This is a genomic window from Curtobacterium sp. MMLR14_006 (genome assembly GCF_001864985.1).
In the GTDB taxonomy this organism is placed as follows: domain Bacteria; phylum Actinomycetota; class Actinomycetes; order Actinomycetales; family Microbacteriaceae; genus Curtobacterium.
Map to the genome: position 1 here is coordinate 120,787 of NZ_MJGU01000023.1, position 56,227 is coordinate 177,013.

General features: G+C 71.5%; 51 protein-coding genes and 1 tRNA gene. 23 read left to right on the forward strand and 29 right to left on the reverse strand.

Going from position 1 to position 56,227, the window contains the following annotated elements:
* Positions 1–167: 167 nt before the first annotated feature.
* The 3 genes from BIU94_RS12340 to BIU94_RS12350 form a co-directional block, all read right to left on the reverse strand.
* A complete protein-coding gene (locus tag BIU94_RS12340) occupies positions 168–941 on the reverse strand; it encodes a trimeric intracellular cation channel family protein (RefSeq protein WP_071261955.1) in 774 nt (257 codons plus the stop codon).
* A gap of 288 nt (positions 942–1,229) precedes the next feature.
* A complete protein-coding gene (locus BIU94_RS12345; protein WP_139196389.1) occupies positions 1,230–3,599 on the reverse strand; it encodes a bifunctional UDP-sugar hydrolase/5'-nucleotidase in 2,370 nt (789 codons plus the stop codon).
* A 97-nt stretch (positions 3,600–3,696) separates the two neighbouring features.
* Positions 3,697–4,851, reverse strand: coding sequence for a Gfo/Idh/MocA family protein (locus tag BIU94_RS12350; RefSeq protein ID WP_071260661.1), 1,155 nt, complete (start codon positions 4,849–4,851; stop codon positions 3,697–3,699).
* Positions 4,852–4,928: 77 nt separating this feature from the next.
* On the opposite strand from BIU94_RS12350, the gene BIU94_RS12355 reads away from it, so the two are divergent.
* The 5 genes from BIU94_RS12355 (at position 4,929) to BIU94_RS12375 (ending at position 8,678) form a co-directional block, all read left to right on the forward strand.
* On the forward strand, positions 4,929–6,350 hold the full coding sequence (locus BIU94_RS12355; RefSeq protein ID WP_071260663.1) for a glucose-6-phosphate dehydrogenase: 1,422 nt from the start codon (positions 4,929–4,931) through the stop codon (positions 6,348–6,350).
* Between the two features lie 54 nt (positions 6,351–6,404).
* A complete protein-coding gene (locus tag BIU94_RS12360) occupies positions 6,405–7,190 on the forward strand; it encodes a dienelactone hydrolase family protein (RefSeq protein ID WP_071261957.1) in 786 nt (261 codons plus the stop codon).
* A 98-nt stretch (positions 7,191–7,288) separates the two neighbouring features.
* Positions 7,289–7,361, forward strand: a tRNA-Arg gene (locus tag BIU94_RS12365).
* A gap of 73 nt (positions 7,362–7,434) precedes the next feature.
* Positions 7,435–7,902: a GNAT family N-acetyltransferase gene (locus tag BIU94_RS12370; RefSeq protein WP_071260674.1), complete on the forward strand. Its 468-nt coding sequence runs from the start codon at positions 7,435–7,437 to the stop codon at positions 7,900–7,902.
* Between the two features lie 200 nt (positions 7,903–8,102).
* Positions 8,103–8,678, forward strand: coding sequence for a hypothetical protein (locus BIU94_RS12375; protein ID WP_071260676.1), 576 nt, complete (start codon positions 8,103–8,105; stop codon positions 8,676–8,678).
* Here BIU94_RS12375 and BIU94_RS12380 read toward each other — a convergent pair.
* Both BIU94_RS12380 and BIU94_RS12385 read right to left on the reverse strand, forming a co-directional pair.
* Entirely contained in the window at positions 8,665–8,859 is a 195-nt protein-coding gene (locus tag BIU94_RS12380) for a hypothetical protein (protein WP_139196031.1), read from the reverse strand. The genes BIU94_RS12375 and BIU94_RS12380 overlap by 14 nt on opposite strands.
* A 29-nt stretch (positions 8,860–8,888) precedes the next feature.
* The gene (locus tag BIU94_RS12385; RefSeq protein ID WP_175472218.1) at positions 8,889–11,003 is read right to left on the reverse strand and encodes an acyltransferase family protein; all 2,115 of its coding nucleotides are present in this window, start codon (positions 11,001–11,003) and stop codon (positions 8,889–8,891) included.
* A 226-nt stretch (positions 11,004–11,229) separates the two neighbouring features.
* Between BIU94_RS12385 and BIU94_RS12390 the strand changes: the two genes are divergently transcribed.
* From BIU94_RS12390 to BIU94_RS12405, 4 genes are all read left to right on the forward strand, one after another.
* The gene (locus BIU94_RS12390; RefSeq protein ID WP_254784811.1) at positions 11,230–12,339 is read left to right on the forward strand and encodes an ROK family transcriptional regulator; all 1,110 of its coding nucleotides are present in this window, start codon (positions 11,230–11,232) and stop codon (positions 12,337–12,339) included.
* A gap of 234 nt (positions 12,340–12,573) precedes the next feature.
* On the forward strand, positions 12,574–13,689 hold the full coding sequence (locus BIU94_RS12395; protein ID WP_071260691.1) for a sugar ABC transporter substrate-binding protein: 1,116 nt from the start codon (positions 12,574–12,576) through the stop codon (positions 13,687–13,689).
* A 129-nt stretch (positions 13,690–13,818) separates the two neighbouring features.
* A complete protein-coding gene (locus BIU94_RS12400) occupies positions 13,819–14,583 on the forward strand; it encodes an ATP-binding cassette domain-containing protein (RefSeq protein ID WP_071260693.1) in 765 nt (254 codons plus the stop codon).
* On the forward strand, positions 14,580–15,848 hold the full coding sequence (locus BIU94_RS12405) for a sugar ABC transporter permease (protein ID WP_071260695.1): 1,269 nt from the start codon (positions 14,580–14,582) through the stop codon (positions 15,846–15,848). The genes BIU94_RS12400 and BIU94_RS12405 overlap by 4 nt, the downstream gene beginning before the upstream one ends.
* Positions 15,849–15,933: 85 nt before the next feature.
* Here BIU94_RS12405 and BIU94_RS12410 read toward each other — a convergent pair whose 3' ends face one another.
* The 5 genes from BIU94_RS12410 to BIU94_RS17455 form a co-directional block, all read right to left on the reverse strand.
* Entirely contained in the window at positions 15,934–17,028 is a 1,095-nt protein-coding gene (locus BIU94_RS12410; protein ID WP_071260697.1) for an alkene reductase, read from the reverse strand.
* A gap of 52 nt (positions 17,029–17,080) precedes the next feature.
* Entirely contained in the window at positions 17,081–17,293 is a 213-nt protein-coding gene (locus tag BIU94_RS12415; protein WP_083404803.1) for a hypothetical protein, read from the reverse strand.
* A gap of 57 nt (positions 17,294–17,350) precedes the next feature.
* Positions 17,351–17,791, reverse strand: coding sequence for a MarR family winged helix-turn-helix transcriptional regulator (locus BIU94_RS12420; RefSeq protein ID WP_071261959.1), 441 nt, complete (start codon positions 17,789–17,791; stop codon positions 17,351–17,353).
* Positions 17,792–18,505: 714 nt separating this feature from the next.
* Positions 18,506–21,172: an MMPL family transporter gene (locus BIU94_RS12425; RefSeq protein ID WP_071260702.1), complete on the reverse strand. Its 2,667-nt coding sequence runs from the start codon at positions 21,170–21,172 to the stop codon at positions 18,506–18,508.
* 81 nt (positions 21,173–21,253) lie between these two features.
* Complete coding sequence (locus BIU94_RS17455) at positions 21,254–21,892, reverse strand: TetR/AcrR family transcriptional regulator (protein ID WP_175472219.1); 639 nt, start codon at positions 21,890–21,892, stop codon at positions 21,254–21,256.
* A gap of 139 nt (positions 21,893–22,031) precedes the next feature.
* Here BIU94_RS17455 and BIU94_RS17850 point away from each other — a divergent pair, with 139 nt between their 5' ends.
* Complete coding sequence (locus BIU94_RS17850) at positions 22,032–22,529, forward strand: AAA family ATPase (RefSeq protein ID WP_175472220.1); 498 nt, start codon at positions 22,032–22,034, stop codon at positions 22,527–22,529.
* Positions 22,530–22,536: 7 nt separating this feature from the next.
* On the opposite strand, the gene BIU94_RS12440 is transcribed toward BIU94_RS17850, so the two are convergent.
* The 3 genes from BIU94_RS12440 to BIU94_RS12450 all read right to left on the reverse strand — a co-directional run bounded on the left by BIU94_RS12440 (position 22,537) and on the right by BIU94_RS12450 (position 25,119).
* Positions 22,537–23,094: a GNAT family N-acetyltransferase gene (locus BIU94_RS12440; protein WP_071260710.1), complete on the reverse strand. Its 558-nt coding sequence runs from the start codon at positions 23,092–23,094 to the stop codon at positions 22,537–22,539.
* A gap of 9 nt (positions 23,095–23,103) precedes the next feature.
* Positions 23,104–24,099 (reverse strand): alpha/beta hydrolase, encoded by a 996-nt coding sequence (locus tag BIU94_RS12445; protein WP_071260712.1) that lies wholly within the window; start codon positions 24,097–24,099, stop codon positions 23,104–23,106.
* 87 nt (positions 24,100–24,186) lie between these two features.
* The gene (locus BIU94_RS12450; protein WP_071260714.1) at positions 24,187–25,119 is read right to left on the reverse strand and encodes an NADP-dependent oxidoreductase; all 933 of its coding nucleotides are present in this window, start codon (positions 25,117–25,119) and stop codon (positions 24,187–24,189) included.
* A 92-nt stretch (positions 25,120–25,211) separates the two neighbouring features.
* Between BIU94_RS12450 and BIU94_RS12455 the strand changes: the two genes are divergently transcribed.
* Positions 25,212–25,706 (forward strand): MarR family winged helix-turn-helix transcriptional regulator, encoded by a 495-nt coding sequence (locus tag BIU94_RS12455; RefSeq protein WP_071260717.1) that lies wholly within the window; start codon positions 25,212–25,214, stop codon positions 25,704–25,706.
* Between the two features lie 86 nt (positions 25,707–25,792).
* Here BIU94_RS12455 and BIU94_RS12460 read toward each other — a convergent pair whose 3' ends face one another.
* Entirely contained in the window at positions 25,793–25,984 is a 192-nt protein-coding gene (locus BIU94_RS12460) for a hypothetical protein (RefSeq protein ID WP_071260719.1), read from the reverse strand.
* Between the two features lie 146 nt (positions 25,985–26,130).
* Here BIU94_RS12460 and BIU94_RS12465 point away from each other — a divergent pair, with 146 nt between their 5' ends.
* Entirely contained in the window at positions 26,131–28,185 is a 2,055-nt protein-coding gene (locus BIU94_RS12465) for a transglycosylase domain-containing protein (RefSeq protein ID WP_254784812.1), read from the forward strand.
* A 113-nt stretch (positions 28,186–28,298) separates the two neighbouring features.
* Positions 28,299–28,499 carry a PLDc N-terminal domain-containing protein gene (locus BIU94_RS12470; protein ID WP_071260723.1) on the forward strand — a complete coding sequence of 67 codons (201 nt, stop codon included), beginning with the start codon at positions 28,299–28,301 and terminating at the stop codon, positions 28,497–28,499.
* Positions 28,500–28,590: 91 nt separating this feature from the next.
* Here the strand turns inward: BIU94_RS12470 and BIU94_RS12475 are convergent, their stop codons facing one another.
* The 4 genes from BIU94_RS12475 to BIU94_RS12490 are packed head-to-tail and all read right to left on the reverse strand — an operon-like array spanning position 28,591 to position 32,871.
* The gene (locus BIU94_RS12475) at positions 28,591–29,595 is read right to left on the reverse strand and encodes an ABC transporter substrate-binding protein (protein WP_071260725.1); all 1,005 of its coding nucleotides are present in this window, start codon (positions 29,593–29,595) and stop codon (positions 28,591–28,593) included.
* An 11-nt stretch (positions 29,596–29,606) separates the two neighbouring features.
* Positions 29,607–30,548, reverse strand: coding sequence for an ABC transporter ATP-binding protein (locus tag BIU94_RS12480; RefSeq protein ID WP_254784813.1), 942 nt, complete (start codon positions 30,546–30,548; stop codon positions 29,607–29,609).
* Positions 30,545–31,786: an iron chelate uptake ABC transporter family permease subunit gene (locus BIU94_RS12485; RefSeq protein WP_083404805.1), complete on the reverse strand. Its 1,242-nt coding sequence runs from the start codon at positions 31,784–31,786 to the stop codon at positions 30,545–30,547. The genes BIU94_RS12480 and BIU94_RS12485 overlap by 4 nt, the downstream gene beginning before the upstream one ends.
* On the reverse strand, positions 31,783–32,871 hold the full coding sequence (locus tag BIU94_RS12490) for an iron ABC transporter permease (protein ID WP_083404806.1): 1,089 nt from the start codon (positions 32,869–32,871) through the stop codon (positions 31,783–31,785). Before BIU94_RS12490 ends, BIU94_RS12485 begins: the two co-directional genes overlap by 4 nt.
* Before the next feature lie 19 nt (positions 32,872–32,890).
* Between BIU94_RS12490 and BIU94_RS12495 the strand changes: the two genes are divergently transcribed.
* Complete coding sequence (locus BIU94_RS12495) at positions 32,891–33,730, forward strand: siderophore-interacting protein (RefSeq protein WP_071260727.1); 840 nt, start codon at positions 32,891–32,893, stop codon at positions 33,728–33,730.
* Positions 33,731–33,749: 19 nt separating this feature from the next.
* Positions 33,750–34,493 carry a hypothetical protein gene (locus BIU94_RS12500; protein ID WP_071290564.1) on the forward strand — a complete coding sequence of 248 codons (744 nt, stop codon included), beginning with the start codon at positions 33,750–33,752 and terminating at the stop codon, positions 34,491–34,493.
* Between the two features lie 683 nt (positions 34,494–35,176).
* Here BIU94_RS12500 and BIU94_RS12505 read toward each other — a convergent pair.
* Genes BIU94_RS12505 through BIU94_RS12515 form a run of 3 tightly spaced genes read right to left on the reverse strand, consistent with a single transcriptional unit; the run spans position 35,177 to position 38,462 of the window.
* Positions 35,177–36,088 carry a carbohydrate ABC transporter permease gene (locus BIU94_RS12505; protein ID WP_071260731.1) on the reverse strand — a complete coding sequence of 304 codons (912 nt, stop codon included), beginning with the start codon at positions 36,086–36,088 and terminating at the stop codon, positions 35,177–35,179.
* A 1-nt stretch (position 36,089) separates the two neighbouring features.
* Positions 36,090–37,061, reverse strand: a complete 972-nt coding sequence (locus BIU94_RS12510; protein ID WP_071260733.1) for a carbohydrate ABC transporter permease — start codon at positions 37,059–37,061, stop codon at positions 36,090–36,092.
* 45 nt (positions 37,062–37,106) lie between these two features.
* The gene (locus BIU94_RS12515) at positions 37,107–38,462 is read right to left on the reverse strand and encodes an extracellular solute-binding protein (protein WP_071260735.1); all 1,356 of its coding nucleotides are present in this window, start codon (positions 38,460–38,462) and stop codon (positions 37,107–37,109) included.
* Positions 38,463–38,708: 246 nt separating this feature from the next.
* On the opposite strand from BIU94_RS12515, the gene BIU94_RS12520 reads away from it, so the two are divergent.
* Positions 38,709–40,211: an alpha-N-arabinofuranosidase gene (locus BIU94_RS12520; protein ID WP_071260737.1), complete on the forward strand. Its 1,503-nt coding sequence runs from the start codon at positions 38,709–38,711 to the stop codon at positions 40,209–40,211.
* 175 nt (positions 40,212–40,386) lie between these two features.
* The gene (locus BIU94_RS12525; protein WP_071260739.1) at positions 40,387–40,617 is read left to right on the forward strand and encodes a PLDc N-terminal domain-containing protein; all 231 of its coding nucleotides are present in this window, start codon (positions 40,387–40,389) and stop codon (positions 40,615–40,617) included.
* A 104-nt stretch (positions 40,618–40,721) separates the two neighbouring features.
* Here BIU94_RS12525 and BIU94_RS12530 read toward each other — a convergent pair whose 3' ends face one another.
* The gene (locus tag BIU94_RS12530) at positions 40,722–41,750 is read right to left on the reverse strand and encodes a LacI family DNA-binding transcriptional regulator (protein WP_139196391.1); all 1,029 of its coding nucleotides are present in this window, start codon (positions 41,748–41,750) and stop codon (positions 40,722–40,724) included.
* Between the two features lie 182 nt (positions 41,751–41,932).
* Between BIU94_RS12530 and BIU94_RS12535 the strand changes: the two genes are divergently transcribed.
* From BIU94_RS12535 to BIU94_RS12550, 4 genes are all read left to right on the forward strand, one after another.
* Positions 41,933–42,880, forward strand: coding sequence for a carbohydrate ABC transporter permease (locus BIU94_RS12535; RefSeq protein ID WP_071260741.1), 948 nt, complete (start codon positions 41,933–41,935; stop codon positions 42,878–42,880).
* Positions 42,877–43,866: a carbohydrate ABC transporter permease gene (locus BIU94_RS12540; protein WP_217639509.1), complete on the forward strand. Its 990-nt coding sequence runs from the start codon at positions 42,877–42,879 to the stop codon at positions 43,864–43,866. The genes BIU94_RS12535 and BIU94_RS12540 overlap by 4 nt, the downstream gene beginning before the upstream one ends.
* A gap of 98 nt (positions 43,867–43,964) precedes the next feature.
* A complete protein-coding gene (locus BIU94_RS12545) occupies positions 43,965–45,299 on the forward strand; it encodes a sugar ABC transporter substrate-binding protein (RefSeq protein WP_071260743.1) in 1,335 nt (444 codons plus the stop codon).
* An 88-nt stretch (positions 45,300–45,387) separates the two neighbouring features.
* On the forward strand, positions 45,388–47,217 hold the full coding sequence (locus BIU94_RS12550) for a beta-galactosidase family protein (protein WP_071260745.1): 1,830 nt from the start codon (positions 45,388–45,390) through the stop codon (positions 47,215–47,217).
* A 79-nt stretch (positions 47,218–47,296) separates the two neighbouring features.
* On the opposite strand, the gene BIU94_RS12555 is transcribed toward BIU94_RS12550, so the two are convergent.
* On the reverse strand, positions 47,297–47,644 hold the full coding sequence (locus tag BIU94_RS12555) for a biopolymer transporter Tol (protein WP_071260747.1): 348 nt from the start codon (positions 47,642–47,644) through the stop codon (positions 47,297–47,299).
* Between the two features lie 44 nt (positions 47,645–47,688).
* Here BIU94_RS12555 and BIU94_RS12560 point away from each other — a divergent pair, with 44 nt between their 5' ends.
* The gene (locus tag BIU94_RS12560) at positions 47,689–48,762 is read left to right on the forward strand and encodes a spore photoproduct lyase family protein (protein WP_083404869.1); all 1,074 of its coding nucleotides are present in this window, start codon (positions 47,689–47,691) and stop codon (positions 48,760–48,762) included.
* 81 nt (positions 48,763–48,843) lie between these two features.
* Here the strand turns inward: BIU94_RS12560 and BIU94_RS17475 are convergent, their stop codons facing one another.
* The 3 genes from BIU94_RS17475 to BIU94_RS18125 all read right to left on the reverse strand — a co-directional run bounded on the left by BIU94_RS17475 (position 48,844) and on the right by BIU94_RS18125 (position 50,563).
* A complete protein-coding gene (locus BIU94_RS17475) occupies positions 48,844–49,020 on the reverse strand; it encodes a CsbD family protein (protein WP_139195963.1) in 177 nt (58 codons plus the stop codon).
* A gap of 153 nt (positions 49,021–49,173) precedes the next feature.
* The gene (locus tag BIU94_RS12565; protein ID WP_071260750.1) at positions 49,174–50,274 is read right to left on the reverse strand and encodes an SDR family oxidoreductase; all 1,101 of its coding nucleotides are present in this window, start codon (positions 50,272–50,274) and stop codon (positions 49,174–49,176) included.
* A gap of 37 nt (positions 50,275–50,311) precedes the next feature.
* On the reverse strand, positions 50,312–50,563 hold the full coding sequence (locus BIU94_RS18125; RefSeq protein WP_254784814.1) for a DUF3253 domain-containing protein: 252 nt from the start codon (positions 50,561–50,563) through the stop codon (positions 50,312–50,314).
* A 228-nt stretch (positions 50,564–50,791) separates the two neighbouring features.
* On the opposite strand from BIU94_RS18125, the gene BIU94_RS12575 reads away from it, so the two are divergent.
* Positions 50,792–52,129, forward strand: coding sequence for an alpha-amylase family glycosyl hydrolase (locus tag BIU94_RS12575; RefSeq protein ID WP_254784815.1), 1,338 nt, complete (start codon positions 50,792–50,794; stop codon positions 52,127–52,129).
* Positions 52,130–52,206: 77 nt separating this feature from the next.
* Here the strand turns inward: BIU94_RS12575 and mmsB are convergent, their stop codons facing one another.
* The 3 genes from mmsB to chvE all read right to left on the reverse strand — a co-directional run bounded on the left by mmsB (position 52,207) and on the right by chvE (position 56,158).
* Positions 52,207–53,388 carry a multiple monosaccharide ABC transporter permease gene (mmsB, locus tag BIU94_RS12580; protein ID WP_071260755.1) on the reverse strand — a complete coding sequence of 394 codons (1,182 nt, stop codon included), beginning with the start codon at positions 53,386–53,388 and terminating at the stop codon, positions 52,207–52,209.
* Positions 53,375–54,925 (reverse strand): multiple monosaccharide ABC transporter ATP-binding protein, encoded by a 1,551-nt coding sequence (gene mmsA / locus BIU94_RS12585; protein ID WP_071260757.1) that lies wholly within the window; start codon positions 54,923–54,925, stop codon positions 53,375–53,377. The genes mmsB and mmsA overlap by 14 nt, the downstream gene beginning before the upstream one ends.
* Positions 54,926–55,027: 102 nt before the next feature.
* Positions 55,028–56,158, reverse strand: coding sequence for a multiple monosaccharide ABC transporter substrate-binding protein (gene chvE / locus BIU94_RS12590; protein ID WP_071260759.1), 1,131 nt, complete (start codon positions 56,156–56,158; stop codon positions 55,028–55,030).
* Positions 56,159–56,227 lie beyond the last annotated feature (69 nt).

Sequence of the window (56,227 nt, forward strand, 5' to 3'; positions counted from 1 at the left end):
GGGTGGGACCTGCCGAGCCGCGCGCCTGATCTCGCGCGGCACCAGCGAAGCCCTCTCGCGTCTGCTGGAACCGGCGCATTCGGGTCACGTCGGTGCAGGCGGACGCTGAGCCGGGACGATACCCGGCGGGATCGATCGTACGCCCGATGCCCTGCGCGGCGCAGCCCTCAGTCGTCGGCGGCGTGGTCGTGCTCGCTGCGGACGCTGCCCGCGCCGCTGCGGCGACCCGGGCGGCGGAGCAGCCGCAGGGCGTCGGGGCGCAGGCTCCGCCCGCGGCGCAGCAGGGACCCGAGCGTCGACTTGGGCTGCCACTCGCGGCCGTTCGGCAGCCCCCACCCACGGCGCACCGCGCTCCACCGCAGCCCCAGGGAGAGCGCGATCGCGGCGACGATGCCGATGGTGGGCGAGCCCAGCGCCGACGCGATCACCATCACGGCCGAGGCGGCGACGGCCACCGTGGCGTACAGGGCGTTCCCGCCGAACACCGCGGGCACGCGGCGGAGCAGCAGGTCGCGCATCGCGCCGCCACCGACCGCGGTGATGGTCCCCATGATGATCGCGGCGGGCCAGTCGAGTCCGGCGTCGTACGTGCGCTGCACACCCACGACGGCCCAGAACCCGATGACGGCGGCGTCGAGCACGGTGAACAGCCGGTCCCAGGTGAGCTCGGAGAACGACACGAGGAAGGCGATGAGGGCCCCGGCGACGGCGACCGGCACGTACAGCGGGTCGACGAGCGCGACGGGCGGCCCGTTCTGCAGCAGGGTGTCGCGCAGCATGCCGCCGCCGAGTCCGGAGACGAACCCGACGACGAGGAACCCGAACAGGTCGAAGTCCATCGCCCGCGCGATCGACCCGCCGAGCAGCGCGGACGCGAAGACGCCGGCCAGGTCGAGCACGTTCGTGACCGACGCCAGGCCCTCGACGGACAGCAGGTTCATGAGGACCATCAAACCGCAGTTCGCCCGACCGGCGGGCCGGTGCCGAGAGTGGGTGTCCTCCGTCGTTTCCCTGGAGACGGAGGACACCCGCGCCGCGGGGTCTCGTCGAACGGAACCACCGCCGACATGAGAGGCGACCCGGCGCGACGCGTCGCGATGCGACAGCCCTGAGAGTACCCCGCCGATCGGTGGACACCCACCGGATGGCGACGACCGGACAGCGGCCGGTACGACGGGACGGGCCGCCCCACCGTGGTGGGACGGCCCGTTCGGCCAGGAGGCGCGGTGTCAGTCCGTCAGGACCGTCGCGTCACGCCGTGCGCGCTTCCGGCGGACGGCCACCAGCGCGGCGACGCCGGCGAGCAGGAGCAGTCCGGCAGCCACGGCCGGGACGGCGAGTTCCGCACCCGTGTACGCGAGGTCGCCGCCGGCCGGGTCGGCGTCCGACGGGTCGCCGTCGGTGCCGGTGCCGGCACCGTCGTCGGTGCCGTTCCCGCCGCCGGGCAGCGCCTGGCCGCCGTCGTCCGGGGTCTCGCCGTCACCGGGGACGCCGTCGCCGGCGGTCTCGCCGTCGCCCGGGGTGCCCGGGTCGGTCGGGTCCGTCGGGTCGGTCGGCTCGACCGGTGCGGCGACCGGGATCGTCGCCGCGAGCGTCACCCGCTGGCCCTGCGGCAGGGTCACCACGAGCGGCGCGTCGACCGTCTCGACGGCCCGCGCCGAGGTCGCGTCCGCCCGGGTCGCCGCCGGGGTCTCGACGGTCGGCACCTCGAACGTGAGGGTCGCGTGGCCCTGTTCGTCGGAGTTGTCGGTGATCGTCGCGTCGATCGCGGCCGAGGCGAGCACCGGACCGTCGCCCGCGGCGACCGTGACCGAACCGGCGGCGGTGGGGTCGTCGCTGCTGAACACGAGGGACGACAGCGCGATCTCGACGTCGTCACCGGGCTGGAACCCACCGGCCGGGGCCGGGGAGATCGTGGCACCGACGGCGTTCTGGTCCGTGGGCGGAGCGACGACGTCCTGCTGCTCGAAGTAGTCCACCTGCGCCTGCAGGTCGACCTGACCGGAGTCGGCGATGTTCGCGCCCTTCGCGAAGGCCCCGAAGTTGTCGCCACCGGTCGACAGGAACGAGTTCACCGTCACCTTGAGCGTGTCGTCGAGGGCGATCGGCTCGCCGTCGAGGGACATGCCCGTGATGCGCTCGCCCCGCCCGCGGGCGGGGTCGTACGTGTAGGCGAAGCCCTGCGAGATACCGAGCTTCAGGAACGGCCGCGGCAGGCCGTCCGGCTGCCACTGCTGCTCGAGGGCGTCCTTGATCTGCTGTCCGGTCATGTCCTCGGTCACGAGGGTGTTCGCGAACGGCTGGACGAGCGCGGCCTCCTTGTAGGTGACGGTGCCGTCCGGGTCGGAGGGGCCGGTCGAGGCGTAGAGCAGGTCGGTGCGGAGACCGCCCGGGTTCATGAAGGCGACCTGCGAGCCGTTCCGGGCGGTCGCGGTGCGCTGGACCTCGGCGATGTTGTTGCCGAGCGTCGACTCGCCGCCACGGTTCTCGGTGGTGCGGTCCGACTGCACGGCGCGGCGGATGTCGCCCGTGATCGTGCCGAGCGGCTTCGCGCCCTCGACGTCGGCGAAGGCCTTGGCGGCGGTGACGATGCCGGTCACCTCGTCGACCGAGGTCCGGTCCGCGGGGACACGGGTGTCACCGTTCACGGACCGCACGTCCGCGGTGATGCCGGTCAGCTGCTTGTCCGCACCGACGGTGAGCTGCAGGTGGCCGTAGTTCACGCCGTACGAACCGGTCTGGATGACGGGCCGGTCGACGCCGGTGGGGCCGGGGACCGAGTGCGAGTACGTGGCGTGCGTGTGGGCCGAGACGATCGCCGAGACCCGCTCGGAGACACCCGAGGTGATCCTGCCGAAGACACCGGCGGTGGCGTCGGCGCGGGCGCCGGTCGCGGCGCCCTCGTGCACGAGGAGCACGAGGACGTCGGCCTCGCCGTTCCCGTCCACACCGTCCGTCAGCTGCTCGGCGTACCGGTTCACCTGGCTGACGACGGGGGCCATCGCGAGCCCCTCGACCCCGCCCGGGCTGACGAGCCCGGGGATGAGGTCCTCGGTCGTCGCGCCGATGAAGCCGACCTTGACGCCGCCCTTCTCGACCACCTCGAAGGGCTGGAAGGCGGGCGTCGTGGTGCCCTCGCGCACGATGTTCGCCGAGATGTACGGCCATTCGGCGCGGTCCTCGATGCGGCCGGTCAGGTCGTCCTGGCCCTTGTCGAGCTCGTGGTTGCCGATCGCGCTGACGTCGAGGTCCATCGCGTTGAGCGCGTCGATGGTCGGCTCGTCCCGCTGGATGAGGGACGTGAACGTCGAGGCGCCGACGTTGTCGCCGACGCTCGCGAAGATCGTGTTCGGGTTGGTCTCGCGCCACGACTGCACGACGGCGGCGAGCTTCGCGGCGCCTGCTGCCTTGTCGGCGGCGGTGCCCTCGGACTCGATGCGACCGTGGAAGTCGTTGACGTCGATGATGTCGATCGTCGTGTCACCCTCGGCGGCGAGGGCGGCGGACGGGATGGACAGCGCGACGAGCACGCCGGCGGTCGCGAAGGCCGCGCCGCTGGCGGTGCGCCGTCGGCGGCGCGGGGAGGAGTGGAGGTTCATCGACACGAGAACCTAGGAGGACGCACAGGCGACGCGCCAGGGCCGGACGTGCTTCGTCACACGACGTTCACATTGGCAACACTCGTCGTTCTGCTGGTCAGGTGACCTCGCGCCACGAGCCGCTGGCGGCCGACCCGACCACGGCGGCGACGACGTCCGCGGCACGTGCCCCGTCCGCGAAGGTCGGCAGGCCGTCGGGGGACTCCCCGCGGACCGCGGCGTACGTGTCCGCGACGAAGGCGGCGAAGGCGTCGAGGTACCCCTGCGGGTGCCCGGCCGGCACGACGGCGACCCGCCGCTGGTCCGGGTACCCCTGCGTCGGGTCGCGCACCACGATCTGCGCACCGCGCTCGTTGCCGAACCACGCGGACTCCGGGTGCTCCTGGTCGAAGGCCGCCGAACCACGGGTGCCGTCGACCTCGAACCACAGCCGGTTCTTCCGCCCGGCGGCCACCTGCGACACGACCACGTTGCCGATGCGTCCGGCGGCGGTCCGGAACGTCGCGACCGCGGTGTCCTCGGTGGTGACCTCGGCCCGCTCCGACGCGTCCGCCACCGGGTCCGGGTCCGGCGACCCGGAGAACGAGGGCCCCGAGGCGGCCGGCCGGGTCGGGTACACGACGTCGGTCACGGCCGACACCGAGGTGAACCGCTCGCCGGTGACGAACTCCACCAGGTCGCACCAGTGCGAACCGATGTCCGCGAACGCACGCGAGGACCCGCTCGCGGTCGGGTCGACGCGCCAGCTCGACGCGTCCTCGTCGAGCATCCAGTCCTGCAGGTAGTGCCCGTGCACGGCGAGGAACCGACCGAGCTCCCCGTCGGCGATCCGCGCCCGGACCTCGCGGACCATCGGGTGGTAGCGGTACACGAACGGCACCGTCGCGACCACGCCGGCGTCGGCCGCCGCCGCGACCAGCTCGGCGGCCCGTGCCGGGTCGGTCGCCAGGGGCTTCTCGCACACCACGTGGATGCCGGCGGCGATCACGGCGAGTGCCTGCGGGTGGTGCTGGTCGTTCGGGGTGCAGACGTGCACGACGTCGGGAGCGTCGGCGACGACCTCGTCGAGCGAGGCGTACCCGCGCGGCAGGTCGAGCTGCGCCGCGACCTGCGCGGACCTGGCGGCGTTCCGGCCGAGCACGCCGAGCACCTCCGCGCCGGCGGCCCGGGCCGCGCGGGCGTGGACCCCCGCGATCATGCCGGTGCCGACCACGGCGACGCGCAGGCGTCGCTCCCCGTACCCACTGCTCATGGTGCTCCCTCGCGCCGGACTGTCCACCACCGTAGCGGCCCGGCCATCCACCGGGCGCGGTGGGTACGGTCGGAGGCATGTCGAGCCTCCAGACCAGCCTGCTCATCCTCGGAGCGAGCGGAGACCTGTCCAAGCGCCTGCTCCTGCCGGGCCTCGCCACCCTGCTGGACGTCAAGGAGGACTGGGAGGTCCAGCTCGTCGGCGCCGGGGTGGAGGACCTGTCGCACGACGACTGGAAGCAGCTCGTGCACGACGCCTTCGCCGACGCGCAGGGCTCGAAGAACGAGGAGGACGAGGGCGCGCACGCCGAGGCGCCGCTGTCGGAGCGGCTGCAGGCGGTCGTGGACGCGTCGACCTACCGCAAGGCGGACGTGACCGACCAGGACGACCTCCGGGCGCTCCTCGACGCGTGCGACCACGACCCGGCGATCTACTTCGCGCTGCCCCCTGCGGTCACCGAGAAGAGCTGTGCGCAGCTCGCCCACCTCGACCTGCCCCCGCACACCCGGCTGGCGCTCGAGAAGCCGTTCGGCACCGACGCGGCGAGTGCCGAGCACCTCAACGACCTGCTGCACTCGTTCGTGCCGGAGGAGCGGATCCACCGCGTCGACCACTTCCTCGGCCGGTCCACCGTGCTCAACCTCATCGGGCTCCGGTTCGCGAACCGCATCATCGAACCGCTGCTGTCGTCGCAGCACGTCGAGCGCGTCGACATCGTCTACGACGAGACCCTCGGTCTCGAGGGTCGCGCCCGCTACTACGACAAGGCCGGCGCCCTCACCGACATGATCCAGAGCCACCTGCTGCAGGTGATGGCCGTCGTCGCGATGGAGGCACCGGCCTCGATCGACGCCGACGACCTGCGCACGCAGAAGGAGCTCGTCCTCCGCGCCGTCCGGCCCTGGGGCGGCGACGTCGTCGCGTCCGGCAAGCGCGCCCGGTACACGGCGGGCACGGTCGGCGACCGCGAGCTGCCGTCGTACGTCGACGAGGACGGCGTCGACCCGTCGCTCGGCACCGAGACCCTCGCCCAGCTGACGCTCGAGATCGCGAACTGGCGGTGGGCGGGCGTGCCGTTCACGCTCCGCTCCGGCAAGGCGCTCGCGGAGCAGCGGCGCGAGATCCTCATCACCTTCAAGGAGTCCCCGCACGTGCCGGTCGGCCTCACCGGGGTCGCCCACCCGGACCGCCTGCGGATCTGGATCGCGCCGGACGAGATGCAGCTCGAGCTCAACGTGAACGGCCCCGGCGACCCGTACACGATCGACCACACCTCGCTCGACACGACCTTCAACCCGGGCCGGTTGAGCGCCTACGGCGAGGTGCTCGCCGGGGTGCTCGAGGGCGACGCGACGCTGTCCGTCCGCGGCGACAGCGCCGTGCAGGGCTGGAAGGTCGTCGAGCCGTACCTGCAGGCGTGGCGCTCGGGGGAGACCCCGCTCGACGACTACGCGGCGGGGTCGGCGGGGCCGGAGGCCTGGGACAACATCGACGGCTGAGGACACCGATCGGCAGTGGGCGGCGTCGGGCGGGGTCGGCGTAGCGTCGGTGTCGTGACCACCATCGACGACGTCCTGCAGACCGTTCCCGAACCCGCCGGCGCCGACATCCGTGTCGAGCCCGTCCACTACGACCACGAGGGCACCGACCTGCTCGGTGTCCTCGCCAAGGACGCTGCCGTCGCCGGGCCCCGCCCGGCCGTCCTCGTCGTGCACGACTGGCACGGCGTCAACGAGCACGTCGAGGCGCGGGTCACCATGCTCGCGCGCCTCGGCTACGTCGCCTTCGGTGCGGACATCTACGGCGCCGGCGTGCGACCGGGCGACGACACCGCCGGCCAGGTCGCCGGGTCGTTCTACCAGGACCTGCCGCTGCTCCGCGCCCGTGCGACCGCCGGCCTCGAACGGCTGCGTCAGGACCCCGACGTCGACCCGTCGCGCATCGTCGTGATGGGCTACTGCTTCGGCGGCTCCACGGCGCTCGAGCTCGCCCGGACCGGGGCCGACCTGGTCGGTGCGGTCTCCTTCCACGGCGGCCTCATCGCCCACGACCCCGCCGACGTGTCGGCCGTCCGCGCGAAGCTGCTCGTGCTGACCGGCGGGGCGGACCCGATCGTGCCGGACGAGGCCGTGCACGCCTGGCAGGACGAGATGCGCACCGCGCCCGAGGTCGACTGGCAGGTCGTGACGTACTCCGGCGCGATGCACGCGTTCGCGGTGCCGGGGACCGACGCACCCGACCACGGCGCGCAGTACCAGGAGCGGGCGGACCGTCGCTCGTGGCAGGCGCTGCGCGTGTTCCTGGCCGAGGTCTTCGACGAGGAGGCCGCGGCGCTCTGAGCCCGGGGCCCTGCGACACGCCGAGGGAGGCGGTCAGGCGGCCTCGATTGGCGCCCTGGCCGGAGCTGTTGTAGAGTCTTCCACGGCCGCAAGGCCACGCGCTCGTAGCTCAATGGATAGAGCATCTGACTACGGATCAGAAGGTTGGGGGTTCGAGTCCCTTCGAGCGCACATCCCATCACGAACGGCCCCGGCGGACTCCGCCGGGGCCGTTCGCGTTCCCGGCCCCTCGTAGGGTGGTCGGATGAGCGTCTCCGTCCGCCCCGTCCTCGCCGCCGACCGCGAGCGCTGGTCCGCGCTCTACGCCGGCTACCGCGCGTTCTACGCCCTGCTCGACGACCCCGAGGCGGTCGACACGACCTGGCACTGGGTGTCGACGGGGGAGCACGGCATCACCGGACTGGTCGCCGTGGACGACACCGCCGGTTCCTCGGACCTGCTCGGTCTCGCGAACGTCCGTCGGTTCGCCCGGCCGTCCTCGGCGACCACCGGCCTGTACCTCGACGACCTGTTCACCGACCCGGCGGCTCGTGGCCGCGGTGTCGCGACGGCGCTCCTGCACGAGGCCGGTGCCCTCGCCGCGCGCGAGGGAGCCAGCGTCGTCCGGTGGATCACCTCGGCGGACAACGCGACGGCGCGACGCGTGTACGACCGGGTCGCGGCCGCCACCCCGTGGGTGACGTACGACCTGGTGCCCGGGCGCGACCGCTAGCGCGGCTGCTGCGGCGGCGGCCCGGGGGCTGCGCACAACCGAAGTGCAACCGAACCGGACGACTGCGCGGCGCGTACGCACTTGGGTTGTGCGAACGGCATCGGCGCCGCGTGGCCGCCCCACCCCCCCCGAATCCGGGGATGCGCCGTGCTTCCCTCGGCGGGCCGCGAACTGCTAGCTTCAGCGCAAGAGGGGGAACCATGAACCGAACGACCCGACCCACCCGCACCGTCACCGCCACGTTCGCGGTCGGGCTCGCGCTGGCTGCCACGATCGTCCTGGCCGGCTGCACGTCCGGCGGATCGTCGCCCGACGCGTCGCCGGCGGCACACCGCAAGGCCACCAGCGTCGAGGTGACCGCCGACCCCGCGTCCGTCGCGGCCGAGCACTTCGCGGTGCTGTCGCGTCCGTTCGCCGCGAGCGACGCCCTGCCCGACGACGACCTGGGTCCTGAGGACATGGTCCTGAACAGTCAGCGCCTCGTCGCCACGGTGCACGGGACGAAGTACTGGATCGCCGCCACGGACGGCGGCGGAGCAGCACTGATCTCCTGGCACCGCGGTGCGGGCAGCGCCGAGAACTGGTCGGTGACGTCGGGCGACGAGGTCCAGGATGCGTCCGTCGTGACGAGCATGCTCGACGACTCCGGGCACCGGACGGCACTCGTCTCCGACGGGTTCGTGGCGGCGGGCGCCGAGGAGATGCACGAGATCGCCACCAACGTGTGGACCGAGGAGCTCGGTGCCGACCTGCCGACGGACCTCAGCGACGACTGATCGCGCTGACGATCATCCCGGTGCACACCAGGAGCACGCCGCACACGGCAGCCACGGCTCCGACCGCCCCGAGACCGTTCAGGTCGGAGGAGAACACCAGGGCGAACCCGGCCACGGCGAGCGGGATGCCGACCAGGTAGGCGACGACGACGGAATCGGGGCTGCGCTGCTGCTGGTCCACGTCGGAACCGTAGCGCACCGCAGCACCGGTCAGCGCTCGAAGGCGGCCAACCGACGCTGCAGCGCCTGCGCCAGGTACGGCTCGAGGGACGACGCCCACGTCGCGGTGATGTGGGTCGAGTCCCGGTAGACGAGCACGCCGCCGACGACGGCCGGGCACGAGGTGTCCGAGCAGTACCGGTCGGACAGGTCGACCATCGCCGCGCGACCCCCGACCGCCCGGAAGGCCTGCACGGCCTCGGCCGTCGAGTCGGTCTGGCCGAGCGCCTCGGCCCGCGGACGGTCGCACGACGTGTCGGTGTCGCCGGACATCCGGCTCACGCACGTGACGACGTCGGGCCGGGGGACCGGGTTGTCGCGGATGGCGATGACCGGGAGCTCCGTGCCGGCCGCCTGGCGCCACGCGTCGACCAGGCCGTTCCGGGTGGCGGCGTCGCGGGCACGTCCGGCGGGCAGGCTCACCGGCCGCTGGGTGGTGGAGTGCGTGACGACGAGGGCGTCGGCGTCGCGGTGCTCCTCGACGAAGGCGATGGCCTGGTGCTTCCACTTGTTGCAGCCGCGCATCGTCGCCGGCGTGGGGGCGTCCTGCTGGGCGGTCGTCAGGTAGCAGCCGCCGGTGCCAGCCAGGTCGATGCGCCAGCCGTTGTCGTCGGCGATCTTCTCGTACGCACCGAGGAGGGCGTTGCTGTGCGAGTCGCCGATGACGAGCAGGTGCTTCGACCAGCCGGTCTCCTTGCCGAGCACGCAGGTCCGGAACGTCCCGTGCCAGCACTCGCTGCGGTTCGCGTCGTCGTCCGCTGCCGACGCGGGGTCGGGGACCCGCACGTCGGCCAACGTCGGGTCGACGCAGGGGTCGGCCGAGCCGATCGCGGCCGCGGCGCCGAAGCAGGATTCGGCGTCGTCCTCGTTGTCGGTCGTGACCTGCTCGGTGACGGTGGCGGCGTGGACCTGCTGGATGCGCACGGCGGTCAGCGTCGAGGCCCCGAGCGTGACGACGGTGAAGGTGCAGATGACGCCGAGTGCGACGACCCGCAGGGGTTGCAGGTCGCGGAGCCAGGCGGCGGTGCGGACGGGTTCCTCGAACCAGAGCGTCGTCGCGGTCGCCAGGCCCACCGCGACGACGAGCACGGCCGTCTTCGTCAGGCCGTCGAGCGGGCGGCCGAGCAGGATGGGCAGGACCACCACGAGCGGCCAGTGCCACAGGTACAGCGCGTACGAGATCCGGCCGGTGGAGGCGACGGGGCCGAGCGCGCCGGCGGACTCGACGACCGTGCCGGCGCCGAACAGCACCACGAGGGCCGCCCCGGCCACCGGCAGCAGCGCCGCGATCCCGGGGAACGCGGTGTCCGGCGTGATGACGACGAGCGAGAGCACGACGGCTGCGGCGCCGGTGCCGGCTCCGATGAGGCGGACGCGTCGGGCGACGAGGGTGCGCACCTCGGGCAGGTGGACGGTCGCGACGAGGCCGCCGAGGGCGAACTCCCACGCCCGGGTCGCGGTGGAGAAGTACGCGACGCCGGGGTTCGTGTGGGTCTGGACGACACTGCACACGAGCGACAGGACGACGACCGCGCCGAGCAGGAGCCGGGCGGCGGCGAGCGGTCGGAGCCGTCCCCGCACCGCGGCCCCCAGCCCGAGCAGCAGGAGCGGCAACGCGATGTAGAACTGCTCCTCGACCGACAGCGACCAGAAGTGCTGGAAGGGCGAGGGTGCGGCGGCTGATGCCAGGTAGTCGACGGAGTCCGCTGCGAGCACCCAGTTCTGCACGTACAGGGTCGACGCGATGAGCTCGCGGCCGTACTGGCCCCAGAGCGCGCTCGGTACTGCGAGCAGCACGACGCCGCCGGTCACGAGGATGGTGAGGAACGCCGCCGGCAGCAGGCGTTTCGCCCGCCGCGACCAGAACCGTCCGAGCCGGATCGTGCCGGTCGCGACCTGCTCGCGCACCAGGATCCCGGTGATGAGGAACCCCGAGATGACGAAGAAGACGTCGACCCCGACGAACCCGCCCGGCAGGGCGTGCGGCCACAGGTGGTAGACGACGACGGCGGCGACCGCCACGGCGCGGAGGCCCTGGATGTCCCACCGTGTCGCGTCGCGCTGGCGGTGCGCGGGGCCCCGCTCGCCCGGCGTTGCAGTACTCACTGCGGACGATCCTACGAGACGGCGCGACGACGGCGAGGTGCGTGCACGGCGCGCCCCGCGCAGTGGAGCCGCGGCCTGCGGGACGGGTGGGGCGTGGCGGACGTCCGCCGTGCCTCCCGACCGGGCGGACAGGCGGTCGGGAGCCGCCCGTTACGCTGTCCCCGTGTCAGAGCCGCGCCGCAGTCCGGGGAACCAAGCTTCACTGCGTGAAGCCAACCGGGGTCGAGTGGTCAGCGCGGTCAAGCGCCACGGCGGGTTGACGCAGGTCGAGCTCGCCGGCGTGACCGGGCTCTCGCCCGCGACGGTCTCGAACATCGTGAAGGAGCTCGTCGCGACCGGCGCACTGCACGCCACGCCGAGCACGTCGAGCGGCCGTCGCGCCCTGCGCGTCACGCTGCCGCACGGTCTCGGGTTGGTCGCCGGGGTGCACGTCTCGCCGCGGCACCTGCGCCTGGCGCTGTCCGACCTGAACGGCGCCGTGCTGGCCGAGCGCCACACGCCGCTGGCCCGCGACCACCGGGCGGACGCCGAGCTCGACAAGACCGCGCTGCTCGTGCTCGACATGGTGGAGTCGATCGAGTCCTCGGTCGACGAGGTCCTCTCGGTGGGTCTCGCGGTCGCCGCCCCGATCGACGCGAGGACGGGGATGACCGCGCGCGGCGGGATCCTGCGGGGCTGGGACGGGATCGAGCTCGGGCGGTCGCTCGCCCGGCGGCTCGACAAGCCGGTGCAGGTGGACAACTCCGCGAACCTCGCGGCGCTCGCCGAGCACCGCAGCGGCGCGGCCCGCGGCCGCGACACCGTCGTGACGCTCGACGTCGGGAACGGCATCGGCGCCGGCCTCGTGCTCGACGGGCGCCTGTTCCGCGGGCACCACGGCATCGCGGGGGAGTTCGGGCACACCCCGGTCGTGCCGAACGGTCCCATCTGCCGGTGCGGCAACCGCGGCTGCCTCGAGGCCGTGGCGGGGGCGCCGGCCGTGCTCGAGGGGGTGCGGGACGAGGTGGGGACGCTGAAGCTCGCGGACCTCATCGTGCGGGCGATGGCCGGCGACCAGGTCTGCATGCGCGCGGTCGCCGACGCCGGTCGGGCGATCGGTGCGGCGGCGGTCGGACTGTGCAACGTCCTCGACCCGGAGCGGGTCGTCGTCACCGGGGAGTTCGCGCGCGCCGGGGAGCTGCTGCTCGGCCCGATGCGACACGCCCTCGAGTCCTCGCTCATCGTCGACGTCGCCGGCACCCCGGACGTCGTGCAGGGCCAGCTCGGCGAGAAGGCCGCCGTCACGGGGGCGCTGGCCGTGGCGATCGAGGCGGTCGACGTCACGCGGGTGCGCTGAACCGCACGGCCGCCGGGCCCCGAGCCGGGCACCGAGCCGGGCGGCTGACCGGCGGGACGGGCCGCGACGCCGGTACGGCCCGCCGCCGCCGTGCCAGCGCGAGGCCGTCGACCGCCGGATAACGTTTTCGTCACGGGCCGCATGCGTTGTGTTCAACTCTTGCAGCCAATAACACTCGCTGCCACACTCAGGGCACCGCCAACGACGGCGGTCCACCTGTTGGAGGGCGTTTCGATGAAGAAATCCACCACACGAGCGATGCTGGGCGTCAGCGCCCTGCTGCTCGCGATCACCACCCTGGCCGGCTGTTCCAACGGAGCCGACGCGGGGACCGGTTCCGGCGGCGGGGGCGGCGACGCCTCGAAGGCGAAGATCGGGCTGCTCCTGCCCGACTCCGTCACCGCCCGCTACGCCAGCGCGGACCGCCCGCTCTTCACCGCCGAGGTGAAGAAGCAGTGCAGCGGCTGCTCCGTCGTCTACGCCAACGCCGACGGCGACGCGTCGAAGCAGCTGCAGCAGGCCCAGTCGATGCTCACGCAGGGCGTCAAGGTCCTGGTGCTCGACCCGTTCGACGGCGAGGCGGCAGCGTCCATCGTGCAGCAGGCCAAGGCCAAGAAGGTCCCGGTCATCTCCTACGACCGGCTCATCGACAGCCCCGACCTGAGCTACTACATCTCGTTCGACAACGAGAAGGTCGGTGAGCTCCAGGGACAGGCGCTCGTCGACGCGCTCAAGGCGAAGAAGGTGCCGAGCGGCTCGGGCATCATCATGGTGAACGGCTCGCCGACCGACAACAACGCCTCGCAGTTCAAGAAGGGCGCGCACTCGGTCATCGACTCGAGCGGCTACAAGGTGCTCGCCGAGTACGACACCCCCGGGTGGGATCCGGCCAAGGCGCAGGACTGGGCCGCCGGCCAGATCAGCAAGCTCGGCGCGGACAAGATCACCGGCGTCTACGCGGCGAACGACGACACCGGCGGCGGTGTCATCGCGGCCCTCAAGTCGGCCGGGGTGAGCGAGCTCCCGCCCGTCACCGGACAGGACGCCTCGCTCGCCGGCATCCAGCGGATCCTCGCGGGTGAGCAGTACATGACCGTCTACAAGGCGTTCAAGCCCGAGGCCGCGAAGGCGGCCGACCTCGCGATCCAGTTCGCGAAGGGCGACACCCCGAAGGGCGACACCACGGTGCAGACCGCCGGTGGCGCGAGCGTGCAGTCCACGCTGCTCGACCCGGTGGCCGTGACCACCGACAACGTCGAGTCGACGGTGGTGAAGGACGGCCTCTACAAGGTGTCGCAGATCTGCACCTCGCAGTACGCCTCCGCCTGCACCAGCGCCGGCATCAAGTAGGTCCGACCCCGCCCGCCCGGTCCGCAGTCGGACCGGGCGGGCCCCATCCGATCGAGGACGACACCCGTGAGCACGACACCCGTGAGCAACGCGTCACCAGCAGCAGCACACCACCCCGTCGAACCGGTCATGTCCCTGCGGGGGATCTCCAAGCGGTTCGGCGCCGTCCAGGCCCTCAGCGACATCGACCTCGACGTGTTCCCCGGCGAGGTCGTCGCCATCGTCGGGGACAACGGCGCCGGCAAGTCGACGTTCGTGAAGATCCTCGCCGGGGTCTACACGCCCGACGGCGGCACGATCACGTTCGACGGTGACGAGGTCTCCGTCCCGAACCCGGCGGCGGCGCAGACGCTCGGCATCGCGACGGTGTTCCAGGACCTCGCCCTCGCCGACAACCTCGACGTGGTGTCGAACCTGTACCTCGGCCGCGAGATCGCGCACCCCCTGCTCGACGAGGAGGAGATGGAGCGTCGCTCGTGGGAGCTGCTCCAGCAGCTCGCCGCCCGGATCCCGTCCGTGCGGATCCCCATCGCGTCGCTGTCCGGCGGGCAGCGCCAGACGGTCGCCATCGCCCGTTCGCTCATCGGCGAACCCCAGGTCGTCATCCTCGACGAGCCGACCGCGGCCCTCGGCGTCGCGCAGACCGCCGAGGTGCTCAACCTGGTCGAGCGGCTCCGCGAACGCGGTCTCGGCGTGGTGCTCATCAGCCACAACCTCGCCGACGTCCAGGCGGTGGCCGACCGGGTCGCCGTCCTGCGACTCGGTCGCAACAACGGGACGTTCCGCATCGACGACGTCTCCTACGAGGAGATCATCGCGGCGATCACCGGCGCCACCGACAACGCCGTCACCCGCCGCGCCGCCGCCAGGACCGAACAGGAGCCGACAGCATGAGCAAGACCGACGAGACCCTCACCGCGGCGACGCCGACCGCGTCGGCGGCCGACCTGCAGGACGAACGGCTCCTGCGCGACCAGGGCATCGGGGGCGCCGCCAAGGCGTTCGTCCGCCGGGTCCGCGGCGGCGACATCGGCTCGTTGCCGGTCGTCGTCGGCCTCATCGTCATCTGGGCGGTGTTCCAGGCGCTGTCGCCGGACTTCCTGTCGCCGGGCAACCTCGTGAACCTCGCGCTGCAGTGCGCCGCCGTCGGCACCATCGCGATCGGCATCGTCCTGGTGCTGCTGCTCGGCGAGATCGACCTGTCGGTCGGCAGCGTCAGCGGACTCGCGGCCGCCATCCTCGGCCAGGGGCTGACGTCGCTCGGCTGGCCGCTGTGGCTCGTCATCGTCGTCGCCCTCGCGGTCGGCGCCGCGGCCGGTCTGCTCTACGGCCTGCTGTTCACGCGCTTCGGCGTGCCGAGCTTCGTCATCACCCTCGCGGGGCTGCTCGGCTTCCTCGGGCTGCAGCTGCTCATCCTCGGCCCGAACGGCTCGATCAACCTGCCGTACGACTCGCCGATCGTGCAGTTCGCCTCGGCGTCGTACCTGCCGCCGTGGCTGGCCTACGTGCTCGCGGCCGTGGCCGCCGGCGGCCTGTTCGCCACCGAGCTCCGCCGGGCCGCCCGACGTCGTCGCGCCGGGCTGTCCACGAGCGCGCTGTCGCTGACGATCGCGAAGTCGGTCGCGCTGTTCATCGGCCTCGGGGTCATGGTCTGGTACCTGTCCCGCGACTTCGGCACCGGCACCTCGTTCGTGTTCTTCGTCGTGCTCGTGGTGCTCATGAACTTCGTGCTGAAGCGCACCCGCTGGGGGCGCTCGGTCTTCGCCGTCGGCGGCAACGTCGAGGCCGCCCGCCGGTCCGGCATCCGGGTGAACCGGATCTACATCTCGGTGTTCGTGCTCACGTCGCTCTTCGCCACGATCGGCGGCATCCTCGCCGCCGCCCGCCTCAACTCGGCGAGCCTGTCCTCGGGCGCCGGCGACACGAACCTCAACGCCATCGCCGCCGCCGTCATCGGCGGGACGAGCCTGTTCGGCGGCCGGGGGAGCGCCTGGTCGGCACTCCTCGGCATCATCGTCATCCAGTCGATCTCGAACGGGCTGACCCTGCTGAGCCTCGACTCGTCGATCCGCTACATGATCACCGGCGCGGTCCTGCTGCTCGCCGTGATCATCGACTCGCTGTCGCGGCGCAGCCGCGCCAGCCACGGCGCGGCCTGAGTGCGGACGGAACGGTCCGACCGACGGACGGGAGGCCCGGTGCGAGCGTGCACCGGGCCTCCCGTCCGTCAGCTGGTCGCGTCGGCTACGCGACGGACGCGCGCACCTCGGCCAGCGTCGGGTAGTCGGTGTAGCCCTCGGCAGAGGCACCGTAGAAGAGCTCCGGACGCGGCTCGTTGAGCTCGGCGTCGCGCTCCCAACGGTGGGCGAGGTCCGGGTTCGCGATCGCGGCGCGACCCACGGCCACGGCGTCGGCGACGTCCTGGTCGAGGATGGCGATCGCCTCGTCGCGGGTGGTCAGCGACGAGAAGCCGGAGTTCACGACGAACGGCGCACCCGCGGTGCGGCGGATGTGCTGCACCAGGTCGCTCGTCGGCTCGGCGTGCAGCACGTCGACGAAGGCGAGCCCGAGCGGCGCCAGGCCCTCGGCGAGTGCCGTGTAGGTCGCGCGCACGTCGGCGTCGTCCTCCTCGAGCACGCCCTGGATGCCGTGCTGCGGCGACAGGCGGATGCCGGTGCGGTCGGCGCCGACGGCCTCGGCGACGGCCGTGGTGACCTCGACCGCGAAGCGGGCACGGTTCTCCGGGGAGCCGCCGTACTCGTCGGTGCGGGTGTTCGACACCGGCGACAGGAACTCGTGCACCAGGTAGCCGTTCGCGCCGTGCACCTCGACGCCGTCGAGCCCGGCGGCGATCGCGTTGCGGGCGGCCTGGGCGAAGCCCTGCACGGCCTGCCGGACCTCGTCGGTGGTGAGCTCGTGCGGCACCGGCATGTCGGCCTTCGAGCCGTCCGGCAGGTGCGTCTGACCGGGCGCCGCGACGGCGGACGGGCCGACGATGCGCGGCGTCTGCGAGATGGCGGTGTGCGAGACGCGGCCGCCGTGCATGAGCTGCATGACGATGGTGCCGCCCTCGGCGTGCACGGCGTCGGCGACGCGGCGCCAGCCGGCGACCTGCTCGTCGGTCTCGATGCCGGGCTGCCCGGGGTAGGAGCGGCCTTCCTGCACGGGCCACGTGCCCTCGGTGATGATCATGCCGAGGCCGGCGCGCTGCCGGTAGTGCTCGACGAGCAGGTCGTTCGGGATGCCCTGCTCGCCGGCGCGCGTCCGGGTGAGGGGGGCCATCACGATGCGGTTGTTCAGGGTGAGGGCGCCGAGTTCGGCGCGTTCGAAGAGCTTCACGTGTCGGTGCAACCAGCTGTTGCACGGGGCAATTCCGCTTCGGGGCGGATGGTCAGTCGCGCGGGCAGACGAGCGTCGACGAGCGGACCTGGCCCTCGGGGCGGATCACCTGGTGCTGGGAGAGCGGCTTGCCGCAGAGCGGGCACCCCCGGTCGATCGTGCGGTCGTCGATGCCCTCGGGGCGTCCGGCGCCGATCTGCGACGGGCCCATCTTGTCGATGAGCGTCGTGTTCCACCGTTCGTACCACTTGGCCAAGCGTCCCACGAGGGTGTCCTCTCAATTCGTTCGTGCACGAACCATTGTGCCACCGATCGGGTCCGATCACACCTGGTCGACGCGTTCCAGCAGGTCGGTGAGCTCGTCCTTCAGGGCCTCGAGCCGGGCGAGCGGCCACCCGAGCCGGTCCGCGACGGCGAGCGGGACCGCCTGCGCCCGGTCGCGGAGTGCGCGCCCCGCCGTGGTGAGCGAGACCTCGAGCTGCCGTTCGTCGGCCGTGCTGCGCGTGCGGCGGACGTAGCCCGAGGCCTCCAGCCGCTTCAACAGCGGGCTCAGCGTCGCGGAGTCCAGGCGGAGTTCGCCCGCGATCTCCCGCACGGACCGGGGGTCGCGTTCCCACAGTGCGAGCAGCACGAGGTACTGCGGGTGGGTGAGGCCCATCGGCTCGAGCAGGTCGCGGTACAGCCCGATGACGCTCCGGCTCGTGGCCGCGAGGGCGAAGCACAGCTGCCGGTCGAGCGCGAGCGGGTCCGGTTCGTCGGTCATCGTGCCAGCGTACCGTTCGTGCACGAAGTGTCGCGGGGAAGCTGTTCGTCGCGTCGGACGCGTGTGCGTCGGATGCGTGTGCATGGTGCGACGGAGCACCTGTCGTTCGTCGGGTGTTCCGTCGCCGTGTGCGCCTGCATGGGATACGTGTGCATCGTCCGACGGTGCACCTGTCGTTCGCCGGGTGGCCTGACGCTGGATGCGCGTGCATCGGACGGGGCGGGGCGGGGCGGCCGGTGGTCGTCGTGGTGACAGAGGCTGGTGCGGATGCGTGTGCGTGTTCCGATGGAGCACCAGTTGTTCGACGCGTGCACTGTCGTTGTGTGCGCGTGCATCGGCTGCGTGTGCATGTTCCGACGGACCACGTGCGGATCGACGCGTGCCCTGTCGCCGGATGCTCGTGCATCGATCGGGGCGGTGCGGCCCGATCGTGCCCGTCCGGCGGCGATGGCGCACGAATGCGCGTGCATGTTCCGACGGAGCACGTGTCGATCGTCGGGCGTTCTGTCGCCGGATGCTCGTGCATCGGATGCGTGGGCATGTTCCGACGGAGCACGTGCGGATCGACACGTGCCCTGTCGCAAAGCCCGACGTACCGCCCCCGCCGCGCACACGCCGCGCCGCCCTGCCCCGCCGTGCCGCCGCTCCGCACACGCACGGAGGCCCGGCACCGGTCACGTGGACCGGCACCGGGCCTCCCGGGTGGTGCGTCGACTACGCGCGGTGCGCGGGCGGGTGCCCCGAGTCGTGCGCGTGGGCGTCGGGCTGCACCGGCAGGGCGTGGGCGCCGGTGTGGGTGTCCTCGGCGTCACGGGAACCACCGCCACGGGGACCGCCGCCGTCCGCGGTACTGCCGCGTTCGAGCTTGGCGCCCTCGACGTCGACGTCCGGCACGATGCGGTCGAGCCACTTCGGGAACCACCAGGCGCTCTTGCCGAGCAGGTGCATCGCCGCCGGGATGAGCAGCATGCGGACGACGAACGCGTCGACCAGCACACCGAACGCCAGGCCGAAGCCGATCGGCTTGATCGTGGACGAGTCCGAGAAGATGAAGCCCGCGAACACCGAGATCATGATGATCGCGGCCGCCGTGACCACCGCGCGCCCGGCGTGCAGACCGCGCTGGACCGCGACCTTCGCCGAGGCGCCGTGGGCGTAGGCCTCACGCATGCCGGACACCAGGAAGAGCTGGTAGTCCATCGCGAGCCCGAACAGGATGCCGATCTCGATGATGGGCAGGAAGCTCAGGATCGGTGCGGGGTCGTGCACACCGAACACGGAGCCGAGCCAGCCGAACTGGTAGATCGCGGTCAGGCCGCCGAAGGACGCCAGGACCGACAGGATGAAGCCGGCGGTCGCGGTGATCGGCACGAGGAACGACCGGAACACGATGATCAGGATGATCAGCGAGAGACCGACGACCACCACGAGGTAGAGCGGCAGCACGTTCGAGAGCTTCTCGGACACGTCGATGTTCGCCGAGGCGTTGCCGGCGACGCCGAGGGTGACCGTGCCGTCGTCGGTCGAGACGGTCTGCTCGCGCAGGTCCTTCACGACGTTCTCGGTCGAGATGCTGTCGGGGCCGCCGTCCGGCTTCACCTGGAAGGCGATGATGTCGCGGGCCTTCGAGGTGCCGATGGGCAGCACGGCCGCGACGTCGTCGTTCTTCGCGATCGCCTGGCCGATGGTGACCTCGGTCGCGGTGACGTCGCTCTTGCTGATCGCGTCCGGCAGGGTCGCGACGACGAGCAGCGGGCCGTTCTGGCCAGCGCCGAACTCCTGCTCGAGCGTCTTGTACGCCTTGTACTGGCTCGACTCGACGGCCTCGGACGACCCGCTCGGCAGGCCGAGGCGCATCTGGGTCGCGGGGAGGGCGATCGTGCCGAGGACGGCGACACCGGCGACGAGCGTGACGATCGCGCGCCAGGTCGACATCGGCTTGTTCGGGACCCGGGTGGAGCCCGTGTTGCCGATCTTCTCGCGCTCCTTCTTGCGCAGGATCCGCATGCCGATGAGCGACAGCAGCGCCGGCGTGAAGGACGTCGCGATGCAGATCGCGAAGAAGACCGCGACGGCGCCGACGGTGCCCATCAGGCCGAGGAACGGGATGCCCGTGATGTTCAGCGCGAGCAGGGCGACGATGACGGTCGCACCGGCGAAGACCACCGCGTTGCCGGAGGTGCCGTTCGCGAGGCCGATCGACTCGTGCACGCCCATGCCCTGCTTGAGCTGGGTGCGGTGCCGGTTCAGGATGAACAGCGAGTAGTCGATGCCGACCGCCAGGCCGAGCATCACCCCCAGCACCGGCGTGACCGAGATGAACTCGACCAGGCTCGAGAACGACAGCGAGGCGAGCGAGGCGACGCCGACGCCGAGCACGGCGGAGACGAGCGGGATCGCGGCGCCGATCACGGTGCGGAGCATGAGGAACAGCACGAGCGCGGCGATGATGACGCCGACGATCTCACCGGGTCCGAGGATCGACGGCACGCCCTGGGCGATGTCGTTCGAGACGAAGACGTCGACGCCCTCGATGTCGGCCGAGTCGGCGTCGTCCGCGATCGCGGTCTTCGTGTCCGCGGGGACCTCGTAGGTCGACTTGGTGAACTGGACGGTGCCGATCGCGGCGCTGCCGTTCGACGACACGAACCGGACGTCCTTCGACAGGTCGAGGAGCGCCGACCCCTGCTCGAGCTCGGTCGAGCTGTCGTCGAGCTTCTTCGCGTTGGCGTCGATCTTGTCCTGCGCCGCGGCGAGCTGCTGCGCACCCGCGTCGATCTGCTGCTGCTGGGCGTCGATCTGCGCCTGCGCCTGGGCGAGCTGTGCCTGCGCGGCAGCGGCGGCGGCGCCACCGGCGGCCTGCGCCTGGGCCTTCTGGGCGTCGAGCTGGTCCTGCGCGTCGGCGATCTGCTGCTTGCCGGAGGCGAGTTCCTTCTCCTGCGCGTCGAGCTGGTCCTGACCACGCTCGAGCTGCTCGCGGCCGTCGCTGATCTCCTTGCGGCCGTCGACGATCTTCTGCCGCTGCTCGTCGAGCTGGTCCTGCGTCGTGAAGCCGCTCGTCGTGCCCTTCACGCCGTCGAGCCGCTCGATCTTCGTCATGAAGTCGTCGATGTCGGACCGCTGCGCGTCCGAGAACGCCTCGCCGTCCGTCGTCTGGAAGACGATCGTCCCGTTGCCGCCGTTCGCGGACGGGAACTTGTCGGCGAGCTCGTCCTGCACCTGACTGGTCTTGGTGTTCGGGATCGAGATCGCGGACGAGATCGTGCCGGCGAACAGGGCGTAGGTGCCGCCGACGATGCCGAGGATCACGACCCAGGAGATGATCACGAGCCAGTGGCGTCGTGCCGAGAACCGTCCGAGACGGTAGAGGAGACCGGCCATGCGAGTGCCTGCGTTCCTTTCGTTGTCAGGTGCTGTGGTGCGGGGTGCGCCGGTGGACCCCTGGGGGAGGAGTGCGGGAGGTCAGTCGCCCGGCATGTACCCGCTGCGCACGCTGTGCACGAGGCGGGCGAGCAGGGCGTCCCAGTCGCTGATCGCGTCGTCGTCGAGCCGCGGCCCGGTGGTCGCGAGCCAGTGGTCGGCGATGACGACGATCCCGCTCATCAGGGACTCGACGAGCAGTGCGGCGTCGAGGGGGTCGGCGGCCGGGTAGCGACGGGCGACCTCGGCGCGGAGCCGCTCGGTCACCCGCGAGAACGCGGTCTGGGTCAGGACCGCGGCCTTCGGGTCGTCCTTGCCGGGGTCGCCGAGGATCCGGGACATGCTCGCGATGGCCGGGGCGAGGTCGGCTCCGCGGGCGGCCGACTCGAGTTCCTCGAACATCGACGCACGCGAGCCGTCGCCGACCGGGGTCCGCGCCATGTCCGCGAGGAATCGGTCGATGATGACGGAGAGCTCCTGCTCGCAGACCGCCAGCAGGACCTCGTCGAGGGAGCCGAAGTGGTTGAAGACCGTCCGCCTGGCGATGTCGGCGCGGGCGGCGAGGTCGTCGACCCCGAAGTCGCGCCCACCCCGCTCGTCGACGAGGTCGCGAGCGGCCTGCAGGATCGCCGCACGGTGCTTCGCCTTGAGGGCGGCACGACGGTCGTTCGCGATGGTCACGTCTGACGACACTAGGTGCATCGATGCACTCGGTGCACCCTCTCCGGGCGCTTTCCCGGTTTCGTACCCCGGGACGGACGGGAGGCCCGTGGCGGGCCCGCCACGGGCCTCCCGTCCGGTGCCGGGTAGCGTCGTGCGCGTGGCGACGATCGTGCTCATCAGCGGTGCTCCGGGGAGTGGCAAGACGACGCTCGCCGCGGCGCTCGCCGCCGAGCTCGGCTGGCCGCGGGTGGACCGCGACCAGCTGTACGCGGGTCTCTCGGCCGGTTCCGGGTACGACCGCGACGCGGTCGTGCCGCACGGTGTCCGGCTGTTCTGGTCGGCGACGGCGCACCTGGCGGCGGCGGGGTGCAGTGTCGTCGCGGACGCGACGCTGTACCGCGACCAGTCCGAGGCCGACGTGCGGTCGGTGCTCGTGCCCGCGGGCGACGTCCGGAACGTGCACTGCCGGTCGGCACTCGCGTCCGAACGGTTCGTCGCTCGGGGGCACCCGCGAGCGGTCAACGACCGCGTCGCCCGCAACGCGCCCCTGGTGACCGAGCCGCTCGCGCTCGGGGTCCCGCTGCTCGAGGTCGACACGACCGACGGGTACGACCCGGCGCTGCCGTCGATCGTCGGGTGGCTGCGTCCGGTCTGACGGCGCGTCAGCGCACGTCGTCGTCCCACGGCACCGGCGTCGTCTCGCCCGACTCCCAGTCGCGGCGCAGGACCCCGTAGCCGACGGAGGCGACCGCGGTGCCGCCCTCGACCGGCCAGCCCTCGCGGTAGTGCGCCTCCTTCACCCAGCCGGCGCGGACGAAGACGCGGCGCATGGCGGTGTTGTCCTCGCGGGTCTGACCCTCGAAGCGGGTGACCTCCGGCATCGTGCGGAACACGTGGTCGGTCACGGCACGCAGGGCCGGGGTGCCGAGCCCGCGCCCGCGGTGCGCGCCGGCGATGCGCAGGTCGAACAGCGGGACGGGGTCCTCGAGGTCCTCGAGCCGGACGATGCCGAGGCGGCCGTGCTCGTCGTGGTCGAGCCAGAACGTGTCGTGCTCGTCGTCGCGGTACGCCCCGGCGTCGACGGCGGCCACGGCGTCCGCCCGGCCGATGCGCCGGCGGACGTGGAACGGGAACTCTTCCGACGACAGGAAGTCGACCAGGGCGTCGCGGTCCGGGCCGGTCGGGTCGAGGCGGGTGAGTCGGACGGCGCGCTCGGTCATGCCGTCACGCTAGCGGGCGGGCAGCGTGGTCGACCAGCGCGCGATCGCGTCGTAGGCGTGCTCCCGCACGTCTGGAGCGGACAGCACGACGTCGTGCACGGCGCCGGCGAGACGGCGGACGGTGACCTCGGTGCCGAGCGAGAGCGCCCGGTGGGCCACCGTGTCGACGTTCAGGGCGACGTCGGCGTGCGCCATCCCCGGGTCCCACCGGGGCTGCAGCATGCTCTTGTCGCTCAGGAGCACGAGCACGGGGACCTCGAGCCCGAGGCCGTGCTCGACCTGTGCCTGGCCGTCGAACACGGCGGCGAGCCACCCGGGGTGCAGGGGGAACCCGCGGTCCGGACGCCACTGCTGGTCGTACGTCCACGAGCCCTCGCCGGCGGCCGACACCGTGCGCGTGTAGAACCCGGGGTCGACGGCGGGCATCGGGGCCAGGGGGTTCCGCCGGGCCCCGAGCCGGACCACAGGGGTCATCAGGGCCCGGCCGACCGCGGTCGCCTGGAACTCGAGCCACGGGCTGTTGAGCACCAGGCCGTCGACGAGGTCGCGGTGCCGGGCGGCCCAGAGCGACAGGGTGAGGCCACCGGTCGAGTGGCCCATCGGGACCAGGCGGCGACGCGTGGGGCCGGGGTGCTCGGCGGAGATCGCGTCGAGCGCCGCGGCGATGTCCTCGTCGTAGACGGCGAGGTCGGACACGTCACCGGGCGTCTGGTGCGGGCGGAGGCTCCGCCCGTACTTCCGCAGGTCGAGCGCGTGGAACCGCCCGCCGAGGCGCTCGAGCCGTTCCGCGAGCTCGACCTGGAAGAAGTAGTCCGACCAGCCGTGCACGTACAGCACGTCGACCCCGTGCAACGGGCCGCGGCCGTGCAGCAGCATGTCGGTGGGCGTGTGCCGGCGCCGGACGAGGGTGGCGACGACGGGCCCCTCGGCATCGGGGGCGAGGGGCAGTTCGAGCCGCTCGTACGGCGCCCCGAGGACGTCCTCGTGCCAGTGCTCGTCCACCATGGGGCGAGCGTATCCGGCGGCGCTCGCCGGGGTGCCCCGGCGGCGCCCCCGAGGTGTCCCGGTACCGTCCCGCCGGCATCCCCGTGCTCAGGAGGCGAGGACGACGACCTTGCCGACGACGCGTCCCACGCTCGCCTCGGCGTGCAGGGCGGGCAGCTCGGCGAGCGGGATCCGCCGGGTCACCTCGACGGTGAGCTCCCCGGCGTCGACGAGGGACACCAGCTCGGCGAGCCGGTCGCGGTCCGGCAGCACGAACACCGTCGCCGCCCGCACCGATCGGGACGCGTCGTCCGGCGTGGCCATGAACGCGGTGGTGCTGACGACCGCGCCGCCGTCACGGACGGCGGCGACGTCGGCCGCGAACTCGTCCGGGTCGATCGGCGCCAGGTTGAGGAGCACGTCGACCTGCCCGTCGATCGCGTCGAGCAGGTCGGAGGCGGTGTGGTCCACGACCTGGTCGGCGCCCGCGGCGCGGACCGCCTCGGCGCTGCGCGGGCTGGCCGTGGCGACGACGTGCACGCCGGCGCGCTTCGCGAGCTGGATCGCGTACTTGCCGACGACACCGCCGGCGCCGACGATCAGCACGCGCTGACCGGCCTGCAGACGGCCGTCGTCGAACAGCGCCTGCCACGCGGTCAGGGCGACCGACGGCAGCGCCGCGGCGTCGGCGAGGGGGATGCTCGTCGGGGCGGCGACCAGGGCCGTGGCCGGTGCGACGACGTACTCGGCCGCGCCGCCGTCCCGCTCCATCGGCAGGAACCCGACGACCGCTTCACCGACGGCGAGGTCCTCGACGCCGTCGCCGAGGGCGTCGACCGTGCCGGACACGTCGTACCCGGGGACGTGCGGCAGCTGCACCGGGATCGGCAGGAAGCCCGCGCGCATGCCGTTGTCCGCGGCGTTGAACGCGGACGCGGCGACCCGTACCCGCACCTGACCGGCGGCGGGGACCGGCAGGTCGACGTCCTCCTGTCGCAGGACCTCGGGACCGCCGACCTCGTGGAACCGTACTGCCTTCATGATGGACTCCTCGTGTCCGTTGCTTCGAGTTCGAAGCACTTGAGGAACCGTAGCACTGCTTCGAACTCGAAGCAACGGGTAGGATGGAACCGATGGACGACACGCCCCGGACCCTGACCGCCACCGAGCTCCAGGCGTACTTCGCCTTCACCGAGGTGGGCAGCCTGCTGCGGCACGCGGTCGAGCAACAGCTGCGCGACGTCGGCGGGCTGAAGTACGTGCAGTTCCAACTGCTCGCCCGGCTCGGCGACGCGCCCGCCGGCCAGCAGCGGATGACGGACCTGGCCGACGGCGTCGTCTACAGCCGCAGCGGACTGACCTACCAGGCGCAGGTGCTCGAGCAGCGCGGGCTCGTCACGCGGGCGCCGTCACCGGACGACGAACGCAGCACGGTCGTCTCGATCACCGACGACGGCCGTGCCGTGCTGGCGGCCGTGTTCCCCGGGCACGTGGAGGCGCTGCAGCAGCTGCTGTTCGCGTCGTTGTCGGACGCGGACGTCCACGACCTGGCGCGGATCCTCGGTCGGGCCGCGGAGCACCTGCGGGCGAACCCGCCCCGGTCGGCGACCCCGCGCCGCCGCGGCTGACCACCGTCGGGGGCGCGGCCGCGCCCCCGCACCGCAGCCGTCGCAGCCGCGGTCGCAGCCGCGAAGTGCTGCGCGGCGCCGCTGTCTCAGCTGCGTGGCGCCCGGGCGAAGAGCAGGGTCACGGCGGCCAGGGCGACGGCGCCGACGATGAGGACCCAGGCGACGACCGCGACCAGGCCGTCCCAGGGGCTGACGAGCAGGCCGACGCCGACCAGCAGCGCCACGACGGCCCCGACGAGGGCGAGGCGATGGGGTCGTGCGGGGTCGGTGCGTGCCACCCGACCAGCGTAGGCCCCCGGTCCGGCCCGGCGGTCTCCCAGCGGACACGCGGGCGATCCGCGGCGGAGTCCCGGCGGTCGCCCGAGCGGGGCTGGGACGCTCCACGAGCCGCACCGGACCGTGCGGCACGAGGGGGAGCAGGACGATGACGATCAGACGTGCAGGGGGAGCCGGCCTCGGCTTCGTGGGCGGCAGTGTGCTCGCCGGGTTGTTGGTCGGGGTCGGGGTGACGCCGGTCATCGCGGTGGCCGGTCTCGGTGCGACGTCGGCGATCGGGGTGTTCGAGTCGATGCCGGAGCACATCGAGATCGGGGACCTGCCGCAGCGCAACGAGATCTGGGCGTACCGCGGTGGGGAACCCGTGCACCTGACCGACGTCTGGTCCCAGGACCGCCAGCAGTTGACGCTGGACCAGATCGACGACGACCTCGAGCACGCGGCGGTGGACGGCGAGGACAAGCGCTTCTACGAGACCGGCGGTGTCGACGCGACGTCGATGGTGCGGTCACTGGTGAGCGTCGCGGCCTCCCGTGGCGAGGGCGGGTCCGGCGGGTCGACGCTCACGATGCAGCTCGTCCGCAACATCAAGATCCAGCGGGCGAGCGAGCTGCCGACGCTCGAGGAACAGACGGCCGCCTACGAGGAGGCGACGAAGCGCTCGCCGCAGCGGAAGCTCGCCGAGATGAAGCTCGCGATCGGGCTGGCGAAGCAGTACTCCAAGCAGGAGATCCTCACCGCCTACCTGAACATCGCCTACTTCGGCGACCAGACCTACGGCGTGCAGTCGGCGGCGCACCACTACTACGGCAAGTCCGCGACCGACCTGACCCCGGCCGAGGCCGCGTCGCTCATCGCGATCGTGCAGTGGCCGGAGCGCCGGGACCTCTCGACGCCGGACCACCACCGGGACAACACCGCCCGTCGCAACGTCATCCTGCGGTCGATGCACGAGCAGGGGCACCTGACCGAGGACGAGTACCGCGCCGCGCGGCAAGCCCGGCTCGCTGACCTCGTCCACCTCACCGCCCCGCAGCAGGGGTGCGCGGCGGTCGAGGCGGGCGCGGCGTACTTCTGCGACTTCGCCACGCGCATCACCGAGCGGCTCCCGCAGCTCGGGGCGACGAAGCAGCAGCGGGCGGACGCCTGGCGCACCGGCGGGTACCGGATCCAGACGACGCTCGACCTCGACCTGAACGCCCGGCACGCGCAGCTGCTCGACCAGTACGACCCGAAGACCGAGACCCGGCTGGCACTCGGCGCCACGCTCGACACCGTCGAGGCGGGGACCGGTCGCGTGCTGACGATGGCGCAGAACACCGACTACGACCGGTCGGCGCAGGCGCCGCGGACCGCGACGTCGCTCAACTACGCCGTCGACCGGGCGGACGGCGACGCGACGGGGTTCCAGACCGGCTCGACCTACAAGATGTTCACCCTGCTGGCGTGGCTCGAGTCCGGCCGGAGCCCGGACACCGTCGTCGACGGCACCCCGCACCCGCACAGTTCGTGGACGGCGTGCGGCGAACCGCTCGAGGCGTTCTGGCAGCCGAAGAACGACTCGCCCGCCCAGCGGGGTCCGTACTCGGTCCGGTCGGCGACCGCGCAGTCCGTGAACGCCGCCTACCAGTCGATGGCCGAGCAGCTCGACCTGTGCGACGTCCAACGGGTCGCGACGCGGCTCGGCGTGCACCTGGCCACCGGCGGCGAGCTCCCGTGGAACCCGGCGTCGCTGCTCGGCACCGAGAGCATCGCGCCGCTGACGATGGCCGCCGCCTACGCCGGCATCGCGAACGGCGGCTCGTACTGCGCCCCGGTCGTCGTCGACCAGGTCACCGGCCCGGACGGCACGGAGCTCGGCGGCCAGCCGCGCACCTGCTCCCAGGCCGTCTCGCCGCAGACCGCCGCCACCGCGTTCGAGGTCATGCAGGGCGCGTTCCGTGGCGGCACCGCTGCGGGCGGCCAGACACCGGACGGCACGACCCTGTTCGGGAAGACCGGCACCACCGACGCGGCCGACCAGATCTGGCTGGTCGGCGGCAGCTCGCGCGCGGTGACGGCGTACTGGCAGGGCAACACCGACGGTGCGAAGCACAACCTGCGCTCGTACTTGAACGGCCAGGGCGACACCTACGCCGGCGCCAGGGCCTCGGTGTGGCGCGAGGCGCAGACGGCCGTGAACGCCGCACTCCCGACGGGGTGAGGCGGTCGGCCGCGGTCATCCGACCGTGGGTGCCGGATCATCCGCCCGGACGATCCGGCACCGCACCGGCCCGGCGTAGCGTCGGTGCTCCGACACACCCGAAGGAGCACCAGATGGCCCACCTCGCCGTGCTGACCGCACTGATCGTCCTCGACGTCGTCGCACTCGTCCTGTGCTGGCGGTCGACCCGTCGTGGAGAGGCGACCAAGATCCTCTGGACGCTGCTCGTCGTGTTCGTCCCGGTGCTCGGTGCCGTGGGACTCCTCGTGGTCGAGGGCGTCGCCGCGACGACGCGGCGGGTGGTGCAGCACTGACGCCGGTCGCGTGCGGTGGACGCGACCACGGGACGGACGGGAGGCCCGGTGCCAGCTGGCACCGGGCCTCCCGTCCGTCACACGGGTGCGTCTAGGAGAGCTTCTCGCTGTCGTCCAGCCAGCCCGCGAGCTGCGTCATGTAGTCGGCCTGCGAGGCGTAGTCGAGCGCCGGGAAGGTCCAGCTGTGCACCTGGCCGGCCTGCAGTGCCGCGTTGTCGGCGAAGGTCGGCTGCTTCTCGAGGTCGGCGACCTGGTAGCCCTGCTGCGACAGCAGCAGCACGTCGCCGCTGATCTGTCCGGCGTTCTCCCACGAGTAGATGCCCCAGTAGAAGCCCTTCGGCTTCGGGTCGACGAAGTCGACGCCGAACGACCGGTACATCTGCAGCGTCGGCTCGTCGGCCGGTCGCGTGACGTAGGCGCCGTCGCCGTCGGCGTACATCGACACGACCGACAGGTCGTGTTCGTCCGCCGCACGGGACAGCGCCTGCTCGGCGGTGTCGAAGCGCTTCTCGGCCGCGTCGACGGTCGCCTCGTCGGCACCGAGCGACTCGGACAGGTCGGCGATGTGCTCGATGACGTCCTCGCCCTTGCCGCCCCACTCGACGGTGGCGACGGGTGCGATGGCCTCGACCTGCTCCTGCTGCTCCTTGTCCTTGAAGCCGTACGAGGGCTGCGTGGCGTCGAGCGTGCCCTTCTCGTCGGTCGGGTAGACCGAGGTCACGACGAGGTCCGGCTTGAGCGCGGCGAGCTGCTCGAGGTCGATGTCCCCGTAGGCCGTGCCGAGCTGCGTGATGCCGTCGGTGTCGAGGTCGTCGAACCGGGCGTCCTTCGTCATCGGCTGCTGGCCGAACGTGCCGACGGGGTGCAGACCGTACTCGACGAACGAGATCGCGATGTCGTTCAGGGCCACGATGCGCTTCGGCGTGTGGTCGACCTTCACGGTGGTGCCGGTGGCGTCCTTGTACGACCAAGCGCTGGACGAGCCGGTGCCGCCGTCGGCGCGGTCGTCGTCCGACCCGGTGCCGGAGCAGCCGGTGAGGACGAGGGCCGAGACGGCCACGGAGGTCAGGAGGGCGGCGCGGAGGGAGTGCTTCACGTTAGGAGAGGCTAACCTAAGTCGCGGTCGGCCGCCAGTGCCTGCCGGTCGTGCTCGTCGGCTTCGGGGACGATCATCGGTGCACCCGTCACCGGGTCTGCGAGGACCCGAGCGTGCAACCCGAAGGCGTGCTCGAGCAGCGCCGGCGTGAGCACCTCGGCCGGCGGCCCGTCGGCGGCCACACCGCCGTCGTGCAGCACGACGAGCCGGTCCGAGTAGCGCGCCGCGAGCGACAGGTCGTGCAGCACCATGACGACGGTCGAACCCTGCTCGCGGTTCAGGCGACGCACGAGCCGGAGGACCTCGAGCTGGTGCGCGAGGTCGAGGTACGTCGTCGGCTCGTCGAGCAGCAGCGTCTGCGCCTGCTGCGCCACGACGAGCGCGATCCACGCGCGCTGCCGCTGCCCGCCGGACAGGCTCGCGACGTCGCGGTGGGCCACCTCGGTCAACCCGGTCGCCGCGATCGCCTGCTCGGCGACGGCGGCGTCCTCGGCGGTCCACGGCTTCGCCCACGACTGGTGCGGGTTCCGACCGCGCATCACCAGGTCGAGCACGCTCGTGCCGGCCGGTGCGACGGGGGACTGCGGCAGGATCGCGAGCTTGCGGGCGACCTGCCGGTTCGGCTCGCGGCGGATGGGCGCGCCGTCGAGCAGCACCTCGCCCGCCTGCGGCTTGAGCACGCGGCCGAACGCCTTGAGCAGCGTCGACTTGCCGCAGCCGTTCGCGCCGAGGAAGGTGGTCACGGTGCCGCGTTCGATGCGCAGGTCCAGGTCGGTGAGCACGGCGTGGCGGTCGTAGCCGACGGACAGGCCGCGCGCCTCGAGCACCGGCGGGGTCGGGTGTCCGCGCGGGGCGGTCGCTTCCGTGGTGGTCGCGGTCGTGGCGCCGGTGGTGGTCGCGGTCGCGTTCGTGGCGGCGGTGGTGGTCGTGCTGGTTCCACCTGTGGTGGTCATCGGGACATCTCCTTGCGGTGACGGACGAGGAGCCAGATCAGGTACGGGGCCCCGATCACGGTCGTGACGATGCCGACCGGCACCTGCCACGGGAAGGCCGAGCGGGACACCAGGTCGGCGGCCAGCACGAGCAGCGCGCCGAGCATGCCGGCGAGCAGGAGGGGCGGGCGGTTCGTCCGGGCCAGCCGGAGTCCGACCTGCGGCACCACGAACGCGACGAAACCGACCGGACCGGCCGCCGCGACCGCCGCCGCGGTCAGCACCACCGCGAGCGCGATCACCAGCAGCCGGTGTCGCTGCACGCCGAGGCCGACCCCGGTCGCGACGTCGTCGCCGAGCTGTCCGATCCCGAGCGCCGCGCTCGTCGCCAGGGCGAGCGGCACCGCGACCGCGGCGACCACGAGCAGCGGCCAGAGGCTCGACCAGGACGTGCTCGACAGACTGCCGACGAGCCACTGCGAGGCGGCCGCCGCCGCCGTGATCTTGGCCCGCACGAGCAGGTAGCTGGTGACGGCGTCGAGCGTGGCCCCGACGCCGATCCCGACGAGCACGAGCCGGTAGCTCTGCACGCCGCCGCGCCAGCCGAGCCCGTACACGACGGCGGCGGCGACGAGCGCGCCGATCGTCGCCGCGACCGGGATCCCCGCGCCGAGCACCGAGGACGACACCGAGTAGGTGCCGCCGCCGAGCACCACCGCGGCGACCGCGCCGACGCTCGCGCCCGAGGTGACGCCGATGATGTCCGGCGTGCCGAGCGGGTTGCGGGTGAAGGTCTGCGTCAGCGCACCGGCGACGCCGAGCGTCAGGCCGACGAGCGCGCCGGTGAGCACCCGCGGCAGCCGCAGCGTCGTGACGATGAAGCCCTCGGGGCCGGACTCGAGTCCGAGCAGCGACCGCACCACCACGCCGGGGGTGATCCACGTCGAGCCGATCGCCACGCCGAGCACGACGAGCACGAGCACGGCGACGATCGACGCGACCGTCCAGGCCAGGACGCGGGGGCGCCAGGCGAGCCCGACCGGGCCGATGCGGACGCCGGCGCGGGGGCGGTCGCCGGGGGTGCGGGCGGCGGTGCTGGTGCTGGTGGTCGTGCTGGCGCTGGTGCCGGTGGTGGCGCCTGCGGTGGCGCTGGCGCTGGCGTTTTTGCTGTTGCCGGCGCTGGTGCTGGTGCTGGTGCTGGTGCCGGCGCTGGTGCTGGTGTTGGCGCTGGTGCTCGCGCTGCTGCTCGGCGCGCTCACAGCGACACCAGCGATCGACGACGGGCGACGGCGACGAACACGGGGCCGCCGATGACGGCGAGCACGATGCCGACCTCGACCTCGGAGAACCCGCCCACCAGGCGCCCGACCACGTCCGCGAACAGCACGAGGGCGGCGCCGACCAGCGCGGACACCGGCAGGGTCCACCGGTGGCCGGTGCCGACGAGCGCCCGGGCCACGTGCGGGACCGTCAGGCCGACGAACCCGATCGGCCCGGCCGCCGCGGTCGCCCCGGCGGCGAGCAGCGTGATCCCGCCCAGGCCGACGAGCCGCGCGACCAGGACGTCCTCGCCGAGGCCCCGCGCCAGGTCCGAGCCGAGCCCGAGGGCGTCGAGCGCCCGGGTGTTCCACACCGCGAGCACGAGCCCGACCAGCAGGAACGGCCAGACCGCCCCGAGCACGTCGAGCTGCCGGGCCGCGAGCGAGCCGACGACCCACAGGCGGTAGGCGTCGAGCGAGTCCTGGTCGGTGAGCACCACGAAGGACGTCAACGCGCCGAGCAGCGCGGACACCGCGGCGCCCGCCAGGGCCAGGGGGACCGGGCTGGCCGTGCCGCTGCCCGCGATCGTCACCGAGAAGACCACCACGCTCGCCACCATCGCGCCGGCCAGCGCGAACCAGACGGTCGCGCCGGTGCTCGTGACGCCGAAGACGTACACGCCGAGGACCACCGCGAGTCCGGCTCCGGCCGACACCCCGAACAGGCCGGGGTCGGCGAGGGGGTTGCGGGTGTGGCCCTGCATGAGCAGCCCGGCGATGCCGAGTGCCGCACCGACGGCCGCCCCGATGAGCGTGCGGGGGATGCGGGACCCCCAGACGATCGCCTCGTCGGTGCCCGAGCCGGTCCGTGTCAGCCCGGCGAGCACCTGGTCGACGCCGATCCGGTTGCTGCCGAGCAGCATGCTCGCCACCGCGACGAGCGCGAGCACCCCGACGAGTCCGACGACGACGGCGGTGCGACGGCGGACGGCGGAGCGGTGCACCCCGAGGGCGGCGGGCACGTCGCGCGTCGGTGCTCCCGGGTCGGGAGCCAGAGCGGGGGAGGGGGCTGGCACGGAGATCATCTTAGGTTAGCCTTGCCTCATGGCGAAGACCCCGCGGCTCCTGCCCCAGAACCCCCGGCTCTTCCGCGCCCGTGTCCTGCGGAGCGAGCGCCTGACGCCGTCGGTGCAGCGCGTCACCGTCACCGGCGACGACCTGCACGAGTTCCCGTTCCTCGGCTTCGACCACTGGTTCCGCCTGTTCGTGCAGCGCCCCGACCAGGACCGCTTCCAGATGCCGGACCTCGACGGCACGAAGTGGTGGCCGACCTTCCTCGCCATCCCCGAGGACGTCCGCCCGCACTGCGCGAACTACACCGTCGCCGGCTACCGACACCGGTCCGACGGCACCGCCGAGCTCGACGTCGACTTCGTCGTCCACACGACCGCCGACGGCGAGCCCGAGGGGCGCGCGGCCATCTGGGCCTGCGCCGCCCGTCCCGGTGACGAGCTCGCCCTGCTCGACCAGGGCTGCATCTTCGACGCACCGACCGACGCCACCGAGGTCATCATCGCCGCCGAGGAGACCGGCCTGCCCGCCGTCGTCGGCATCGCGGCCTCGCTGCCCCGCGACACCGTCGGGCACATCGTGCAGGAGGTCCCGACCGCCGCCGACGTCCGCCGCCTCGACGCCCCCGCCGGCGTCCGCGTGACGTGGCTCGTCCGCGACGAGGTCGACCCGGGCGCGGTGCCCGGCCGTGCGGCGCTCGCCACCCTCCAGCGCATCGTGCCGACCGACGACCGGGGCTACGCGTTCGTGGTCGGCGAGTCCGGCCTCGCCACCGAGGGGCGCCGCCACCTGCACCGCGCCGGCCTGCCGAAGACCCGGATCACGTTCTCCGGCTTCTGGAAGCGCGAGGCCCGCGAACCCGTCCCGGCCTGAGGCGTGGTTGGCTTGCCCCATGGGGATCCGTGGGGTGGGCGTCGTCGGTGCGGTCGTGGCAGCGGTGCTGCTCGTGACGGGGTGCTCCGTCACCGGTGACGCACCCGCGCCGAACCGGACGGAGGCCGCACGGGCGACGCCGACCGCCACGCCGACCCCGACTCCGACGCCCACCGCGACCCGTCCGGCGATCGCGAGCCCGGCCGAGCGCACCGTCACCGCGGGGCGGGTCGCCGACGGCTCGAGCGCCTCGGCCTCCGGCAGCGGGGACGCGAACGTCGCGTTCACGAGCTCCGGGCCGATCGCGGTCGTCGTCGAACTCGACTGCTCGGCCTGCACCGGCACGGCGACCGTCACCGCGCCCGGCAGGATGTCGCCGTTCGGCCGGGCCTCCGCGCCGCTGCGGGCGTCCTTCCTGACCGGGGTGCTGTCGTCCGACGGCCCCGAGCAGTCGGTGATCGTCGAGGCGCGCGGCTCGTGGTCGGTGACGCTCCGCAGCTGGAACGACCTGCCCCTGGTCAGCGGGGCGCAGTCCGGCAAGGGACCGGCCGTGCTGTTCTTCTCGGACGACGTGTCGCACGTGACGGTCGACTACCGCCCGGCCGGCTCCGGCGACTCGTTCTCCGGCCGCGTGTTCACGACCTCGGGTCGGCCGCAGCTGTTCGGCGACTCCGGGGCCTTCGCGAGGTCGTACGACGTCGACCTGCCGGGCGTCATGGCGATCCAGACCAACGGCACGTGGACGGTCACCCCGACGCCCTGACCGCGTGCAGTGGGCGTCCTGCCCGCGTTCCTTCCCATCGCGCGCGGCGTTGGAAGCGGTTTCGCGCGTGGGAGGTCGTTCCTTCCGGCTGCTTACGCGCGTTTCTGCTGCTCATGCGCGGAACTGCTGCCGCGGGCGCGCAGCGCGAGCGCGAGATGGACAGGAGGCCCGTGGCGGTGTCGCCACGGGCCTCCCGTCCCACGTTCCTTCCCATCGCGCTCGGCGTGGGAAGCCGTTCCGCGCGTAGGGGGTCGTTCCTTCCGGCTGCCCACGCGCGGAGCTGCTGCCGACGCGCGGAACTGCTGCCGGGGGAGCCCAGCGTGCGCGAGACGCACTGGAGGCCCGTGGCGGTGTCGCCACGGGCCTCCCGTCCCACGTTCCTTCCCATCGCGCCCGGCGTGGGAGGGCTTTTCGCGCGTGGGAGGTCCTTCTTTCCGGCTGCCGACGCGCGATTCCGCCTCCGACGCGCGGAACTGCTGTGGGGGCACCCGGCGAGTGCCCGGGACGGGCGGGAGGCCCGTGGCGGTGTCGCCACGGGCCTCCCGTCCCACGTTCCTTCCCATCGCGCCCGGCGTGGGAAGCCTTTTCGCGCGTGGGAGGTCTTTGTTTCCGGCTGCCGACGCGCGATTCTGCTTCCGACGCGCGGTTCCGCCTCCCACGCGCGGAACTGCGCCGGGCCCGCGTCAGCCCTTGAGGCCGGAGCCGGTCACGCCCTCCACGATCTGCCGCTGGAAGATCAGGTAGAGGACGATCAGCGGCAGCGCGGCGAGGATGGCACCCGCCTGGATGTCGGCGTAGCGCTGGCCGAAGCTGCCCTGGACCGTGGCGAGCCCGACCGGGATCGTCATCAGGTCGGGGTTCGACAGCACGAACAGCGGCAGCAGCAGGTTGTTCCACACACCGACGAAGGTCAGGATCGTCACCGCTGCGATGACCGGACGGGACAGCGGCAGGATGACCGACCAGTAGACCTTCCAGATGCTCGCGCCGTCGATGCGCGCTGCCTCCTCCAGCTCCTTCGGGATGCCGTCGAAGAACTGCTTGAAGATGAACACCGCGATCACGGCGGGCACCTGCGGGAAGATCACCGACCAGTAGGTGTTGAGCAGCCCGACGGCGTTGAGCTCCTGGAAGATCGGGATGATCAGCACCTGGGTCGGGATCATGATGCCGAGGATGATCAGCAGGAACGCGACGTTCCGCCCGCGGAACACCAGTCGGGACAGCGCGAAGGCCGCCATCGAGGCGAACAGCACGGTGAGCACCGCGGTCACGATGCTCGTGATGGCGCTGGCGAGGTACCAGTTCCAGATGTCGCCGGCCTGGAACAGCGACGCGTACGAGTGCAGCGTCGGGTTCCAGTTCGACAGGATCGCGTTCGCGCCGAGTGCGGCGACGCCGTTGTCGGACAACGACGTCTTCAGGGCGAACACGCTCGGGATCAGCCAGATGATCGCGAAGACCGTCAGGACGATGCCCGAGGCGATCGAGAAGCCGCGGCCGCTGACGCCGATCTTCGCGGCGCTCGTCGGCGCGGCGGAGGAGACGCCGGTGCGGAGCTTCCGGCCTGTGGTGATGCTCTCGGTGGCGGTCATGTCAGGCCCCGATCTCTCGCTTGGCGGCAGCGCGCTCGACGAGCTGCCGGATGACCGCGATCGCCACGATCACGATGAACAGGAGGACCGACGCGGCCGACGCGGCACCGAGTCGGTTGTCGGTGAAGCCGACGCCGGTGATGAGCTGCAGCGAGACCTGGGTGGAGATGCCCGGCCCGCCGTTCGTCATCAGGTAGACCTGGTCGAAGATCTTCAGGCTCGCGATGATCTGCAGCAGGATGACCAGGGTCGTCGTGCGGCCGAGCAGCGGCAGGGTGATCGACTTGATCTGCTGCCAGTTCGACGCACCGTCCACGGCCGCCGCCTCGTACAGCTCGCGCGGGATCTCCTGCAGGCCGGCCAGGTAGAGCACGAAGTTGAACCCGAGGGTCCACCAGATGGTCGCGATCGCGACGCCGATCATCGCGGTGTTCGGGCTCGACAGCATGCCCGAGCCGGGCGTCATGCCGATCGCCGACTGCAGGCTCGCCCACAGACCGGTCGCCGGCGTGAAGATGAACACCCAGATGAGCGAGATCGTCGCGGACGGCAGGATGAACGGCAGGAAGAACGCCAGGCGGAAGAACCACTGGCCGCGGTTCATCCGGTTCGTCAGCACGGCGAACACGAACGCCAGGACGACGAGCGGCGGGGTCGTGTACAGCGTGAACTGCAGGGTGTGCCAGAGCGACGACCAGAAGTCGCTGCGACCGAGCATCTCGGCGTAGTTCGCCAGCCCGGCGAAGCTGCCGAGCCCGGTGCGGACGGTCGAGGTGTTGAAGAAGCTCGTGACGATCATCCAGATCGTCGGGCCGAGCAGGAAGGCCACGTAGAACAGGCCGAACGGGGCGAGGAACAGCCAGCCGCTGCGGCCCTGGCCGCGGTTCACGCTGGAGCCGTAGGTGCGGTTCCGACGGGGACGGGGCGCGGTGGTCGCGTCCGTCGGCCGGTCGAGGACAGGTGCTGTGGTCACGTCATCGTGCCTTTCGCGCGGTGTTCACGGCGTTCACGTGCCCGGTCACAGCGGGCTCGGGGTGTTGAGGTAGGTCGCGAGCTGCGACTTGATGGCCCGGAGGGCCTGGGCGGGCGACGAGCTGCCCTGCTGCACGAGTGCGAGCTGTGCGCCGACGGTGCCCTCGAACGTCGAGCCGGACCCGCCGTACCAGGCGGGGTCGTCGAACACGGCGGTCTCGGCGGCCGCCGCGTAGTTCGACTGCGGCTTGAGCTCCTTGTAGGCGGTGCTGTCGAAGGTCGGGATGTAGGCGGGGACGTGCCCGCCCTCCGCCCACGTCAGGCTCTGCTCGAGCATCTGCTTGATGAAGAGCATGTGCTGCTTGCGCTGCTCGGGCGTGCGCGCCTTCTTCGGCAGCACGAAGGTGTGCGAGTCGGCCTGGGTCGCCGGCTTGTCGTAGAGCTGGGGGATCGGCACCATGCCGAACTGCAGGCCCTTGATCGACTGTGCGGTGCTGATCTCCCACTCGCCCTGCATGAAGAAGCCGGCCTTGCCGTCGAACATGAGCGACTGCGCGGTGGCGTAGTCGAGGGCCTTGTTGAGCCAGCCCTCCTTCACCCACTTCTGGGTGCGGCTCGTGACCTCGTTGTACGCGTCCTCGTTGACGGTGAGCTTCCCGCCGCCGTCGCTGATGAACGGGGTCGCGCCCTCGATCTGGTTGTACATCGTCCAGAAGAACCGCCACGGGGTGGCCGTCTCGGGCACGACGTTCGCGACGTTGAGCGCCGTCCCGCCGGTGACCTTCGCGACCGCGGCGAGGGCCTTCTCGAAGTTCTCCATGCCGTTCAGGTCGACGAGGTTCCCGTCGCCGTCGATGAGGCCCGCCTTCTTGCAGACGTCGACGTTGTAGAAGAGCACGAACGGGTGCGTGTCGAGCGGGATCGCGATGTTCTTGCCGTCGGTCTTCTGCGCCGTCCAGGCCTTCTGGTTGAAGTCGGCCGCGCTCAGCCCGACGCTCGCCAGGTCGTCCGAGGTGATCGGGTCGAGCAGGTCGCCGTCCCAGAGCGGCTTCGCCCGGGTCAGGTGGGCGACCGCGACGTCCGGCGGCTTGTTCCCGACGGTCGCCAGTGTCAGCTTCGAGTAGTACGGGTTGCCCCACGCGAACGTGGTGGCCTGCAGGGCGCTCGACCCGCCGTGCTGCTCGGCGTAGCCGTCCTCCATCGACTGCATGCGGACGCCGTCGCCGCCGCCGAACAGGTTCCAGAAGACGAGCGTCTCCGGGTTCAGTGCGCTGCCGGCGAGACCGGCGGCGAGGGGGCTCGAACAGGCGGCGAGCGGCAGCACGGTGGCGGCTGCTGCTCCGGCGGCGAGGAACCCGCGACGCGACAGGCGCGACGCGGGGGTTGCGGATGGGTTCGGCATGGCATCACTCCAGCGGGACGGGCCGATCCGGGGGCGAGGGGTGACGCTCCCGGCGGAGCAACGCTGCTCCGTGAGCGCTCACATTACTCATCAGCGGCGATGACCACCACCCCTTCCGCGGGGCCGTCGGACCCGGTAGCGTTTCCGACAGGTGAGCGCTCACTTTCGTGACGCACCGTCTCGCAATCCCGTGCTCGCCGCACCACGCACCACCGGCACGACCCGCCACACGATCAAAGGAGATCCATGCCCCGCACACACCTCGTCCTGGACGCAGCGTTCACCGTGGGGCCGGTGCGACGTCGCCTCTTCGGCGGCTTCGTCGAGCACCTCGGCCGGCACGTCTACGACGGCATCCACGAGCCCGCGCACGAGACCGCCGACGACCAGGGCTTCCGCAAGGACGTCGTCGAGCTCGTCAAGGAGCTCGGCGTCTCGACCATCCGCTACCCCGGCGGCAACTTCGTCTCCGGCTACAAGTGGGAGGACGGCGTCGGCCCGGTCGAGCAGCGGCCGAAGCGCCTCGACCTCGCGTGGCACTCGACCGAGACGAACGAGGTCGGTCTCCACGAGTTCCAGCACTGGCTCGACCTGGTCGGCTCGGAGCTCATGCTCGCGGTCAACCTCGGTACCCGCGGCACGCAGGAGGCGATCGAGCTCCTCGAGTACGCGAACATCGACGCCGGCACGGCACTGTCCGAGTACCGCCGGTCGAACGGCCGGACCGAGCCCTTCGGCATCTCGATGTGGTGCCTCGGCAACGAGATGGACGGCCCGTGGCAGCTCGGCCACAAGAACGCCGAGGACTACGGCAAGCTCGCCGCCATGACCGCCAAGGCCATGCGGCAGATCCAGCCCGACCTCGAGCTCGTCGCCTGCGGTTCCTCCGGAGCGTCGATGCCGACGTTCGGCGAGTGGGAGCGCACCGTCCTCGAGCACACCTACGACGACGTGGACTACATCTCGGCGCACGCCTACTACGAGGAGGGCGACGACGTGCCCTCGTTCCTGGCCTCCGGCGTCAACATGGACCACTTCATCAAGACGGTCACCACCGCGGCCGACCACGTGCAGGCGCAGAAGAAGTCCGACAAGCGCATCGACATCTCGTTCGACGAGTGGAACGTCTGGTCGATCACGAAGTGGGAGGCCAAGGCCAAGACCTTCACGCTCGACGAGTGGCCGGTCGCCCCCCGCCTGCTCGAGGACGTCTACACCGTCGCCGACGCCGTCGTGGTCGGCGGGCTGCTCATCTCGCTGCTCCGGCACGCGGACCGGGTGGCCTCGGCCTCGCTCGCGCAGCTCGTCAACGTCATCGGGCCGATCATGACCGAGCCCGGCGGACCGGCGTGGCGCCAGACGACGTTCTTCCCGTTCTCGCTGACCTCGCGGCTCGCCCACGGCACGTCGCTGCAGGTGAAGACCTCCGGTGACACCGTCGACGGCGGCAAGTACGGCGAGGTCCCGGTCGTGGACTCGGCCGCCACCCTGTCCGAGGACGGCGCCGCGGTGTTCCTGGTGAACCGCCACCCGTCCGAGTCGACCACCGTCACGATCGACCTCGCCGGGCTCGGCGTCCAGGGCGACGTGCGGGCGGAGGGCGTCTGGGACGACGACATCCACGCCGTGAACGACCTGCAGGACACCTCGCGCGTCGGTCTCCGCACGAACGAGACCGTCCGCCGCGAGGGCGACACCGTGACGATCGAGCTGCCGCCGGTCTCCTGGACCGCCGTGTCGATCGGCTGAGACGCCTCGGCGCACGCTGCGGCGGGCGTCGAGTGAGCACAGGGGACGTCGGGCGCGCTGCGCTCGGCGTCCCTTGCTCGTGCGGGTGCGGTGCGTCGACGGGGACCGCGGCCGTGGGGCCGCCGACCTCGTGGGTCCTCGCCCCCTACGATGAGCGCAGGACGAAGGGGGAAGCGTGTTCGCACAGCTGAGTGGAGGGCACGTCGTCGTGTCCCTCGTGTTCCTGCTGCTCGAGGCGGCGACGCTCGTGCTGCTCTGGCGCGACCGCACCCGGTCACGGCTCGCGAAGACGGTGTGGACCGTCGTGGTGCTCGCGATCCCCGGCATCGGGATGCTGGGCTTCCTGGTCAACTGGGCGCTGGGCCGTCTCGTCGCCCGCCTCGACCGGTCCGGCGACGCCGCCTGACCTGCCGGCGGACCCGGGGCCCTCGTCGTCGGCTGTGCCGTCACGAGGGACCAGCACGGGCCGCCCGACCGGCGCCGCTCATCGGGCAGCCCCGTCCGACGTGGCTAGGCCGGCGGTGGCGCCGTGCTCGACCGCTCGACCAACCGCACCGGCACCAGGTCGGGGGCGGCGGACCCGGACGCACCGTCGATCTGGCCGAGCAGGTTGGCGACGGCCCGGCGGCCGACCTCGTCGAAGGACTGGTGCACCGTGGTGAGCGGCGGCCAGAACGAGTCGGACTCGGGGGAGTCGTCGAACCCCACCACGCTGAGCGACGAGGGGACGGGGCGACCGACCTCGTGCGCGGCGCGGAGCACGCCGAGCGCCGTCTGGTCGTTCGCGGCGAACACGGCGGTGATCTCCGGACGTGCGGCGATCTCGCGGCCGGCCACGTACCCGTGGTCGGCCGTCCAGTCGCCGTGGAAGACCGGCGGGACGACCCGGCCGGCGCGCGACAGCGTGTCCTGCCACGCGGCGAGTCGTCGGGCGGCGGAGTAGGACGAGGTCGGTCCGGCGACGTGCCAGACGGTCTCGTGGCCGAGGTCGAGCAGGTGCTGCGTCGCCTGGCGGGCGCCGTCGGCCTGGTCGGTGTCGATCGCTGGGCGGTCGGTGCTGCCCGTGGAGTCGACGACCACCATGGGCACGCCGTCGGGCAGGACGACCTCGGCGGTGTCGATGATGTGCGACTCGATGATGATCACGACGCCGTCGACGGCTTGTTCGTGCAGGCGTGAGAAGGCGGAGCGGACGCCCTCTTCCGTGCGCGATGCCATCGGCAGCAGCGTGATGGTGAAGTCCGCGGCGCCGGCGGCGTCGGCGATGGCCTCGAGGGTGCGCATGTTGCCGAAGGACGCGAGCGTGAACATGATCACGCCGATCGTGCGGAACCGGCCGGAGCGCAGGGCCCTGGCAGCGCGGTTCGGGCGGTAGCCCAGGTCGTCCATCACCCGCTGCACGCGGTCACGGGTGTCCGGGCTGACGTTGTCGAAGCCGCGGGCGACGCGGGACACGGTCTGCATGGAGACCCCGGCGGCGTCGGCGACGGCGGCCATCGAGGGGGCGCGCCGGGTGCCGGCAGGGGTCTCGGTGGTCACGGTCGCAGTCCTTCGGGAGCGGGGCGGTGGTGCGTGGTCTCCCCGGACGCTAGCGCATGTTGACGTTGCCATGCTATCGTCGCGACGGTCGATGTTGACGTCAACATCCGGAGGGTGCCCGCGCGGTCCGCGCGACCCCGACGTGACGTCGACCACCAGCACGCAGCAGACGAAGGAGTCACATGAGCACGCTCGCAGCGCGCCCCGGCGGAGCAGCCGCAGCGCAGCCGGCAGCGCCCCGGCCCACCCGCCGGCGCCCCAGGCCGCGGGGACGGTTCACCGGTTGGCTGTTCGTCGGCCCCTTCGTCGTCGTCCTCGTCCTCATGCTCATCGTCCCGATCGGGTACGCGCTCTGGCTCAGCCTGTTCCGCGACCAGCTCATCGGCGGCAACCAGTTCGTCTGGTTCGCCAACTACGTGCAGCTCTTCCAGGACGCCAAGTTCTGGTCCGGCTTCGGTCGGGTCGCGATCTTCCTGGTCGTCCAGGTGCCGATCATGCTCGGCCTCGCGCTCGTCGCCGCCCTCGCGCTCGACAGCGCACGGCTCTGGGGCACGTCGTTCTTCCGCATCGCGGTCTTCCTGCCCTACGCCGTCCCCGGTGTCGTCGCGGCCCTCATCTGGGGCTTCATCTACGGCAACCAGTTCGGTCTGACCGGCGCCGCGAACGACGCGCTCGGCATCGACCTGCTGCAGCCGTTCAGCCCGAGCTGGGTCCTGACGTCGATCGGCAACGTCGTCACGTGGGAGTTCCTCGGCTACAACATGCTGATCTTCTACGCGGCCCTCCGCACGGTCCCCGGCGAGCTGTACGAAGCGGCCGAGCTCGACGGCGCCGGCCCCCTGCGCACGGTGTTCTCGATCAAGCTCCCCGCGCTCCGCGGCCCGATGGTCATCGCCACGATCTTCTCGATCATCGGCAGCTTCCAGCTCTTCAACGAGCCGAACCTGCTCAAGACGCTCGCCCCGAACGTCATCGGCAGCGCCTTCACCCCGAACATGTACGCCTACTCGCTGTCCTTCAGCGGCCAGCAGTTCAACTACTCCGCCACGGTCGCGATCGTGATGGGCGTGATCACCGCCGTGATCGCCTACGTCGTCCAGGTCCGCGGAACCCGCCAGGAGAACCGATGAGCACCATCCAGCACCCCGCGACCGGCGCCGCCGGACCGGCCACGGTCACCGAGGCGACCACGACGCAGCGCGACCCGCGCACCCGCTCGACCCGCGCCTCCCGGAAGGCCGAGCGGAAGGCCGAGCTGCACGTCGACGGACGCAAGCCGAAGCGTTCCGGCCTGCTGACCGCGGTCATGGTCGTCTTCGTCGTGTACTCGTTCGCGCCGCTGTTCTACCTGCTCGTCAACAGCACGAAGACGCAGGCGTCGCTGCTCTCGACGTTCGGCCTCTGGTTCGGCGGGGACTTCAACCTCTGGCAGAACATCGTCGACACGCTGACGTACAACGACGGCATCTTCCTGCAGTGGTTCGGCAACACGCTGCTGTACGTCGTGGTCGGCGCCGGCGGGGCCACCCTGCTCGCCACCGTCGCCGGCTACGGCATGGCGAAGTTCCAGTTCCCCGGTCGCCGCGCGGTCTTCGCCGTCGTCCTCGGTGCCATCGCGGTCCCCGGCACGGCCCTGGCGGTCCCGACGTTCCTGCTGTTCTCGCAGGTCGGCCTGACCAACACCCCGTGGGCGATCATCCTGCCCTCGCTCATCAGCCCGTTCGGCATGTACCTGATCTGGACGTACGCGGTCGACGCGATCCCCGCCGAACTGCTCGAGGCCGCCCGCATGGACGGCGCCGGCGAGTTCCGGATCTTCTTCACCATCGCGCTCCGGCTTCTCGCGCCCGGTGTCGTCACCGTCCTGCTGTTCGCGGTCGTCGCCACCTGGAACAACTACTTCCTGCCGCTCATCATGCTGAGCGACCCGAAGTGGTACCCGCTGACGGTCGGTCTGAACCAGTGGAACGCGCAGGCCACCGGCTCCGGTGCGCAGCCGATCTACAACCTCGTCGTCACGGGATCGCTCCTCACGATCATCCCGATCGTGGTCGCGTTCCTCTTCCTCCAGCGCTTCTGGCAGTCCGGCCTCGCGGCCGGCTCCGTCAAGGCCTGATCCGTCGGACGGGAGGCCCGGGGCGACCCCGCCACGCGCCTCCCGACCCGGCACACAGCAGCTCCACCCCCTCTCCACGAAGAAGTGAAAGGCACCCCATGAACAAGCGTCTCCGGCGCGGGCTCAGCGCCCTCGCCATCGGCGTCACCGCCGCCATCGCCCTGTCCGCGTGCGCGTCGGGCGGCTCCGGCTCCGGCGGCTCGGCCGACGACATCGACAAGGCCCTGCAGGACGGTGGCACCCTGACCTACTGGTCGTGGACCCCGTCCGCCAAGGCCCAGGTCGCGGCCTTCGAGGACCAGTACCCCAAGGTGAAGGTCAAGCTCGTCAACGCCGGCACCGGCGCCGACCAGTACACGAAGCTGCAGAACACGATCAAGGCCGGCTCGGGTGCCCCCGACGTCGCCCAGGTCGAGTACTACGCCCTGCCGCAGTTCGCCCTGTCCGAGTCGCTGCTCGACCTCGAGCCCTATGGGTTCGACTCGCTGGAGAAGGACTTCGCCAAGAGCACCTGGAGCTCGGTCACGGTCGACGACAAGGTCTACGGCTTGCCGCAGGACTCCGGCCCCATGGCGCTGTTCTACAACAAGAAGGTCTTCGACGAGTACGACCTCGCCGTGCCGAAGACGTGGGACGAGTACGTCACCGCGGCGAAGAAGCTCCACGAGGCCGACCCGAACGCCTACATCGCGGCGGACTCCGGCGACGCCGGCTTCACCACGAGCATGATCGCCCAGGCCGGCGGCACCCCGTTCACCACCGACGGCGACAAGGTCACGATCAACCTGCAGGACGAGGGCTCGAAGAAGTGGACGAGCACCTGGAACGAGCTCGTCGAGCAGGGCCTGCTCTCGCAGACGGTCGGCTGGACCGACGACTGGTACAAGCAGCTCGGCAACGGTGAGATCGCCACGATGATCACCGGCGCGTGGATGCCCGGCAACCTGGAGTCCGGCGTCGCCCAGGCCTCGGGCGACTGGCGCGTCGCCCCGATGCCGACCTACGACGGCGGCACCGCCCAGACCGCGAACAACGGCGGCAGCGCCGAGGTCGTCATGAAGCAGTCGAAGAACCCGGCCCTCGCCGCGGGCTTCCTCAAGTGGCTCAACTCGTCGAAGGAATCGACGAAGGTCTTCATGGAGTCCGGCGGCTTCCCGTCGACCACCGCCGACCTCGACTCGACCGCGTTCCTGGACGAGAAGCCGGAGTACTTCGGCGGCCAGCAGATCAACAAGGTGCTCGTCGACGCGTCGAAGTCCTCGGACAACGACTTCACGTACCTGCCGTACCAGGTGTACGCGAACAGCGTCTACGCCGACACCGTCGGCCAGGCGTACCAGAACGGCACCTCGCTCGACGCCGGCCTCGAGGCCTGGCAGAAGGCCCTCGCGAAGTACGGCGAGGACCAGGGCTTCACGGTCTCGACCAAGTAGTCCCCGGTACCCCCGCGGGGCCGTGCGGATACCTCCGCACGGCCCCGCTCCACGCCCGGCCCCCGGCCGGCAACGAGAAGGTCACACCATGCGCTTCGCCATCGGCGACACCGACTTCCTGCTCGACGGCGAGCCGCACCGGATCCTGTCCGGCGCGATCCACTACTTCCGCGTGCACCCCGACCTGTGGGCCGACCGCATCCGCAAGGCGAAGCTGATGGGCCTCAACACCATCGAGACGTACGTCGCCTGGAACGCGCACGCACCGTCGCCGGACGTCTTCGACCTGAGCGGCGGGCTGGACCTCGGCCGCTTCCTCGACCTCGTCGCCGCCGAGGGCATGCACGCCATCGTGCGCCCCGGGCCCTACATCTGCGCCGAGTGGTCGAACGGCGGCCTGCCGTACTGGTTGTTCGCGGACGGCTCCGTGGGCGTCCGGTGCAACGAGCCCGGGTTCCTCGCAGCGGTCGAGACGTACCTGCAGCACCTGGCCCCCGTGCTGGTCCCGCGGCAGATCGACCACGGCGGGCCGATCGTGCTCGTGCAGGTCGAGAACGAGTACGGCGCCTACGGGTCCGACCCCGCGTACCTGCGCGCACTCGAGCAGATGCACCGCGACATCGGTCTGACCGTCCCCTTCACGAGCGTCGACCAGCCGATGGGCACGATGCTCGAGGACGGCTCCCTGCCCTCGCTGCACAAGACCGGCTCGTTCGGGTCGCGCTCCACCGAACGCCTCGCCCGCCTGCGCCAGGCGCAGCCGACCGGCCCGCTCATGTGCTCGGAGTTCTGGGACGGCTGGTTCGACAGCTGGGGCGAGCACCACCACACCACGCCGGCGGCTGCCTCGGCGTCGGACCTCGACGACCTGCTCGCCGCCGGGGGCTCGGTGAACATCTACATGTTCCACGGCGGCACGAACTTCGGCTTCACGAACGGCGCGAACGACAAGGGCGTCTACCGTCCGATCGCGACGTCGTACGACTACGACGCGCCGCTCGACGAGGCCGGTCGCCCGACGGAGAAGTTCCACGCGTTCCGCTCGGTGATCGAGCGCTACGCGCCGGTGCCGCCGCTGCCGGCGTCGATGCAGCCGGGCGGGTCGGGCCGGCTCGCGGCCGGCGCGGCTGACGGCACCGGTGTGGAGGCCCGGGTCGCCCCCGCTACCGACCTCGCCGTCCGACTGGACCGCGTCGCATCGCTGCGATCCCTGCTGCCCGCGCTCGCGTCGTGGTCCGCGCAAGACGAGCCGCCGACCTTCGACGCCCTCGGTGCCGCGAGCGGCTTCGTCGTGTACCGCGCCGAGGTGGACCTGCCCACCGGCGGCGTGCTCACCGTCGGCACCGAGGTGCGCGACCGTGCGGTCGTCTCCGTCGACGGTGCGGTCGTCGGCGTGCTGGAGCGGGAGCACCACGACCGCGCGATCGTCCTGCCGGCGGTCACCGGCACGCTCGAACTGCTCGTCGAGGACCAGGGCCGCGTCGACTACGGCCCGCGCATCGGCGAGCCGAAGGGCCTCGTCGGGGGAGTGGCCGTCGACGGCGTCCCGCTCGCCCGTTGGACCGCTGCGCCGCTCGCCCTCGACCCGATCGCACCCGCCGCGCTCGCGGCACTGGCGGAGACCGCCCCGACCGGTGGCGACGTGCTCGCCGGCCCGACGTTCGCCGCCGGGTCGTTCGACCTCGACGGCGTGGACGACCGCTACCTGTCGCTGGACGGCTTCCGCAAGGGAGTCGCCTGGGTCAATGGGTTCTGCCTCGGCCGGTACTGGTCGCGCGGGCCGCAGCAGACCCTGGCGATCCCCGGCCCGGTCCTGCGAGAGGGCCGGAACGAGCTCGTCGTGCTCGAGCTGCACGCCGCGGCGTCCCGCACCGCGTGCCTGCTGCCCGAGCCCGCCCTCGGCCACACCGAGGCGTAGCGGCCCCGCGTGGCGCCGGTGCCGGGCGCCGAGTGAGCAGAAGACGTCGAGTGCGCCCCACCCACCCGACGTCTTCTGTTCACTCGGTGTGGTGCGGCGCGGTGTGGTGCGGCGCTGGCGTCGAGATCCCGTCGAGGGCGTCGAGCTCGGCGACCGCCCGCTCGGCGTCCGCGATCCGGTCGGCCTCGGGGCGGGTCCACCACTCGGGGCCGCGCTCGCCGAGCCCGTGCTTCGCGAGCCCGTTCCGGTGCCGGGCCGCCGCCAGGGCCTCGTCGTCGCCCGCACGCTTCGCGGTCTTCACGGCGTTCCGCCCGCGGCCGAGGTGGCTACGCAGTGCGGCGGCGAGCTCCTCGGGCAGGGCCGGGTCGGTCCGGCGCCAGCGCCGGCCGTCCACGACGAAGAAGTGGTCGTCGGGTTCGGCGGTCATGCCCCGAGTCTGCACCGTCGGTGGTCCCCGGTAGACAGGTGTCGATGAGCAACGCACGCGTCCGCCCGATGCTCGACATCCGTCGCATCTACGCCGAGCCCGCCGCCCTCGACCTGCAGCGCGGGCAGGAGATCGTCGGGCAGTGGCCGGACGCCGAGGTGGTGCCGGTCGAGTCGCACTGGAACATCCCCGAGGTGCACGGCGACGAGCGCAACGTGCAGCGCTGGGTGCGGATCAAGACCGAGGCCCTCGTGCTCGGGGTGAAGAAGTCGCTCGTCACCCGGCCGAACGGGCGCTCAGCCGACTTCATCGCCCCGTCCACCGCGAACGGCTGCGCGATGGCCTGCGCCTACTGCTACGTGCCGCGGCGCAAGGGGTACAGCAACCCGGTCACCGTCTTCGCGAACATCGACCAGATCACGAAGCACGTCGCCCGGAACGTCGCGAAGCAGGGGCCGAAGACCGAGCCGAACCAGTGCGATCCAGAGGCCTGGGTCTACGACATCGGGGAGAACAGCGACTGCTCGGTCGACGCGATGATCAGCGACAACGTGCGCGACCTCTGCGACCTGTTCCGGATGACCCCGACGGCGAAGGCGTCGTTCGCGACGAAGTACGTCAACCGCGACCTGCTCGACTGGGACCCGATGGGGCGCACGCGCATCCGGTTCTCGCTCATGCCGCACGAGACGGCGAAGGTCACCGACATCCGCACCAGCCCGATCGCCGAACGGATCACCGCCGTCAACGACTTCGTCGACGCCGGGTACGAGGTCCACCTCAACTTCTCACCGGTCATCCTCACGCCGACGTGGGAGTCCGACTGGGCCGAACTGCTGCGCCAGGTGGACGACGTGCTGTCCCCGGCGGCCAAGGCGCAGCTCGCGGCCGAGGTGATCTTCCTGACGCACAACCAGCCCCTGCACGAGGTCAACCTCGGCTGGCACCCGAAGGCAGAGGACCTGCTGTGGCGCCCAGACCTGCAGGAGCAGAAGGTGTCGCAGAACGGCGCGGTGAACGTCCGCTACCGGTCCGGCATGAAGGGGCAGCTCGTCGAGCGCTTCCGCGAGCTCGTCGCCGAGCACCTGCCGTCCTGCCGCATCCGGTACGCGTTCTGACGCTGCACACCCCGGCGCGTCCCCGCGACGCGGAACGGCCGCGGCGCGTGTGTCGCGTCGGGGCCGTTCCTGCAGGTCGACCTACTTGCCGTCGAGGGCGTCCTTCGCCTTCTCCTTGTCGAGGCGCCCCTCGCCCATGACCTGGTCCTTCTGGCCCTGGTGCTTGAGCTCCGCGTCGTCCGTGTGCTTGCCGACGGCCTCTTCGGCCTTGCCGGCGACCTTCTGCGTGAGGTCCTTGGCCTTGTCTCCGAGCGACATGATCGCTCCTTTCGTCCGGGTCCCGCCGAGGGTCCCCGGCGCGTCTGTCCCCGACTGAACCACGCGCTCACCCTCCGCTCACGGAGGAACCCGAGGTCCGTGTACCCCGCGGCGCCACCACGGGGTACATCGGCGTGTAGGACACGCCGCTGATCAGGGGATGAGACGGTCCTCGCGGTACCGGGCGAACAGGTCCGCGAAGGCCTGCTCGGTCCGACGGAACGCCGTGAAGCCGGCAGCCCGGCTCTTGCCCATGTCCGTGACGACCTCCATCGCCCGACCGAGGTCGGCATCGGTGTGCCACCACGACGCGAGCCGGGTGACGTCCGACTCGACCAGGCCGTGCCGCTCGGCGATGCCGGCCCACTCGGCCTCGTACGGGGCCATCTGCACCTCGAGCGGGCGGGGTGCGTCCTGGTACCCGACGACGCGCGCCGGGTCGACACCGAGGTGCGCCGCCAGGCGCGGCCACATCCAGCGCCAGCGGAAGACGTCACCGTTCACGATGTTGAACGGCTCGTCGGCGCCCTCGGGCGAGGTCGACGCCCACACCATGTGCTCGGCGAGGATGCCCGCGTCGGTCATGTCGGTCAGGCCGTTCCACTGCGCCTCGCTGCCCGGGAACACGAAGTCGAGCCCGAGCTCCTTCGCCAGGGTCGCCTGCACGGCGATCGTCAGGCCCATGTTCATGGCGTTGCCGACGGCGTGGCCGATGACGGTGTGCGAGCGGTGCACGGACCAGGTGAAGCCCTGGCGCTCGGCGGCGGCGAAGAGCTCGTCCTCCTGCGCGTAGTAGAAGTTCGGGGTGTCGAGCCGCGGCTCCTCCTCGTGGAAGGGCGTGTCGGGCATCTCGCCCGCTGCGTACGCCTCGAACGGGCCGAGGTAGTGCTTCAGCCCGGTGACGAGCGCGACGTGCGCCAACGGTGCGTGCGTCAACGCCGCCAGGAGGTCGCGGACCATCCCGCCGTTGACGCGGATGTTCTCGGCCTCGGTCTCCTGCCGCTGCCACGCGGTGAAGAACACGTGGGTGGGCTGCTCGTCCGCCAGTGCGGCGGACAGGCTCTCGGGGTCGCGGAGGTCCGCGGCGACGGTCCGGACGCCGTCGCGGCCGATCGGTCGGCGGGACAGCGCCGTGACCTCCCAGCCGTCGTCGAGCAGGTGGCTCACCAGGGCGGAGCCGGTGATGCCGCTCGCCCCCACGACGAGGGCTCGGGGCTGGACAGGGGTCGGTTCGGTCGATCCGGTTGCAGTCATCCCTGCATGCAACCGACGATGGACGACACGTGTTCCCTCAGCGCGGGCGACGGATGCGGATCGGGCCCTTCGCCGTCGACGGGTCGACCACGGCACCGCCCTGCGTGATCTCGACCTCGCCCCGTGCCACCATGCGACGGGCGGCCCGGCGGGCGGGTTCCATCAACGGACGCCAGTCGTCGGGGTCGAGCGACCGGGCGACCTCGGACGGGCAGATGCTCGAGGTCCGTGCGCGCGCGGCGAGCAGTTCGTCGATGCGCTGTTCGAGGGCACGGTCGGTGGCGTTCACTCCGTGCTTCCGGCACGCTGCGGAGCAGTACCGCGCTTCCGGCGCCGCCGACGAGGGCATGGTGCGACCGCACGACGCGCACGTGCGCTCGGCGTGCTCCGCCTCGTTCGCCGCAGCGTCCGCTTCCGTCCTGATCGCGCGTCCCATGCCTGCATCTTCGTCCTGCTGCTCCTGTCCGTTCCCAGCACGAGCGCACCCGGCGCAGGTCCGGCTGGCAGCATCGGACCGGTGAGCACCGACACCGCACCCACCCGTCACCCCGAACCCGCCTGGGTCGAGCACGTCATGTGGTGGCACGTGTACCCGCTCGGCTTCGTCGGCGCCGACGTCCGACCCGGGTCCGCCGTCGAGGACCGCCCGGTCGAGCACCGCCTCGGTCGGATCGAGCCGTGGCTCGACCACGTCGTGGACCTCGGCCTGAACGGCCTGCTGCTCGGACCGGTGTTCGCGAGTTCGACGCACGGCTACGACACCGTGGACCACTTCCGCATCGACCCGCGCCTCGGTGACGACGACGACCTCGACCGTCTGGCGGCCGCCGCGCACGAGCGGGGGATCCGGGTCCTGCTCGACGGCGTCTTCAACCACGTCGGCCGCGAGCACCCGGCGTTCCGGGCGCTCGAGGAGCACGGCCCCGACGCCGAGACGGCCGACTTGTTCGCGATCGACTGGACGGGGTGGACGCCGGGGCAGCCGGTGCCGGTCGGACTGTTCGAGGGACACGACATCCTGGTGGCGCTCGACCACGACAGCCGGGCGACCGAGGACCTCGTGGTGCAGATCATGGCGCACTGGCTCGAGCGGGGGATCGACGGCTGGCGGCTCGACGCGGCCTACGCGGTGCCGCCGTCCTTCTGGGCACGGGTGCTGCCGCGGGTGCGCGAGCGGTTCCCGGACGCGTGGTTCAGCGGCGAGGTGATCCACGGGGACGCCGCGGCGATCGCCCGGGAGTCGACGATGGACTCGCTGACGCAGTACGAGCTGTGGCAGGGCGTCTGGCACGGCATCGCGGACCGCAACGGCCACGAGCTGGCGCACGCGATCGAGCGGCACGACGCCCTGCTCGCGACGTTCGCCCCGACGACCTTCGTCGGCAACCACGACGTCACCCGCATCGCGAGCGCGGTGGGGGAGCCGTTCGCCGGCCACGCGGCGGCGGTGCTGTTCACCGTCGCCGGCACGCCGATCGTCTACGCGGGCGACGAGTACGGCTGGACCGGGGTGAAGGAGGAACGCGAGGGCGGCGACGACGCGGTGCGCCCGGAGTTCCCGGACACGCCACCCGCAGCGGGCGACCTGACGCACGCGTACGAGGCGCTCGTCGCCCTGCGCCGCCGCAACCCGTGGCTGCACCGGGCCCACACCGACGTCGTGCACCTGACGAACACGGCCGTGGTCCTGCGGACCGCCACGGCGGACGCGGCCGTGGTGACCGCCCTGAACCTGTCGGACGACCCCGTCGAGGTTCCCGCGGCCGACGCGACGCAGGTGGAGGCGGGCGGTGCCGATCTCGGTGACGGGACCCTGCGCCTCCCGGCCAGGGGGTGGGCGGTCCTCACCCGCTGACGCACGAAAGCGACAGAAGTGCGCGGATGTTCCGCAGCACTCTGTCGCTTTCGCGGGGGTGACCCCGGACGCACGCCCTACTTGCGCGCAGCGGCGGCCCGGCGCTTGTTGAACACGTCGAACGCGACGGCGGCGAGCAGCACCAGGCCCTTGATGAGCGACTGGTACTCGGTGCCGACACCGAGGATCGACATGCCGTTGTTGAGCAGCCCGATGATGAGACCACCGACGATGGCGCCCGGCACGGTGCCGATGCCACCCGTGACCGCCGCGCCGCCGATGAACACCGCGGCGATGGCGTCGAGCTCGAAGCCGTTGCCCGCACCGGGTGCCGCCAGGTTGAGCTGGCCGGTGAAGACCACGCCGGCCAGTGCCGAGATGACACCCATGTTCACGAAGAGCATGAACGTGACGCGCTTGGTCTTCACGCCGGACAGCTGCGCGGCCAGGGCGTTGCCGCCGATGGCGTAGACGTGCCGGCCGAACACCGCACTCCGCATGATGACCGAGTAGACCACGACGAGTGCGCCGAGGATGACGAGCACGATCGGGGTGCCGTTGTAGCTCGCCAGCAGCAGGGCCACGTAGATGACGAGGGCGACGCCGAACGCGAGCTTCACGATGAACCAGGCGAACGGTTCGCTCTCGAGCTGGTACTTGCGGCGGGTGGCTCGGCCGCGGAACGCGGTGACCGCCATGACGGCGGCGGCGGCGAAGCCGAGGATCATCGTGAGCGGCTCGTACCCGGTGGTGCCGAACGACGGCAGGAAGCCGGACCCGAGGGCACGGAAGCCGTCCGGGAACGGGGAGATCTGCTGGTTGTGCAGCACGATCTGCGCCGCACCGCGGAAGGCGAGCATGCCGGCCAGGGTGACGATGAACGCCGGGATCCCGAAGTAGGCGATCCAGAACCCCTGCCAGGCGCCGACGAGCGCGCCGACGACCAGGCAGAGCACGACGGCGATCGGCCACGGGACGTGCCACTGCGTGATCATCACACCGGCCATCGCACCGGTGAAGGCGACGACCGACCCGACCGACAGGTCGATGTGCCCGGCGATGATCACCATCACCATGCCGATGGCGAGGATGAGGATGTAGCTGTTCTGGACGATCAGGTTCGAGACGTTGATCGGGGCCAGGGTGATGCCGCTCGTCGTCACCTGGAAGAAGACGACGATGACGATCAGCGCGATGAACAGGCCGATCTGTCGGAGCTGCCCGGTGAGGTAGCCGGCGGCGGACTTAAGCGCGTTCATTGACAGGGGTCTCCCGTTCCTGGGTCATGTACTGCATGAGGACCTCTGGGGTGGCCTCGGAGCGGGGCACGTCAGCGGTGATCGTGCCCTCGGAGAGCGTGTAGATGCGGTCGCAGATGCCGAGGAGCTCCGGGAGCTCCGAGGAGATCACGATGACCCCCTTGCCCTGGTCCGCGAGGCTGTTGATGATCGTGTAGATCTCGTACTTCGCACCGACGTCGATGCCGCGGGTCGGCTCGTCGAGGATGAGCACGTCGGGGTCGGTGTACATCCACTTCGACAGGACGACCTTCTGCTGGTTGCCGCCGGAGAGCTTCCCGGTGACGACGTCGACGTTCGGTGCCTTGATGTTGAGGTTCTTCAGGAACCGTCCGGCGACCGTGGTCTCCTCGGACGCGTTGACGAAGCCCCAGTTCGCGAGCTTGCCGAGCGCCGACCCGGAGATGTTCCGCTTGATGTCGTCGATCAGGTTGAGGCCGTAGCGCTTGCGGTCCTCGGTGACGTACGCGATGCCGTGGTCGATCGCCTGCGACACCGTGTGCGTCTTGATCGGGGTGCCGCGCTTGTAGACCGTCCCGCTGATGCCGGAACCGTAGGACCTGCCGAACACGCTCATCGCGAGTTCGGTCCGTCCGGCCCCCATGAGCCCGGCGATGCCGACGATCTCACCGGCGCGCACGTTCAGGTTGACCTGGTGGATGATCTCGCGCGACCCGTCGAGCGGGTGGTGGACCGTCCAGTCCTCGATCCGCAGGAGCTCCTCGCCGATCTGCGGGTCGTGCTCGGGGTACCGGTTCGACAGGTCGCGGCCGACCATGCCGCGGATGATCCGGTCCTCGGAGACGTCGTCGGCGTGCATGTCGAGCGTCTCGATGGTCTGGCCGTCACGGATGATCGTGACCTTGTCCGCGATCGCCTTGATCTCGTTGAGCTTGTGGCTGATGATGATCGCCGTCATGCCCTCGGCCTGCAGCGAGCGGATGAGCTCGAGCAGGTGCGCGGAGTCGTCGTCGTTCAGCGCGGCGGTCGGCTCGTCGAGGATGAGGAGCTTCACGTCCTTCGAGAGCGCCTTGGCGATCTCGACGAGCTGCTGCTTGCCGACGCCGATGTCCACGATCTTCGTGACCGGGTTGTCCTTGAGGCCGACGCGCTGCAGGAGCTCGGCGGCGGCCAGGTTCGTCTTGTTCCAGTCGATGAACCCGCCCGTCGACCGTTCGTTGCCGAGGAAGATGTTCTCGGCGATCGACAGGAACGGGCTCAGCGCGAGCTCCTGGTGGATGATGACGACGCCCGAGGCCTCGGAGTCGTTGATGTCCGCGAACGAGACCGGAGCGCCGTCGAGCAGGATCTGCCCCTCGAAGGAGCCGTGCGGGTACACGCCCGACAGCACCTTCATGAGGGTCGACTTGCCGGCGCCGTTCTCGCCGCAGATGGCGTGGACCTGGCCGCGCTCGACCTCGATCGAGACGCCCTGCAGGGCCTTCACGCCGGGGAACGTCTTGGTGATGTCACGCATCTCGAGGATCGTGTCCGTCACGTCGACCGCCTTCCGTGGTGCGCGCCGTGGCGCGCGGATGGGGCGGACGGGAGGCACGGGGCGGGGTCGACCCGTGCCTCCTGTCCGACAGGTGGGTTGCGACTACTTCAGGTCGGCTTCGGTGTAGTAGCCCGAGTCGACGAGGACTTCCTTGTAGTTGTCCTTCGTGACGACCGTCGGCTGGAACAGGAAGGTCGGGACGACCTTGACCTTGTTGTCGTAGCTCTTCGTGTCGTTGACCTCGGGCTCCTTGCCGGTGAGCAGGTCCTCGGCCATGGTCACCGACTGCTTGGCGAGCTTGCGGGTGTCCTTGTAGATGGTCGAGTACTGCTGACCGGCGATGATCGACTTGACCGAGGCCGCCTCGGCGTCCTGGCCCGTGACGGTCGGCAGCGGGCGGTCGCTGGTGCCGTAGCCGGCACCCTGCAGCGCCGAGATGATGCCGATCGAGATGCCGTCGTACGGCGAGAGCACGCCGTCCAGCGTGGTGCCGCCCGAGTACGACTTCGCGACGAGGTTCTGCATGCGGGCCTTGGCGGTCGCCGGGTCCCACTGCTGCGTGGCGGCCTGCGAGAGCTGGTCCTGACCCGACTGGATCTTCAGCGTGCCGTCGTCGAGGTACGGCTTGAGGGTCTTCATGGCGCCGTTGAAGAAGAAGCTCGCGTTGTTGTCGTCGAGCGAGCCGGCGAAGACCTCGATGTTGAACGGGCCCTTCTCGCCGGTCTTCTCGCCCTTCTCGTCGAGGACGCCGAGGCCGGTGAGCAGGCTGGTCGCCTGGTCGACGCCGACCTTCTCGTTGTCGAACGACACGTAGTAGTCGACGTTCTTGTTGCCCGTCAGCAGGCGGTCGTACGAGATCACCTTGATGCCGGCCTTGGCGGCGGCGTCGAGCTGGTCGGAGAGGGCCCCGCCGTCGATGGACGCGATGATGAGGACCTTCGCGCCCTTCGTGATCATGTTGCTGACCTGCTGGGCCTGCTGCTGGACCTTGTTGTCGCCGTACTCGAGGTCGACCTTGTAGCCGGCCTTCTCGAGGTCGCTCTTGACGGCGTCGCCGTCCTTGATCCAGCGTTCCGAGACCTTGGTCGGCATGGCGACGCCGACGAGGGCGCCCTTGTTGTCGGTGCCGCTGCCGCCGCCGTCGGTGGCCGCACGGCCTCCGGCGGAGCAGCCGGCGAGTGCGATCGCGATGCCGAGGGCTGCGACGCCCGCGATGATCCTGCGCTTCGTCATCGAAGTACCTCTGTTCCTCTCACGTCGTCGTCGACGCGCTCAGGGTGCCGGGGCTGCTGTGCCCCGGGG

What these genes read in the sequence shown, in the direction of transcription:
- BIU94_RS12340 (WP_071261955.1), bottom strand. Translation starts at nt 941, where the DNA reads ATGAACCTGCTGTCCGTCGAGGGCCTGGCGTCGGTCACGAACGTGCTC.
- BIU94_RS12345 (WP_139196389.1), bottom strand. Translation starts at nt 3,599, where the DNA reads ATGAACCTCCACTCCTCCCCGCGCCGCCGACGGCGCACCGCCAGCGGC.
- BIU94_RS12350 (WP_071260661.1), bottom strand. Translation starts at nt 4,851, where the DNA reads ATGAGCAGTGGGTACGGGGAGCGACGCCTGCGCGTCGCCGTGGTCGGC.
- BIU94_RS12355 (WP_071260663.1), top strand. Translation starts at nt 4,929, where the DNA reads ATGTCGAGCCTCCAGACCAGCCTGCTCATCCTCGGAGCGAGCGGAGAC.
- BIU94_RS12370 (WP_071260674.1), top strand. Translation starts at nt 7,435, where the DNA reads ATGAGCGTCTCCGTCCGCCCCGTCCTCGCCGCCGACCGCGAGCGCTGG.
- BIU94_RS12375 (WP_071260676.1), top strand. Translation starts at nt 8,103, where the DNA reads ATGAACCGAACGACCCGACCCACCCGCACCGTCACCGCCACGTTCGCG.
- BIU94_RS12395 (WP_071260691.1), top strand. Translation starts at nt 12,574, where the DNA reads ATGAAGAAATCCACCACACGAGCGATGCTGGGCGTCAGCGCCCTGCTG.
- BIU94_RS12400 (WP_071260693.1), top strand. Translation starts at nt 13,819, where the DNA reads ATGTCCCTGCGGGGGATCTCCAAGCGGTTCGGCGCCGTCCAGGCCCTC.
- BIU94_RS12405 (WP_071260695.1), top strand. Translation starts at nt 14,580, where the DNA reads ATGAGCAAGACCGACGAGACCCTCACCGCGGCGACGCCGACCGCGTCG.
- BIU94_RS12420 (WP_071261959.1), bottom strand. Translation starts at nt 17,791, where the DNA reads ATGACCGACGAACCGGACCCGCTCGCGCTCGACCGGCAGCTGTGCTTC.
- BIU94_RS12425 (WP_071260702.1), bottom strand. Translation starts at nt 21,172, where the DNA reads ATGGCCGGTCTCCTCTACCGTCTCGGACGGTTCTCGGCACGACGCCAC.
- BIU94_RS12440 (WP_071260710.1), bottom strand. Translation starts at nt 23,094, where the DNA reads ATGACCGAGCGCGCCGTCCGACTCACCCGCCTCGACCCGACCGGCCCG.
- BIU94_RS12445 (WP_071260712.1), bottom strand. Translation starts at nt 24,099, where the DNA reads ATGGTGGACGAGCACTGGCACGAGGACGTCCTCGGGGCGCCGTACGAG.
- BIU94_RS12450 (WP_071260714.1), bottom strand. Translation starts at nt 25,119, where the DNA reads ATGAAGGCAGTACGGTTCCACGAGGTCGGCGGTCCCGAGGTCCTGCGA.
- BIU94_RS12455 (WP_071260717.1), top strand. Translation starts at nt 25,212, where the DNA reads ATGGACGACACGCCCCGGACCCTGACCGCCACCGAGCTCCAGGCGTAC.
- BIU94_RS12465 (WP_254784812.1), top strand. Translation starts at nt 26,131, where the DNA reads ATGACGATCAGACGTGCAGGGGGAGCCGGCCTCGGCTTCGTGGGCGGC.
- BIU94_RS12470 (WP_071260723.1), top strand. Translation starts at nt 28,299, where the DNA reads ATGGCCCACCTCGCCGTGCTGACCGCACTGATCGTCCTCGACGTCGTC.
- BIU94_RS12480 (WP_254784813.1), bottom strand. Translation starts at nt 30,548, where the DNA reads ATGACCACCACAGGTGGAACCAGCACGACCACCACCGCCGCCACGAAC.
- BIU94_RS12490 (WP_083404806.1), bottom strand. Translation starts at nt 32,871, where the DNA reads ATGATCTCCGTGCCAGCCCCCTCCCCCGCTCTGGCTCCCGACCCGGGA.
- BIU94_RS12495 (WP_071260727.1), top strand. Translation starts at nt 32,891, where the DNA reads ATGGCGAAGACCCCGCGGCTCCTGCCCCAGAACCCCCGGCTCTTCCGC.
- BIU94_RS12500 (WP_071290564.1), top strand. Translation starts at nt 33,750, where the DNA reads ATGGGGATCCGTGGGGTGGGCGTCGTCGGTGCGGTCGTGGCAGCGGTG.
- BIU94_RS12505 (WP_071260731.1), bottom strand. Translation starts at nt 36,088, where the DNA reads ATGACCGCCACCGAGAGCATCACCACAGGCCGGAAGCTCCGCACCGGC.
- BIU94_RS12515 (WP_071260735.1), bottom strand. Translation starts at nt 38,462, where the DNA reads ATGCCGAACCCATCCGCAACCCCCGCGTCGCGCCTGTCGCGTCGCGGG.
- BIU94_RS12520 (WP_071260737.1), top strand. Translation starts at nt 38,709, where the DNA reads ATGCCCCGCACACACCTCGTCCTGGACGCAGCGTTCACCGTGGGGCCG.
- BIU94_RS12535 (WP_071260741.1), top strand. Translation starts at nt 41,933, where the DNA reads ATGAGCACGCTCGCAGCGCGCCCCGGCGGAGCAGCCGCAGCGCAGCCG.
- BIU94_RS12540 (WP_217639509.1), top strand. Translation starts at nt 42,877, where the DNA reads ATGAGCACCATCCAGCACCCCGCGACCGGCGCCGCCGGACCGGCCACG.
- BIU94_RS12545 (WP_071260743.1), top strand. Translation starts at nt 43,965, where the DNA reads ATGAACAAGCGTCTCCGGCGCGGGCTCAGCGCCCTCGCCATCGGCGTC.
- BIU94_RS12550 (WP_071260745.1), top strand. Translation starts at nt 45,388, where the DNA reads ATGCGCTTCGCCATCGGCGACACCGACTTCCTGCTCGACGGCGAGCCG.
- BIU94_RS12555 (WP_071260747.1), bottom strand. Translation starts at nt 47,644, where the DNA reads ATGACCGCCGAACCCGACGACCACTTCTTCGTCGTGGACGGCCGGCGC.
- BIU94_RS12560 (WP_083404869.1), top strand. Translation starts at nt 47,689, where the DNA reads ATGAGCAACGCACGCGTCCGCCCGATGCTCGACATCCGTCGCATCTAC.
- BIU94_RS17475 (WP_139195963.1), bottom strand. Translation starts at nt 49,020, where the DNA reads ATGTCGCTCGGAGACAAGGCCAAGGACCTCACGCAGAAGGTCGCCGGC.
- BIU94_RS12565 (WP_071260750.1), bottom strand. Translation starts at nt 50,274, where the DNA reads ATGACTGCAACCGGATCGACCGAACCGACCCCTGTCCAGCCCCGAGCC.
- mmsB (WP_071260755.1), bottom strand. Translation starts at nt 53,388, where the DNA reads ATGAACGCGCTTAAGTCCGCCGCCGGCTACCTCACCGGGCAGCTCCGA.
- chvE (WP_071260759.1), bottom strand. Translation starts at nt 56,158, where the DNA reads ATGACGAAGCGCAGGATCATCGCGGGCGTCGCAGCCCTCGGCATCGCG.